At 58.2% G+C, this 41084-nt stretch carries 37 protein-coding genes, 1 tRNA gene and 1 pseudogene (1 of these 39 only partly in view); 28 read left to right on the top strand and 11 right to left on the bottom strand.

What is annotated here, in order from left to right; genetic code table 11:
• The first annotated feature begins 539 nt into the window (after positions 1-539).
• The 10 genes from FIV38_RS18235 (at position 540) to FIV38_RS18190 (ending at position 12695) form a co-directional block, all read left to right on the top strand.
• Positions 540-1679, top strand: coding sequence for a transporter substrate-binding protein (locus tag FIV38_RS18235; RefSeq protein WP_092233769.1), 1140 nt, complete (start codon positions 540-542; stop codon positions 1677-1679).
• Entirely contained in the window at positions 1676-2269 is a 594-nt protein-coding gene (locus tag FIV38_RS18230) for an ANTAR domain-containing response regulator (RefSeq protein ID WP_092233771.1), read from the top strand. Before FIV38_RS18235 ends, FIV38_RS18230 begins: the two co-directional genes overlap by 4 nt.
• Complete coding sequence (locus tag FIV38_RS18225; protein WP_092233774.1) at positions 2266-3114, top strand: ABC transporter permease; 849 nt, start codon at positions 2266-2268, stop codon at positions 3112-3114. The genes FIV38_RS18230 and FIV38_RS18225 overlap by 4 nt, the downstream gene beginning before the upstream one ends.
• Positions 3115-4041, top strand: a complete 927-nt coding sequence (locus tag FIV38_RS18220; RefSeq protein ID WP_032867356.1) for an ABC transporter permease — start codon at positions 3115-3117, stop codon at positions 4039-4041.
• Between the two features lie 29 nt (positions 4042-4070).
• Complete coding sequence (locus FIV38_RS18215) at positions 4071-5690, top strand: ABC transporter substrate-binding protein (RefSeq protein ID WP_092233776.1); 1620 nt, start codon at positions 4071-4073, stop codon at positions 5688-5690.
• 60 nt (positions 5691-5750) lie between these two features.
• Complete coding sequence (locus FIV38_RS18210; protein ID WP_092233779.1) at positions 5751-6698, top strand: acetamidase/formamidase family protein; 948 nt, start codon at positions 5751-5753, stop codon at positions 6696-6698.
• A 55-nt stretch (positions 6699-6753) separates the two neighbouring features.
• On the top strand, positions 6754-8499 hold the full coding sequence (locus FIV38_RS18205) for an ABC transporter ATP-binding protein (protein WP_092233782.1): 1746 nt from the start codon (positions 6754-6756) through the stop codon (positions 8497-8499).
• Positions 8500-8786: 287 nt separating this feature from the next.
• On the top strand, positions 8787-9296 hold the full coding sequence (locus FIV38_RS18200; protein WP_092237308.1) for an RNA polymerase sigma factor: 510 nt from the start codon (positions 8787-8789) through the stop codon (positions 9294-9296).
• A gap of 2 nt (positions 9297-9298) precedes the next feature.
• Entirely contained in the window at positions 9299-10153 is an 855-nt protein-coding gene (locus tag FIV38_RS18195; RefSeq protein ID WP_169870569.1) for a FecR family protein, read from the top strand.
• Positions 10154-10271: 118 nt separating this feature from the next.
• Entirely contained in the window at positions 10272-12695 is a 2424-nt protein-coding gene (locus FIV38_RS18190) for a TonB-dependent siderophore receptor (RefSeq protein WP_158682865.1), read from the top strand.
• Positions 12696-13317: 622 nt separating this feature from the next.
• Here FIV38_RS18190 and FIV38_RS18185 read toward each other — a convergent pair.
• Positions 13318-13528, bottom strand: a pseudogene (locus tag FIV38_RS18185) (hypothetical protein).
• 379 nt (positions 13529-13907) lie between these two features.
• On the opposite strand from FIV38_RS18185, the gene FIV38_RS18180 reads away from it, so the two are divergent.
• Both FIV38_RS18180 and FIV38_RS18175 read left to right on the top strand, forming a co-directional pair.
• Positions 13908-14183 carry a hypothetical protein gene (locus FIV38_RS18180; RefSeq protein ID WP_139273555.1) on the top strand — a complete coding sequence of 92 codons (276 nt, stop codon included), beginning with the start codon at positions 13908-13910 and terminating at the stop codon, positions 14181-14183.
• Positions 14184-14187: 4 nt separating this feature from the next.
• Positions 14188-14493 carry a hypothetical protein gene (locus FIV38_RS18175; protein WP_092233794.1) on the top strand — a complete coding sequence of 102 codons (306 nt, stop codon included), beginning with the start codon at positions 14188-14190 and terminating at the stop codon, positions 14491-14493.
• 624 nt (positions 14494-15117) lie between these two features.
• Here the strand turns inward: FIV38_RS18175 and FIV38_RS18170 are convergent.
• Positions 15118-16248: a glycerate kinase gene (locus FIV38_RS18170; protein ID WP_092233799.1), complete on the bottom strand. Its 1131-nt coding sequence runs from the start codon at positions 16246-16248 to the stop codon at positions 15118-15120.
• A gap of 342 nt (positions 16249-16590) precedes the next feature.
• Between FIV38_RS18170 and eno the strand changes: the two genes are divergently transcribed.
• On the top strand, positions 16591-17880 hold the full coding sequence (gene eno, locus FIV38_RS18165; RefSeq protein WP_092233801.1) for a phosphopyruvate hydratase: 1290 nt from the start codon (positions 16591-16593) through the stop codon (positions 17878-17880).
• Between the two features lie 95 nt (positions 17881-17975).
• On the opposite strand, the gene FIV38_RS18160 is transcribed toward eno, so the two are convergent.
• From FIV38_RS18160 to FIV38_RS18150, 3 genes are all read right to left on the bottom strand, one after another.
• Positions 17976-19073 (bottom strand): sugar diacid recognition domain-containing protein, encoded by a 1098-nt coding sequence (locus FIV38_RS18160; RefSeq protein ID WP_092233804.1) that lies wholly within the window; start codon positions 19071-19073, stop codon positions 17976-17978.
• A gap of 137 nt (positions 19074-19210) precedes the next feature.
• Positions 19211-20566, bottom strand: coding sequence for a dicarboxylate/amino acid:cation symporter (locus tag FIV38_RS18155; protein ID WP_092233807.1), 1356 nt, complete (start codon positions 20564-20566; stop codon positions 19211-19213).
• A 93-nt stretch (positions 20567-20659) separates the two neighbouring features.
• Positions 20660-21715 carry a tartrate dehydrogenase gene (locus FIV38_RS18150; protein WP_092233811.1) on the bottom strand — a complete coding sequence of 352 codons (1056 nt, stop codon included), beginning with the start codon at positions 21713-21715 and terminating at the stop codon, positions 20660-20662.
• Positions 21716-22116: 401 nt separating this feature from the next.
• Between FIV38_RS18150 and FIV38_RS18145 the strand changes: the two genes are divergently transcribed.
• Positions 22117-23028 (top strand): LysR family transcriptional regulator, encoded by a 912-nt coding sequence (locus FIV38_RS18145; RefSeq protein WP_092233813.1) that lies wholly within the window; start codon positions 22117-22119, stop codon positions 23026-23028.
• Between the two features lie 586 nt (positions 23029-23614).
• On the opposite strand, the gene FIV38_RS18135 is transcribed toward FIV38_RS18145, so the two are convergent.
• The 5 genes from FIV38_RS18135 to FIV38_RS18115 all read right to left on the bottom strand — a co-directional run bounded on the left by FIV38_RS18135 (position 23615) and on the right by FIV38_RS18115 (position 27454).
• A complete protein-coding gene (locus FIV38_RS18135; protein ID WP_092233817.1) occupies positions 23615-23920 on the bottom strand; it encodes a hypothetical protein in 306 nt (101 codons plus the stop codon).
• Positions 23917-24897, bottom strand: coding sequence for an integrase domain-containing protein (locus tag FIV38_RS18130; protein ID WP_092233819.1), 981 nt, complete (start codon positions 24895-24897; stop codon positions 23917-23919). Before FIV38_RS18130 ends, FIV38_RS18135 begins: the two co-directional genes overlap by 4 nt.
• A gap of 289 nt (positions 24898-25186) precedes the next feature.
• On the bottom strand, positions 25187-25462 hold the full coding sequence (locus FIV38_RS18125; protein WP_092233821.1) for a hypothetical protein: 276 nt from the start codon (positions 25460-25462) through the stop codon (positions 25187-25189).
• Positions 25463-25901: 439 nt separating this feature from the next.
• The gene (locus FIV38_RS18120; RefSeq protein WP_092233825.1) at positions 25902-27206 is read right to left on the bottom strand and encodes a tyrosine-type recombinase/integrase; all 1305 of its coding nucleotides are present in this window, start codon (positions 27204-27206) and stop codon (positions 25902-25904) included.
• A 163-nt stretch (positions 27207-27369) separates the two neighbouring features.
• Positions 27370-27454 (bottom strand) — tRNA-Leu (locus FIV38_RS18115).
• Positions 27455-27562: 108 nt separating this feature from the next.
• On the opposite strand from FIV38_RS18115, the gene queA reads away from it, so the two are divergent.
• The 6 genes from queA to FIV38_RS18085 all read left to right on the top strand — a co-directional run bounded on the left by queA (position 27563) and on the right by FIV38_RS18085 (position 33636).
• On the top strand, positions 27563-28612 hold the full coding sequence (queA, locus tag FIV38_RS18110; protein WP_092233827.1) for a tRNA preQ1(34) S-adenosylmethionine ribosyltransferase-isomerase QueA: 1050 nt from the start codon (positions 27563-27565) through the stop codon (positions 28610-28612).
• A 5-nt stretch (positions 28613-28617) separates the two neighbouring features.
• Positions 28618-29733 carry a tRNA guanosine(34) transglycosylase Tgt gene (tgt, locus tag FIV38_RS18105; protein WP_032858353.1) on the top strand — a complete coding sequence of 372 codons (1116 nt, stop codon included), beginning with the start codon at positions 28618-28620 and terminating at the stop codon, positions 29731-29733.
• Positions 29734-29776: 43 nt separating this feature from the next.
• Positions 29777-30115 carry a preprotein translocase subunit YajC gene (gene yajC / locus FIV38_RS18100; protein ID WP_003175975.1) on the top strand — a complete coding sequence of 113 codons (339 nt, stop codon included), beginning with the start codon at positions 29777-29779 and terminating at the stop codon, positions 30113-30115.
• A 62-nt stretch (positions 30116-30177) separates the two neighbouring features.
• Positions 30178-32046, top strand: coding sequence for a protein translocase subunit SecD (secD, locus tag FIV38_RS18095; RefSeq protein WP_029298580.1), 1869 nt, complete (start codon positions 30178-30180; stop codon positions 32044-32046).
• Between the two features lie 9 nt (positions 32047-32055).
• Positions 32056-32970 (top strand): protein translocase subunit SecF, encoded by a 915-nt coding sequence (gene secF, locus FIV38_RS18090; RefSeq protein WP_029298578.1) that lies wholly within the window; start codon positions 32056-32058, stop codon positions 32968-32970.
• 123 nt (positions 32971-33093) lie between these two features.
• On the top strand, positions 33094-33636 hold the full coding sequence (locus tag FIV38_RS18085) for a glycine zipper 2TM domain-containing protein (protein WP_029298576.1): 543 nt from the start codon (positions 33094-33096) through the stop codon (positions 33634-33636).
• A gap of 200 nt (positions 33637-33836) precedes the next feature.
• Here FIV38_RS18085 and suhB read toward each other — a convergent pair whose 3' ends face one another.
• Entirely contained in the window at positions 33837-34652 is an 816-nt protein-coding gene (gene suhB, locus FIV38_RS18080; RefSeq protein ID WP_003175971.1) for a type III secretion system regulator SuhB, read from the bottom strand.
• 145 nt (positions 34653-34797) lie between these two features.
• Between suhB and trmJ the strand changes: the two genes are divergently transcribed.
• From trmJ to hscA, 8 genes are all read left to right on the top strand, one after another.
• Positions 34798-35568 carry a tRNA (cytosine(32)/uridine(32)-2'-O)-methyltransferase TrmJ gene (gene trmJ, locus FIV38_RS18075; protein WP_070994736.1) on the top strand — a complete coding sequence of 257 codons (771 nt, stop codon included), beginning with the start codon at positions 34798-34800 and terminating at the stop codon, positions 35566-35568.
• Positions 35569-35570: 2 nt separating this feature from the next.
• The gene (cysE, locus tag FIV38_RS18070; RefSeq protein ID WP_029298570.1) at positions 35571-36353 is read left to right on the top strand and encodes a serine O-acetyltransferase; all 783 of its coding nucleotides are present in this window, start codon (positions 35571-35573) and stop codon (positions 36351-36353) included.
• A gap of 305 nt (positions 36354-36658) precedes the next feature.
• On the top strand, positions 36659-37150 hold the full coding sequence (gene iscR, locus FIV38_RS18065; protein ID WP_003210305.1) for a Fe-S cluster assembly transcriptional regulator IscR: 492 nt from the start codon (positions 36659-36661) through the stop codon (positions 37148-37150).
• Between the two features lie 50 nt (positions 37151-37200).
• The gene (locus tag FIV38_RS18060; protein WP_070994737.1) at positions 37201-38415 is read left to right on the top strand and encodes an IscS subfamily cysteine desulfurase; all 1215 of its coding nucleotides are present in this window, start codon (positions 37201-37203) and stop codon (positions 38413-38415) included.
• A gap of 99 nt (positions 38416-38514) precedes the next feature.
• Positions 38515-38901, top strand: a complete 387-nt coding sequence (gene iscU / locus FIV38_RS18055; protein ID WP_003443374.1) for a Fe-S cluster assembly scaffold IscU — start codon at positions 38515-38517, stop codon at positions 38899-38901.
• Positions 38902-38929: 28 nt separating this feature from the next.
• Positions 38930-39253: an iron-sulfur cluster assembly protein IscA gene (gene iscA / locus FIV38_RS18050; protein WP_010565230.1), complete on the top strand. Its 324-nt coding sequence runs from the start codon at positions 38930-38932 to the stop codon at positions 39251-39253.
• Positions 39254-39261: 8 nt separating this feature from the next.
• Positions 39262-39783, top strand: coding sequence for a co-chaperone HscB (gene hscB / locus FIV38_RS18045; protein ID WP_038446309.1), 522 nt, complete (start codon positions 39262-39264; stop codon positions 39781-39783).
• A 51-nt stretch (positions 39784-39834) separates the two neighbouring features.
• A protein-coding gene (gene hscA, locus FIV38_RS18040) for a Fe-S protein assembly chaperone HscA (RefSeq protein ID WP_029298553.1) crosses the window boundary here: on the top strand, positions 39835-41084 show its 5' portion. 613 nt of this gene lie beyond the right edge of the window; only the first 1250 of its 1863 coding nucleotides appear in the window; it begins with the start codon at positions 39835-39837; its stop codon lies off the right edge, out of view.

Here is a 41084-nt window from a genome sequence, read left to right as displayed (position 1 = left end):
AACTCAGTAGTGAAACGATGCATCGCCGATGGTAGTGTGGGGTTTCCCCATGTGAGAGTAGGTCATCGTCAAGATTAAATTCCGAAACCCCAATTGCGAAAGCAGTTGGGGTTTTGTTTTGGGCGGTCGAAAAGGCACTGCGGCAAGTTTCCAGCAGCAAGATTCGATACCACCAACTTGTCTCGTATTGCCGCACTCGGGCAAAGGCGCCGGCAACAGCTTGGGAATTAACGTTACATCTGTACGCAAGAGTCTCGCCCGAAGTCAGTACAAGTCTGCCCCATCTGCTGTGCACTCTGGTGAAGCCCAGAACCGCCACTGTGTTCCAACTCAGTGCCGACGCGCCCTCTGTACATTCCGAAAAGCCCCAGCTCCCGCGCCACTGTAAAGATGGCACGCTTATTTCATAGCGATACCCACGAGCAAGCCTGGCCATGCCACTAAGTCTTGCCGACAGACATCGCACGCCTTGAGCGCCAGGTAATGAAGCCTGATTGACCAGTCCCCTGGTCGATCAGGTTTTTTTTTGGGGAAAATAGATGCGTCGTACCATTGAGGTTGGGCTGTTGCTCTCCACCGAGGGCACCTACAAAAGTGTTGGGCGCAATGCGTTGGCTGGGGCGATCCACGCGCTCGCGCAGATCAACGGCAACCCTGGTTATGACTTTATCCTGCAGGCCACCCACCGCGATCCACGAGGCGTTCTGCACCGGTACAGCGAAGGGGCTGTTGAGTTGATGCAGTCCGGAGTACGGCACATCTTCGGCACCACTACCTCCGCCAGTCGTAAGGAGATCATTCCGGACCTGGAGCAGAACGCCGGTCTGTTGTGGTACGCCTGCCCGTATGAGGGGTTCGAGAGCAGCGAACATGTGCTGTATCTCGGCGGTTGCCCGAACCAGACGTTGATCCCCTTGTTGCGCTACGCCCTGCAGACGTTTGGCAAGCGCGCCGTGCTGCTGGGGTCGAACTACAGCTGGGGTTGGGAAAGTAATCGGGTCGCCCGTGAAGTGCTCGAAGTGGCCGGCGCCCAAGTGTTGCTGGAGCGCTACATCCATCTGGACGCAACGCCTTTCAGTGAGTTGATCCAGACGTTGCTGGTAGAACGGCCGGCATTCATTCTCAACAACTTGATCGGGAAGTCCTCCTACGCCTTTTTGCGGCAGTTGGATGCCGCGTGCAACTCCGTCGGCTGGAGCCTGCCGGTGTTGAGCTGCAACCTGACCGAGGCCGAATTGAGTGACGTCGGCGACCTGCGCAGCCTGCGTGTGCTGTCATGCGGTCCGTTCTTTGAAGAGGTCGCCCCTGCGTTCAGCCAGCAGCAGCACATGCTGCATGGGGTGCACCCGATTTCGCACTTCTACACCGGGATGTACGTAGCCCTGCACCTGTTTGCCCGGGCGCTGGACCAGTGTGGCAGCGATGACCCCGAGGGTATTTGCCGCTACGTGTACGACCACCCGCAGGACAGCGTGTTCGGCACCCTGGCCATCGCCGAGCGCAACAACCACAGCAGCCAGCCTTGCCATATTGCTGAGCTGCGCGCGGGCCGCTTCGTCGTCCTGCACAGTGAGGCACGGCCACTGCCGGCCGACCCTTACCTGACCGCCACCGACCTGAGTGAATTTCAACGTCTGCGCGCAGTTGCACCCGCACCCCGCCTGAGGATCGTCAAATGAGCCTGTTCAAACGCCCAGACTTTGAAGCGGGTCGGTTGCTGTTGATCGACTGCGAGCCGCGTAGCCTGGCTAACCTGCACAAGAGCTTGCAGCGGCTGGGCATCACCGCGCAGGAGTTGTTTGAGGACGCGGATGATTCGCTCGATGGTTGTTTTGCTGCCATCGTCGAGTTGGAACCCTTCGCCAGCCCCACTACCCTGCAACGCCTGAGCGCTGCCGGCGTGCCCATTGTGGCGCTGACTTCCCACGAAACCCTGTCGCACATCCAGCGCGCCATTGAGTTGGGGGCGACCGCGTTGCTGAACAAGCCGATCACCCAAGGTTCGGTCTACACCACGTTGATGATGGCGATCGGTCTGCGTGAACGACTTGATAGCGACAGCCGCACCATTGAAGCGCTGCAACAGCGACTCCTGGCACGGCCGCTGCTGGCCCAGGCGTTGGCGCGGTTGATGGTCGAGCAGCAGATCGATGAGCGCGACGCCTATGAGCGCCTGCGCAGCCTGTCCATGCACTTGAACCGTAGCCTGGATGACTTGTGTGCTGAGATGGCGGCAGATCGCCTGCAACCGAGCAGGGGCCAGCTATGAAGGTGTTGCGTGCCTTGGTTCGCCGTCCGGCGGTGGCGTTGTCGCTGTTGTACATCGTGATTGTCGTGTTACTGGCGTTGTTTGCGCCGTGGATGAGCCCATACGATCCGTCCGAGCAATTTGTCGAAGGCCTGTCGTTGGAAGGCGCGCCGCTGCCCCCCGATACGCCGTACCTGCTGGGCACCGATCTACTCGGCCGTGATCTGCTGTCCCGGCTGATCTATGGCGCACGGACGTCGTTGTTCATCGGCTTGCTCGCCAATGGCCTGGCGGTGCTGATCGGCACGCTGGTGGGGCTGAGCGCGGGCTTCCTGCGTGGCTGGGTCGGCAGCACGCTGATGCGCTTCACTGACTTGATGATGGCGTTCCCGGCCTTGCTGCTGGCGATTGCGCTGTCGGCGATTTTCCAGCCCAGCGTGTGGATCGTTGCGTTGGTGATCGCCATGGTCAACTGGGTACAGATCGCCCGGGTGATCTACTCCGAAACCATCGCCCTGAGCGCCCGTGACTTCGTGGCCGTAGAGCGAACCCTGGGAGCCAGTTCGCTGCGCATTCTGTTCTCTCACCTGCTGCCTCATCTGCTACCGACCATCCTCGTCTGGGCCACCCTGGGCATCTCCACCACAGTGCTGCTGGAGGCCACCTTGTCGTACCTGGGCGTGGGAGTCCAACCGCCAACGCCGAGCTGGGGCAACATCATTTTCGAGAGCCAGACCTATTTCACCTCGGCGCCGTGGCTGGTGTTTTTCCCCGGCATTGCGATTGTCCTGCTGTCGCTGGCATTCAACCTGGTGGGCGATGCCCTGCGCGACGAACTCGATCCTACCCTGCAAGGGAGAAGCTGAATGTTGGCCTTTATCAGTCGTCGCATCGGCTACTCGCTGTTGATCCTGCTTGGCGTGACCTTCATCACGTACCTGCTGCTGTTCATGCTGCCTGCTGACCCGGCACGCCAGATTGCCGGGCGTAGCGCCACGCCCGAAGTGGTGGCCGGGATCCGCATGCAGCTAGGGCTCGACCTGCCGTTCTATCAGCAGTACGCCAATTACCTGGGCAACCTGGTGCAGGGCGACCTCGGGCGCTCCTACATCCAGCGCAGCCCGGTGACGGAGTTGATCGGCGCGCGCTTGCGTCCGTCCCTGGAGTTGATGGCCGCGGGCATCGGTTTCGAGTTGCTGATTGGTATCAGCCTGGGCGTGATCGCCGCATTGCGCCGCGACAGTTGGGCCGACAAAGCCTTGATGGCCCTCTCGTTCATCGGCGTATCGGCCCCGCAGTTCATCGCGGCGATGCTGTTCCTGTACTTCTTCGCCGTGCAGTTGGACTGGTTCCCCATGGGCGGTTATGGCGGCTTCGAACACCTGCTGTTGCCGGCCCTGACCCTGGGCATTCTCGGTAGCGGCTGGTACTCGCGCATGGTGCGCTCCTCAATGATCGAGGTGCTGCACCAAGACTTCATCCGCACCGCCCGGGCCAAGGGCTTGAGCCGCGTACGCGTGGTGCTGCGGCATGTACTGCCCAACGCCATCGTGCCGGTGATTCCGATGATCGGCATCGACATCGGGATCTTCATGGGCGGGCTGGTGGTGGTCGAGTCGGTCTTCGGCTGGCCGGGAATTGGCCAGTTGACATGGCAGGCGATCCAGCAGGTCGACATCCCGGTGATTGTCGGGGTGACCACGGTTTCAGCGGTGGCAATCGTTTTGGGCAACCTGGTCGCCGACCTGGTGATCCCTTGGGTCGACCCGCGTATCGACATCAAAAAACACTAGCAACATCACCATAGGTAAGGGGCTGGAGCATGAATCGCAAAGCATTATCCTTGGCCATCGCGGCCACGTTGTTTGCCGGTAATCTGCTGGCCGATGACTTTGATCCAAACGCCAAAGACGGTGGCGCCGCGGTGATTACCTATCAAAACGACGTGGCCACCCTCGACCCGGCCATCGGTTATGACTGGCAGAACTGGTCGATGATCAAAAGCCTGTTCGACGGGCTGATGGATTACAAGCCAGGTACCACGGAACTGACCAAGAACCTGGCGTCGGACTACAGCATCTCCGAGGATGGCACCGTCTATACCTTCACCTTGAAGAAAGGCGTGAAGTTCCACAACGGTCGCGAACTCAAGGCCAGCGACGTGAAGTACTCCCTGGAGCGTACCGTCAACCCGAAAACCCAGAGCCCGGGTGCGGGTTTCTTCAGTTCGATCGTCGGCTATGAAGACATGGCGGCCAGCAAGGCCGAGCAGTTGGCGGGCATTGAGGTCGTCGACGATTACACCGTCAGGATCACGCTCAAGTCGGCAAATGCGACGTTCCTGCAGGTGATGGCGATCAACTTTTCCTTTGTCGTACCCAAGGAGGAGGTCGAGAAGTGGGGCGCCGACTTCGGCAAACACCCGGTGGGCACCGGTGCCTACAGCCTGGCGGAGTGGAAGCTGGGGCAGCAGATTCTGTTCAAGAAGAACCCGGACTATTTCAAGGCGGGCCTGCCGCACCTCGACTCGATCGCCTTTGAGGTCGGCCAGGATCCGATGGTCGCGTTGTTGCGTTTGCAAAAGGGCGAGGTCGACATCGCGGGCGACGGTGTACCGCCGGCCAAGTTCCTCGAGTTCAAGAACGATCCCAAGTTCAAGAGCCTGGTGGTCACCGGTGATCAATTGCAGACCGGCTACCTGACCCTGAAAACCACACTGCCGCCGTTCGACAACCTCAAGGTGCGCCAGGCGGTGAACATGGCGATCAGCAAGGATCGCATCGTGCGCATCATCAACGGCCGTGCGGTCCCGGCCAACCAGCCGCTGCCGCCCGCGATGCCGGGCTACGACAAGGACTACAAAGGCTACGCCTACGATGTCGAAGGCGCGAAGAAGCTCTTGGCCGAAGCCGGTTTCGACAAGGGTTTCGACACCGAGATGTACGTGATGAACACCGACCCGCAGCCGCGTATCGCCCAGGCTATCCAGCAGGACCTGGCGAAGGTCGGGGTGCGTGTGAAGATCAAGTCCCTGGCGCAGGCCAACGTGATTGCGGCAGGCGGTTCCAAGGATCAGGCGCCGATGGTGTGGTCCGGCGGCATGGCCTGGATTGCCGACTTCCCGGACCCCTCGAACTTCTACGGGCCGATCCTGGGCTGTGACAGTGCGGTGGACGGTGGCTGGAACTGGGCGCTGTATTGCAACAAGAGCCTGGATGCGCTGGCCGCCAAGGCCGACAGCATGGCCAAGCCGGAGCAACAGGCCGAGCGGACTGCGCTGTGGAAGAAGATCTTCATCGATGTGATGGCCGATGCGCCGTGGGTCCCGATCTTCAACGAACAGCGCTTCACCGTGCGCTCCTCGCGCATGGGCGGCAGCGACGCACTGTATGTCGATCCGGTGCACATCCCGGTCAACTACAACTACATCTACCTGAAATAAAGCGCAGCCGGCCTGCCACCACGCCTTCCGGGCGTGGTCTTTACGCGGAGTTTTCTCCCTATGTGCCAGAACTGCCTGGTCAAGACCATTCACAGCTTCAACAGCCATTTCGGCTGGGACAACAGCATCGAACCGACCGCCCGGGTGGCGCCAGGTGCCATGCTGGAGTTCTGCTGCCGCGATTCGTCCAACGGCTTCTTCACGCCGCAATCGACGGTAGACGATGTCGGCAAGGTGCCGTTCGATACGATCAACCCTGTCACCGGGCCGATTTTTGTCGAGGGTGCCGAGCCTGGCGATGTGCTGAAAATCACCCTCGACAGCTTCAAGCCGAGCGGCTTCGGCTGGACAGCCAACATCCCGGGGTTTGGCCTGCTTGCGGACCAGTTCACGGACCCCGCCCTGGTGCTGTGGCACTACGACAAAGTGGCCCTGAGCCCGGCAGCCTTCAGTGATTTCGCCAAGGTTCCGCTCAAGCCCTTCGCCGGCACCATCGGCCTGGCGCCGGCATTGGCGGGCTTGCACTCGGTGGTGCCACCGCGCCGGGTCGGCGGCAACCTGGACATCCGCGACCTGTCGGCCGGTACCACGCTGTACCTGCCGGTGGAGGTCAGCGGCGCCTTGTTGTCGATTGGCGATACCCACGCGGCGCAAGGCGATGGTGAGGTGTGCGGCACCGCGATCGAAAGCGCAATGGACGTGGTGGTGAAGCTGGACCTGATCAAGAACACCCCGCTGGCAACACCGCGCTTCAGCACCCCAGGTCCCGTGACCCGTCATCTGGATGGTGCGGGCTACGAAGCCTTCACCGGCATTGGCCCGGACTTGATGCAAGCCGCACGTCAGGCCGTCAGCAACACCATCGACTGGCTGTGCCGTGAGCACCACATGCCCGCCGAGCAGGCATACATGTTGTGCTCGGTGTGTGGCGATTTGCGCATCAGCGAGATCGTCGACCTGCCCAATTGGGTCGTGTCGTTCTACTTCCCGAAAATCGTATTTGCCTGATGGCTGATCATCGCCAACGACTTGGCGTTTGTCGCTTCACGCGTGAGGAGCTTTGATGAGTAACGGGACCTCCCAGCCGATTTTGTCGGTGCAGCAGTTGTCCATCGATGTCGGCATGGGGGCCAGCTCCCGGCGCGTGGTCGATCACCTGAGCTTCGACCTGTTCGCCGGCCAGACACTGTGTATCGCCGGGGAGTCCGGCAGTGGTAAATCGCTGTCATCGCTGGCGATCATGGGGCTGTTGCCCAAGGCGGTCCGGGTGGCCGAAGGCGCAATCAGCTTTGAAGGGCGCGACTTGGTCGGCGCGCCCGAGCGCGAGTTGCAACGGCTGCGCGGCAAACAGATCGGCATGATTTTCCAGGAACCGATGACGTCGCTCAACCCGCTGATGACTGTCGGCCAGCAATTGCAGGAGACGCTACGCCGGCACGAACCCCTGGGGCGTCAGGCACTGCGCCAGCGCGCCCGGGAGATGCTTGAATCGGTGCGCATGCCGCAGGTGGAAAAACGCCTGCAGCAGTATCCCCATGAGCTGTCCGGTGGCATGCGCCAGCGCGTGATGATCGCGATGGCCATGCTCTGTCGGCCCAAGGTGCTGATCGCCGATGAACCGACCACCGCGCTGGACGTGACCATCCAGGCGCAGATCCTGGAACTGATGCGCGAACTGCAACAGGTCTACGGCACCAGCTTGCTGATGATCACGCACGACATGGGGGTAGTCGCCGAAATGGCCGACCAGGTGGTGGTGATGAACCATGGTCGCACCGAAGAACAAGCGCCCGTGCGCCAGCTATTCACCCAGCCTCAGGCCGACTACACCCGTAAATTGCTCGCGGCGGTGCCCGTGCTGGGCACGGCGGGCCAGCCGGGCGACGTCAGCCAGCAACCGGTGGTCTTGCAGGTGCGCGACTTGTCCGTGCGCTTTCCTGTGCGCATGGGCTGGTTCGAAGAAGACAAACAGGTGCACGCGGTAGAAGGGCTCAACTTTGAACTGCGCCAAGGCGAAACCCTGGGGTTGGTAGGGGAGAGCGGCTGCGGTAAATCCACCACCGGCAAGGCCCTGATGAATATGCTGGCCTATCAAGGCAGCGTGCAGTTGTTCGGCAAAGAGTTGAACGGCTTGCACGGCGCCGAACTGCAGGCCGTGCGCCGCGATATCCAAATGGTCTTCCAGGACCCCTACGCGGCCCTGAACCCACGCAAAAACATCCTGGAGCTGGTAGGCGAACCGCTGCTGATCCATGACCAATTGCCACGGGCGCAACGACAGGAACGTGTCGCCGAACTGTTACGCCAGGTCGATATGCCGGCTGACGCCATGTACCGCTACCCGCACCAGTTCTCGGGCGGGCAACGCCAGCGTATCTGCATTGCCCGCGCATTGGCGCTCAACCCCAAAGTCATCATCGCCGATGAATCCGTCTCCGCCCTCGACGTATCAGTGCAGGCCCAAGTGCTTGAGTTGTTGGAACACCTGCGCAAACAGCATCGACTCAGCTACCTGTTCATTTCCCACGACATGGCCGTGGTCGAGCGCATCTGCCATCGTGTCGCGGTGATGTATGGCGGCCAGATAGTCGAGATCGGCCGCCGTGATCACGTGCTGCACAACCCCCAGCATCCCTACACCAAACGCCTGCTCAGCGCGGTGCCGATGCCTGATGTCGACCAGAAGCGTGATTTCAAGGCGTTGCTGCAAGAGTTCGAGCAACCCAGTCCGATCAAGGGCAAGGGGTTTGAAGCGCCGCTGCAGAAGTTTCACGATGTGGGCGGGGGGCATTGGGTGGCGGTGGGGTAAGGCCTTGCCCCAGTCCATAGCGGGGTTGTACTCGGGCCTCCTGAATACGTCCAAAGACGTGGGCTGGCTGGCGAGACCCGCGCAGCGAGATCCTGAGTAGACTTTGCCCATTTGCAGCGAACAACCGATATGCACTTAGCATCCGTCTCACTCTGCGGGACTTCATCTCAGTTTAAAGAACAACATCTGACGGCTCGCAAACGTCGTTAAGATAACGATATAATGAGATACATTCTCATCAATCCCGTTTGATTCCCATGTCGAAGACGTCGCCCAATGAAGAGCTGATGACCGCGCTGACCCTTCACTACGATGCGCTGGTGGAGTACATCCGGCTTCGTTTCAACGGCAAACACTTTGCTCGTGATCTTGTTCATGACGTTTGTATCCAGATTCTCGAAAAACCGCCCAAGGAAAAAGTCGCACTGCCTTTGGCATTTCTGCGCAAGGTGAGCTTCAACCGCGCCGTTGATCGTATCCGCGCCGAGCGCACTCGTAGCCTATATGTTCAAACACACATGTCGCCCGAAGAAGGGATGGACAGTTGGGACGGTGCGCGGGCGGTAGAATTCGAACAACACGTGCGTGCCCTCTTGGCAATCATTGAGGCGCTGCCGGCGCGCCAGCGCCAGGTATTTTTGCTGCATCGTATCCATGGCATGCCGCAACGTGAAATTGCCGACGAGTTGGATATTTCCCTGAACATGGTCACCCAGCATTTTGGCCGCGCAATGGCAGCCATCATTCTGCGCTGGGAACCTGCACGTCGGCTGATGCAACGACAGGGGCAGGCGTAACCATGAGTCACCCGGACGCATTCGACAAAAAACGTCGTCCTGACGCGGCCGATCCGTTGCAGCCATTTGCCGAGGCATTACGTGAACGCGCTCCGTCCAGGGAGGCCCTGCTGGCTGAAGGCAAGGCAATGACTGAGAGTCGCCGCAAACGCAGAAATGCGGCTCGTGCAGGCACGTTAGTTCTGGCCCTGGGCAGCGCTATCTGGTTGCTTGATCCCGCGTGGAAACACGAGGATATCCATGTTGCGATAGGCCAGCGGGAACAGCTTCAACTGGTTGACGGCAGTCGCGTCGAGTTGAATTCCGGCAGTCACTTGATCATTGAAAAGCGCCTCCGCAGCCGCCAATTGGAACTGATTCACGGCGAAGCACTGTTCAGTGTCGTGCATGCCGATACGCCTTTTATCGTGCGCAGCCAAGGCGTAAGAGTTCGTGATATAGGCACTGTATTTGACGTGCGCAGTGACGTGCGCGGCGTGGACGTGGGGGTCATTGAGGGCGCTGTTGAAGTCAGCAGCAATCGCACTGCAGTTGTGAGACTAAACGCCGGCCAGCAGCTGCGGGCGTCATCCGCGCAACTGGGCGAGGTGAGGCCGGTCGACGTCGCTGCCCTCACGGCCTGGCGTCAGGACAAGTTGCGCTTCGACGGCACGCCCTTGCGCGAGGTGATCGCGGACCTTCAGCATTACCGGCAAAAACCGTTACGGTTGGCCGATGCGCAGGTCGGCGAACTGCGCCTCTCCGGTGAGTTTGACAGTGGCTCGGTCGAGGCGCTGATCGGCCTGCTGCCGTCGATCTTGCCAGTGAGCATCGTACGTGCCGCGGACGGCACCGTTAGCTTCAGTAAAATTCGCTGATTAACAATCACTCATTAATTAAATGAGAATTATATTCAGGTCAGACCTCAACATCTGACGTCGTCCATACGCCAACCCTATGAAGAACGCTTTCATCGACTGTTCGAATGGGGAAAACATGGGTAAGAACACGTCATCGCTTCGCCTGAGCCTGCTCGCGAGCGGCCTGCTATTGGCAAGCACCGTCCACGCAAAAAGCGCTGTCTATTCGCTGGATATCCCGGCCCAGGCGTTGGATAAAACACTGAATGCTTTGGCGGCACAGACCGGTAGTCGAATCCTGTTCGCAACCGATGTTGCCGAAGGACGCCAGGCAGTGGCGCTGCACGCGCAGCTCAGCGTCGAACAGGCGTTGGAGCGTATCGTCGGCAACACTGGCTTGGTGGCGCAGAAAACCGCCGATGGGAGTTATCTGATTGCCGCTCCCAATAAGAGCGACGCCCTGGAGTTGGGCGCTACCACCATTCAGGCTGCCGGGTTGGGCATAAATACTGAAGACTCTCCCTCCTACACGACGGGCGCTGTGAGTATCGGCAAAAGCGAGCGTCCCCTCAAGGATATTCCACAGAGCATTTCGGTACTCACGGCCCAGCGAATCAAGGACCAGAATATCCAGACGCTGGATGACGTCTACAACAACCTGCCCGGGGTGATCACATACGGCTACATGGTGGGCGATAACCAGCCTTATGCGCGCGGCTTTCAGATCGATAACTACCAGATCAACGGCATACCGCTGCCAAACGGCAACAGCATTACCTCGCAGAACTGGGCTGACCTGGTCCCTTATGAGCGGGTTGAATTGCTCAAGGGCTCAGCTGGCTTGTTTCAGGGGGCAGGTTCGCCCGGTGGCGCCATCAACCTGGTACGCAAGCGGGCCTCATCAGACTTCCACATCAGCACCACCACGTCCGCAGGGCGCTGGGACAACTATCGCCAGCAAATCGACGTTCAAGGTCCGCTTAACGAAGACAAAAGCGTTCGGGGTCGCTTGGTAACCTCCTACGGCGACCGTGGCTATTTTTATGACAACGCCAAGACCGAGCGGTCTTCTACTTATGGCGTCCTGGAGTTCGACCTGTCGCCACAAACCCTGATAAGCGCCGGTTTTTCCTATCAGAACGTGAACAATCGTGGGGTTATGGACTTCGGTCTTCCGGCCTACAAGACCGGCGCGAATATCGACTGGAAACGCTCGACCAACTTGAGTTCGCCATCGGACTACAACGATGTGGAAACTACTCAGGTGTTCCTCGAAGCCAAGCACCAGATCAACGATGATTGGCGGATGAGCCTGACCACCAACTACACCAAGCTGAATCTGGACACTATCTACAGCAACACCGGCGGCCTGATTGATCCGCTGACCCATGGCGGTGGCTACAACTGGGCGGAAAGCCGTTCGGAAAACAACTATCAGTACAACACCGACGCTTATCTCAATGGCCACTTCGAACTGCTCGAACGGCGTCACGAAGTCATCCTCGGTGCCAACGTCACTCACGCCAAGCGCGATTCCGGGCGTTATGAGACACAGGAGTACGAGGAAACGAAAAGCATCCCGAGCATCATCGATTTCATCCCCCCTCGATACGATCGCCTGGCCCGCTACCGTACCGTCAAGTCGACGCTCGACCAGCAAGGTGTCTACGGGTCTTTGCGGATGAACGTGCTTGAGCCGCTGGATGTGATTGTCGGTGCCCGCGTCAGTTGGTGGGACTACAGCCAAGACCAGATTGCCGAGCCGAGCGGGGTATCCAAACTCTCGGGGCAGAAAACCAATGCCAAGGTCGTGCCCTTTTATGGACTGGTGTATGCGCTGACACAGAACTGGTCGGCTTATGGCAGCTACTCCGAGATATTCTCCCCGCAAACCGACTTCATGACCTACGCTGGCGACACTTTGTCTCCACGTTCTGGAGAAACCTACGAATTGGGGCTTAAAGGCGAGCTTTACGGCGGAGCACTGAACACCTCGTTCGCGATCTACCAGACAAACTTCAATGGCCGGGCGCAGATCGACAAATCCTATGCATCTCCGTGCAACAGCCCATTCACCACGCTTTGTCACATCGCTGGAGGGAAAGTCCGTTCAGAGGGGTTTGAAGCCGAGGTCAACGGCAGGGTCATGACGGGCTTGCAACTCAGTGCCAGCTATACCTACACACGTAGTCGTTATCTGGAAAACCCGGACGATGTCAGCCTCGAAGGTCGCAGCTTCCTGACTCAGATGCCCGCCCATGCGGCGCGTGTGTGGGCCAACTACACGCTACCTGACGAATTCGCCAAGTGGCAGGTGGGAGCCGGAGCACGTATTCAGAGTGGTACCTACATGCTGGGCAGTGGTATGAAACACGAAGGTTCAGGTTATGCCCTCTACAACGCGCGCATAGCGTACGACATCACCAAAAGCGTGAGCCTTTCGATGAACGTAGAAAACATTTTTGACCGCGTCTATTACGCTCAGACCGGGCCGGTAGAGTCGCAAAACTACTATGGTGCCCCGCGAAACATGACCTTTACGCTGCGCACCAATTTCTGAAGTACCGTCTCAAGACCATCAATCTTGAACCCGTGAAGCTGTTATTTCACGGGCTCGCTGTCTCTTGCTCGAAATATCAATCGAGCAGCACCGGCCACTGCTTCGATTTCGAACAACATGCCATCCAGCGCCAGGCGCGGCACAGGTGCCAAGGTAAAGGCCAGTGTCGGCGAGCGTCGTATTCGCGAGAGGGCGGTGCTTGACATCTGCGCGCTTCATCCTTGTGTCCCAAGGTTCGGTATTTTTCTCACGATACAAGCAGGGATACAGGGATCCAGAGGTAGATACCCAGGCACAAAAAAACCGGCTCAAGTGGCCGGTTTCTCTGTTGCTGAAAGCCTGGTAGAGACTTTCAGGTATTGCTATATGGTGCCCGAGGGAGACTCGAATAATAGCATAACTATCTAATTAACATAGTTTTATGCGTGTGTACACTTCCATGTTGTACCGTGAAGTGTACACCTTGCCTGTCACCAATAAGGGCTGGTATGGATGGAAGCTTGATCGGATTTCGCCATCAAATTTCCGACGAGCTGTAGATAAGATCTACAAGAAACGGGTCACGGATAGACTCCTAGTCTGCCAAAAAGGGCCGAAACCGACACATGACGAACTTTCGCGATCACTCGGGCGTCATGAGCACAGCAAGCGTTATCTTGATGAACTCCTCGTTCCGATCGATCGTGTCCAGGGCACCCCGAACATTGTTCTGCGACGTCCGCCGATCCGCGCATCTCTACCCAGTTTGAAAGCTCCATGATGGCGGCCTCCAGGGCGAGCTGGTTTTCGTTGATCTTGAATAGGAGGGAAGGGAGTAAGTCTGAGTTTGGCATTGTGCAATCCTCCGTGAAATTTTAAGCGTAGCAGGGGGGTACTGACCTAGGTAGGGGGTTGCGCATGGTCGGCAGGGGCGCCGGGAGGAAGGTGCATCCACAGTGATTGCTGCCAGTCACGAAGCCCTACAGTTGGCCAAAAGCGGTGGTCAACCACCAGTACCCTCTGGCCAGATCTGACGCTTTCCCAAGCATCGCAAGACTCCCTTGCCAAGACAAAAGCACTTGCACTATCTTCTCGCGCAGGGCGGAGATGGTCGCCTGGCGCCTGTTACGCGAAGCAAGAGCCCATCGTTGTAAACCCCCATCCCATGACGAATCCTTTTTGGACAGTCCGGTGAGCAGGCAATCGGTCATACGTCCATATAAGAGGAATGTCATGTCCGCTTTTTCCGCATTTAACGTTTTTAAATCGCTCACGAAATCGATCGCGAGCCAGCGAGGTTGGCAACTGGCCGATGCGCGTGAGCGGCTATCTGTCTCTGCTGGTTTTGCCTCCTTCCATGAACTTCGCACCACCGCGCATAAACAACCCCAGGACGTTCGGCTTCTCCATTACGTCTTTGGAGTAGATCAATTCGATGAAGTGGCCTTTATCCCGGATGTGCTTCAGCAGCTGAAGGAACAAGTGGCCCTCCTGGCCAAAGCAGAATAGCCTCGTGAAACCCTCACCTAACCTGACCATCAATGTGGCTGACCCCAAGGTATCGAGTAACTACCAAGACGATACTGGGGTGCTAGTTGTCTTGGCGACAGCTGAACTCACGGGCATTACAGAATATCCCCTTGCGAAAACCTTTCAGTTCTTGGCCGCGCGGTTCGATTTCGAAGTGAAATTCCGCGAGCTGCGGTGGCGCCTCGTACCGAGTTCTATCCATCTAAGCATGGCCGAGACTAAGGCCGACGAAGATTTTGACGACGAGGTTTGGTTCGATGAGTTTCCGTCCAGTGAGTTTTGGGACTGACTGTTAAATGAGTAAGTGCCTTTGTGAGAATCCGGAGTAGTTTCACAAGGATCTCGGAGAATTGGTTCCGTCAGAATGTCTGCCTCTGGGCCGTTTTCTGCCTGCCGCGAGGGGTAGAAAACCATTGCAGCCTCTCAGGCTCCGCAAAGGTCGGCCAAAGCGGCACATAACCAGGAATCGCTTTTGGGCCGATACTCGAACGGTAGGAGTGGGGCCGAACGATGAACCACTCGAGATGTGGTTCGTCATATCACCGCCAAGCGAGAGTATCAGCGCTTTCGCACGACCGTAAAAAGGTAGAAATTGTGTGAGCTCACCTCAAGCGCATCCTGAAATTGGATCACTACAAATTTCACAGCATGAGGCGCGGCCGATGAGTTCACACCGGCCGCCGCAGATGCAGAAACTGCAACGGCTGACTTAATTTGCATCTAAGGCCGCAGGCACAGGATAGACGCACCTGCACTAGCAAATAACCTGAAACTAATCCAATAAAGAGCAGCAAAGATCACCGCAGGACTGAGAAACCGCTCAATGTGGCGAGTAGGTGCTCCGCAGGTGGTGGTGACTGAGCTCAGGCGTGGGACGGTTCATACCTCTCAGTTGCCTGCAGGCCGCAAATAGCTATTTAAGCCGCCAGAGACGAGCAATATCCCGCGCCCGTTCGCGCAATAGTCGAGGTGCTTGCTGGCACGCATCGGCGAGGCTCATGGGGCCCGACACCAATGCGAAAGCAGCGTTGACGCCGTGTTCATACAGCGCCTCGTAGCGCTCACCGAGCGTGCCGGCAAGAATCACTACAGGTACGCCTTGCTCACGCGCAATACGCGCCACTCCCATGGGGGTTTTACCGCGCAATGTTTGACCATCACAACGGCCTTCGCCGGTGATCACCAAGGCTGCACCCTTGATCTTATCGGCAAGCCCGACCAATTCGGCCACCACTTCTATGCCCGGTCGAAAACCGGCGCCCAAAAACGCTTTCGCGGCGAACCCCATGCCTCCGGCTGCACCGGCGCCCGGAACGTCGCGAACATCCTGCGCAAGCACAACTGCGCAACAGTCGGCGAAATGAGTCAATGCTTGATCCAACTGCTCGATCTGCTCGCTGCTTGCACCCTTTTGCCGGCCAAAGGTAAATGAAGCGCCGTGGGCACCGCACAAGGGGTTATCGACATCAGCCGCCACTTCGAAACGGGTGCTATGTAGACGCGGATCCATCCCACTCAAATCGATACTGCACAAGCCAGAAAGAGCCAGACCTCCTGGCGTCAACTCTCTTGCACCAGCATCTCGGAAGCACACGCCCAAGGCATTGAGCATACCCGCACCACCGTCGTTGGTTGCGCTACCACCAATGGTGAGGATGATTGTCTCGGCCCCGGCATCCAGAGCATCAAGGATCAGTTGTCCAGTGCCGTAGCTAGAGCTGAGACAGGCATCACGTTGCTCCAGGGCCACCAGTTGCAGGCCGCTCGCCTCAGCCATTTCAATGACCGCGGTTCGCGTCTTCGCAAGCCATCCCCAACGGGCGCTAACCTCAACACCCAAAGGCCCACAAACTCTGGCGTGACGACACTCACCATGCAGGGCCGCCAGAATCGCCTCCACGGTTCCCTCGCCGCCATCGGCCATCGGGCATTGCACCAATTCAGCGTTGGGCAGCACCTCTGCCAGCCCCTGCGCAATGGCTTGTGCAACGCCATCGGCGCTCAGGCTGTCCTTGAATGAATCAGGTGCTATGACGATTTTCATGAGCGCTCTCCGGCGATAGGTGATGCCTCATGCTGACATTAGCGAACCGCTTAGGCTCCAGCTCCCGGCACAAGTACAGGCAAGCGCTTTTGTTCGCGCGCCTAAAGGATTCGACCGAATCGCGGCGTAGGCTTGGTCAAGAAATGTTGCCCTCATTAACAAAAGAGTGACGTCCAATGATTTTGAACCCGCACGCGGCCGTACAAACGCCGCCTCCCTTAGAGCCCATGACTGATTGGCCACGGGATTTCGACGTCCGTGCCGTACGAGCAGAACAGCAAGAACTATTCGAAAACGCCAGCCACCCGTCCCCTGCAAACACCACTCGATCGGAGACCCTCCATGACGCCTGAAACCTCTGCCATTGCGTACGTTCACGCCCGCGAGATACTCGATTCACGCGGCAACCCGACGATAGAAGCCAGCGTGACACTGGCCAACGGTGTGACCGGATCTGCCAGTGTGCCCTCTGGCGCATCGACGGGTTCGAGAGAAGCGCTGGAACTGCGCGATGGTGAATCACGCTACTTGGGCAAGGGCGTTCTGCGCGCCGTGGACAACGTCAACAGCGTGATCGGCGCACGGGTCAAAGGGCTTAGTGCCTTAGACCAGAAGGCCGTCGATGAGGCCATGATCAAACTGGACGGCACTGAGTCCAAAAGCGCCTTGGGCGCCAATGCGACGCTAGCCGTATCGCTGGCCACCGCACGAGCTGGCGCACAGCACCAAGGCCTGGAGCTGTACGAGCACTTGGCCTCCCTCTACGGTCAACCTGGACGATACGCCTTGCCCATACCGATGATGAACATCATTAACGGCGGTGAACATGCCGACAATAATGTGGACATTCAGGAGTTCATGATTCAGCCAGTGTCAGCCACATCGTTTCGCGAGGCACTGCGCGTGGGAGCCGAGATCTTTCATTCCTTGAAAGCTGTATTGCGCGCTCAAGGCTTGAGTACCTCGGTCGGCGACGAAGGCGGGTTTGCCCCTTCGCTGCCCTCCAACGAAGCCGCTTTGGTGGTCATCCAGGAAGCCGTGGAACGGGCAGGCTATGTGCTGGGACAGGACGTTACCCTGGCGCTCGACTGCGCAGCCTCCGAATTCTTCGAGGACGGGTTTTACCATCTGCAGAGTGAAGATCGTCGATTCGACTCCGAAGACTTTTCCCGTTACTTGAGCTCACTCTGTGAGCGCTACCCCATCACTTCTATCGAAGACGGCATGGACGAAAGCGACTGGGACGGCTGGAAAAAACTGACCGCTCATCTGGGCGAACGTGTGCAATTGGTCGGCGACGATCTGTTCGTCACCAACACGCGCATCCTCAAGGACGGTATAGATCGAGGGATCGCCAACTCGATCCTGATCAAATACAACCAGATCGGTACCTTGACCGAAACCCTGGCCGCCATCCGCATGGCTCAAGCGGCGGGCTACAAAGCGGTCATCTCACACCGCTCCGGGGAAACGGAAGATACCTTTATTGCCGACCTCGCTGTCGCCACACGGGCCGGACAGATCAAGACCGGGTCGCTGTGCCGGTCGGACCGAGTGAGCAAATACAATCGTTTGCTGCGTATAGAAGAAGCATTGGGCGCCTTCGCGGTTTACGGCGCAGGTACTCGCTAAGCCTATGCCGAGTGCTGATACCGGCGAACTGTCCAGCTTTCCAACCTCAGGCGCTGATGCAAGTCCGCGCCTGTTTTATGCCTGAACATCGAGGCTCAACCGTCAGCCATCAGTTGCACACCCAGATACAAGGTAATCACATTATCCAGCTGGCTTAGATCCATCTCTGTGATCTCTGAAATCCTGTCCATCCGATAACGCAGCGTGTTTCGATGAAGGCCCAGTGCATCTGCACAAGTTTGAATTTGCCCACTGTGCTCGCACCAGCTTCGCAACGTCTGCATCAACTGACCATTGCTGTCTTTCGCACGCACCTTGTTGACGACGGCGAGTAGTTCCTCGATCACATATTCTTCACGATGAGCCCATAACATCGCTGGCAGACGCAAGCGCGTCAGCAGCAAGAGCCGCTCTGTCTTCAACACGGCACGACCATAGGCCGCTAGCGCCGTCACATGCGTGCAGACTTTGCGTAGCCGCTCAATTCCTTGGGCAGGCACGCCGAAGGCCACACGAACAGGCGTCCAGCCTCGGGTGTGCATTTTTTGAAGGTACTTGTGAGGATCGACCCCGCTCTGAGCGGGGCAGCACCACAGGACAGTCTTAGGCGACGGACTTAGACACCAACTGTCTGGAACCCTCGCCAGCAGCCATTCACTGACCATCGTCGCGACTTGCATGGAGGTCAGCTCAATCAAGAGTGGCGTGCGCGTGAGCTGGTGTTTGAGCCCTAGCTGCTGCGCTTCGTCCAACAAGCGAGGACAGTCTCCCGAATCCGCCAAAAGCAAGGCCAGCAAGTCATCGCTGCGCTGTTTGCGCCATTGTGACTGCACTTCGCGGTGCCGTTGCGAAACTAGCATTTCAGCGGTCATGCGCAGCAGTTCTGCGTAAGTACGCAGCTTATGCGGATCGCCCGTAAGGCCCAGCACGCCAATCAAACGTTCATCGTGCATCAGCGGCACGTTGATACCTGGCTGGACCCCTTTCAGGCAGGGAGACGACTGCACTTCGATTTCCACCACGCGCTGGTTCGCCAGGACTAGCTGGGCACCCTCATGACGGGTGTTGATCCGCTCGGGCTCGCCACTGCCCATAATCAAGCCCTGGCAGTCCATCACATTGACATTGAAAGGAAGGATGAGCATTGCTCGATCGACAATGTCCTGCGCAAGCACATGATCCAACTCAAACATTGTTTTTACCTTCGAAAATGACTCGTCACGCGACCGGCGCAGCTATCTGATTTCAAATTGAAGGTCGCCTAAAAAGAAAACGTCGACTCCGGGAAGGAGCCGACGTTGAGCCAGTCCAAACTTCTGATTGCAGAAGCTTAGACCTTCAAAGCAGGCGCCAGGCCCACCTGTTGAGAGCCGTTGCTATGAGCGTCATGGGACGCGGATTGGCTGGCGACAGGGGGCGCCACTTCATCAGGCTCCGGCTGACCGTTGAGTGCACGATTCATCTTCGCCGTATCCAGTGCTCCAACCCACTTGGCAATCGCCATGGTGCCGACGCCGTTGCCAATGGTGTTAGTGATGGCACGCGCTTCAGACATAAAACGGTCGACACCCAACAACAGCACCATGCCAGCCACCGGGATGGTTCCCAGCGAAGCCAAAGTGGCCGCCAAAATGATAAAACCCGAACCGGTCACCCCGGCCGATCCCTTGGAGGTGAACATCAGCACGGCCAGCACGATCAATTGGTCCATCAAGGTCAATGGTGTGTTGGTGGCCTGGGCAATGAAAATGGCGGCAATGGTGTAGTAGATCGCCTGCCCGTCAGGGTTGAACGTCAGGCTCGCCGGAATCACCATGCCGGCAACGGGCTTGGAAACGCCTGCCTTCTCCATCTTGGAAATCATCTGCGGCAGTACCGACTCCGACGAGCTGGTGCCCAGCACAGTGAATAACTCTTCCTTAATGAAGCGCAGGAATTTCCACAGGCTGAAACCACTCATGCGGCAGATGGGACCGAGCACGAAGATCACAAACACGATGCAGGTGAGATAGACACAGGCCATCAGCTTGCCCAGCGAGAACAGCGAGCCGAAGCCGTATTTGCCGATGGTGAAGGCAATCGCGCCGAATGCGCCAATGGGGGCCAAGCGCATGATCATGTTGACCATTCGGAACATGCCCTGCATCAAGCTATCAAGCGTGTCGACGAAGAATTTTGCGCGGGGGCCGACCTGTGCCAGGGCGACGCCCAGCAGCACCGAGAACAATAGGATCTGCAGCACATTGCCTTTGGCAAAGGCATCGACAATGGTGTTCGGGATGATGTTCATCACGAAATCCATGAACGTCGTGTGCTTCGCTGCGGTGGTGTAGGTATCCAGGCTTGACGCGTCCAGCGTCGCGATGTCGATGTTCATGCCTGCGCCGGGCTTGAACACGTCCACCACCACTAGACCAACCACCAGCGCCAGGGTCGATACCACCTCGAAGTAGATCAGCGCGCGCAAACCAACACGCCCTAACTCCTTCATGTTTTCCATCTTGGCAATGCCCGTTACCACCGTGAGGAAAATCACCGGTGCAAGGAGCATCTTGATCAACTTGATGAAGGCGTCGCCCAAGGGCTTCAGTGCTTCACCGGTTTCAGGAACCGCTACACCCACGACGGCACCGAGGATCACGGCTAGCAAAACTTGAACGTAGAGCTTTCCCAGAATTCTTTTCATGACAGGGCCCTGATTTTTTATTGTTGTCAGGAAATGCCAAGGGCAGGATCAATGACCCATCCCTTGGCGGTATGCCGCAGTTATTACTTTGAATTAGCGGCCAATCAGCTTGATTACAGCGTCGGTGATCTGCCGAGTGGTTGCCGTACCGCCTAGGTCAGGCGTGTGCAAACCGCTTTCGGTTACAGCTTCGATGGCGGACATCAGTTCCTTGGCCGCCGACGCCTCGCCCAGATGCTCGAGCATCATGGCCGCAGTCCAGAAAGTTGCGATCGGGTTGGCGACGCCTTTACCGGTGATGTCGAAGGCGGAACCGTGGATCGGCTCGAACATCGATGGGAACTGGCGCGAAGGATTCAGGTTGGCAGTCGGTGCAATCCCCAGGCTACCTGACAAGGCGGCGGCGAGGTCGGAAAGGATATCGGCGTGCAGGTTGGTCGCCACGATCACATCCAGAGTGGATGGCTTAAGCACCATGCGCGTGGTAACGGCATCGACGAGTTCTTTGTCGATTTTCACATCCGGGAAGTCCTTGGCCACCTCGTAGAAGATCTCATCCCACAACACCATGCCATGGCGCTGGGCGTTGGACTTAGTAACCATAGTCAAGTGCTTGCGCGGACGGCTTTGCGCCAACTGAAAGGCAAAACGGTGGATACGCTCAACACCGGCACGGGTGAACACGGAGACTTCAGTGGCCACTTCTTCTGGTAAGCCACGGTGTACACGTCCGCCGTTGCCCGAGTACTCACCTTCTGAATTTTCACGAACCACGACCCAGTCGATCTGATCACCATTGTGCAACGGGCTTTTAACGCCAGGAAGCACGCGGGCAGGACGTACGTTTGCGTACTGGTCAAAGCCTTGGCAAATAGGCAGACGCAGTCCCCACAAAGAAATGTGGTCAGGAACGTTCAGCGCACCCACGGCACCGAAGAAAATGGCATCGAAAGTCTTGAGTTCTTCCAGGCCGCCTTCCGGAATGTAGTAGCCATTTTTCAGGTAGTTATCCGAATTCCAGTCGAAGTCCTTGAAGGTAATTTCAAAGCCGACTTTCTTGGACAGCGCCTTGAGGACTTCAACCCCGGCAGCAATAACTTCAATGCCGATACCGTCACCAGGAATCGAAGCAATTTTGTAAGCACTCATTTGGGAACACCTTTGTAAGTTTTGTTTTGCCCGTCAAACGGAGTTGTTCGATCAGGGTGTGTTCCGAGTATAAGTATTGAATCGGAAGGTGTGAGTTACTTGAAATCACTACATAATTTACTTTAAGTTATGAATCCTTCGTCCTTTTTGAGGCGTAAACCACTCGAGACCAAGCCTCCAGGTAAACAGCCGGGCCGGTGCGGATTTTGAAAAGGTGGTTACGGTTTCATGGTGGCTCGCCCCCGAAGCAGGCGCAGCACTGACGGAAACCAGAGCACCTTCATCTAAGGCTCCTGCTTTTGCAGGTTGAAAATGCTATTCAGACAAGCCATGGGCAGGATATATGTATTGATGATGCTTCAATCAAACTTAAACGCCCCATACATCACTTTGAGTCATGAATGAGCCAGACCTTAGACCTGTCGTTTTTTTACCTGCTGGCCAACCAAGGCAGCCTTGCCGCCACGGCTCGCGAGCTGGGGGTCACCCCTCCGGCAGTGAGCAAACGTCTATCGGCGCTGGAGGCCAGGCTGGGCATTCGTTTAATCAATCGCACCACCCGCTCTATGAGCCTGACCACAGAGGGTGAGCTTTACTTCTCCCACGCGGCGCGAATCCTGACGCAGATCGATGAGGTCGAGCAGATGGTCAGCAGCAGTCGGGCAACTCCCAAAGGGCTGATTCGGGTCAACGCATCGCTCGGCTTTGGTCGCCGCTATATCGGGCCGGCGTTGGCGGCCTTTTACAGCCGCTATCCTGAGGTTGAAATACAACTGGAGATCAGCGACCATCCACTGGATCTGACGACCCACGGGTTTGACCTGAGCATCCGTTTCGGCACACTGCCGGATGCAGCATTCCATGCTCGCAAAATCGCATCCAACCGTCGTTTGCTCTGTGCCTCTCCCCTTTACCTGCAGAAGCACGGCGCACCTGAGCGACTGGCAGATTTGCAGCAGCACAACTGCATTTTCATCAGGCAAAACGAGACGCCTTATGGCGTATGGAGTTTCGCAGCAGGTAGCCGTACTCAAAACATCAAAGTGCATGGCGCCCTGGGTTGCAACGACGGCGAGGTGGCCTTGAACTGGGCGTTGGAGGGTTACGGCATTCTGATGCGAGCAGAGTGGGACATTGCCCGGTATGTGCGAAGCGGCCGCTTGCAGTTGATCCTTGAAGATCAGAGGCCTACCCGCGCGGATGTCTATGCAGTTTACCCCCAGCAACTGCAGCTATCTGCACGGGTTCGCACCCTGATCGACTTTCTGGTCGAGCGCTTTGCTCATATCGATCATTTGAGCGAAGCTGAATGAGCCCATTGACTTACAACCCGATGGACCGCAAACAGCGCAGGCAAAGCGCCGCGGGGCCAGACTGATGCCAGAGGCATGTAGAACTTGCCGGAATACGTGATCTTGGAAGGGCCATGATTCACTGTCGCTCAGCGGCTTGCCCTCAGCTTTCGGTAGAGGAACTGCCCACAGGGGTCAATTAAGGAGCCGAAGTGATCGGGTTCCTCTTCACGGCGTAAAGCCAGTTCAACATCGCTACCAACGGGACGGTGCCGCAGCAGGAATTTCGCGTCGTACCGTATCTCCCCGGTAGCAGTTTAACTCTTGTTGTCTTTGTCGTCCCCGACAGGGGATGTCGTGTAGAAGTCAAGCATCGAATGCCCACAGCCTCGACTGGGGCTAGCTCATCATAGTGCGGCCACGACTGTCAGCTTTTGGCCGATTCTGTTGAAAAAGTCGGTCCTTCCGGACTGCCTGCATACTGACCGCTGAAAACGCCTTTTTTGCGCGCCGCTACGCGAAATCTGAGCCCGGAATCCTCTGTTCAAAACATAGATTTCAATCTCAAACGCGTATTTTTCTGCCGTAGAAACCATGGCCGACTTTTTCAACAGAATCGGCCGTTTTCTGACCTTCGCTTGGGGTTGAACTGCCAGGATTTCCCTAGGCGATGAGTGAGTAACTGCATGGTCAGCAAAAAGTAATAGCGCGTCGACTCAGCGTGCTGGTTCACGTGGTGATTTAAAAACCAAGCGAGATGCTTTTGCTGCCAAGCCCATGGGTTGTCGCGTTGCCAGCGCTCAGCGATAGCTGTTTGGATAGCCTTCGCTTGGCGAAGGTGACGCTGGCGTGTGGCATGCGACCCGCTCAGGACACCCCTAAGGAACAGCTCCATATCGAATGGCTTGCTCATGTTCGACCACCAATGTAAGCCGATACCACGTCGATACGGCCGTGCCCGAGTTCATAGCTGATTTGGTCTCGAGCCTCACGATCGAGGCGTTGGTCGAGCTGATAGCAACGGCCTCCGTTGATGGGGGCGAGATGCTGGGTGATATGCTCGTAGCGTTCGCACGCATAGGCCGCCCGCAATTCGTGGAAGCCTTTGAGGTTGTGCGTATGGAGGATGACTCGTGCGGGACGCACGATTTCCCGTTGGAAATCGAGGTAGCGTTCGTTCGGTGCAAGCAGGTTGCGGCTACCGTCGGGTGAGACTTGAAGGGCGAACTCCAATGCTTCGCGGATGTGATCGTTCACGGTAATCCAGCGAGGGGCCGACGCACCGGATCGGCCACCTTTGGTGCCCTCCTGGATGTTGATCTTGCCAAGTTTTTCGGCCTCGCGTTGCAAGCGAGGTAGGTCGGCCAAAATGGTCTCGCGCAAGCGCATGCCGGTGGCTCGGGCCAGCTGCGCGATGGCCGCGGCGCGCGGCATTTGGTGTTCGCAGAGCATGTCGACGATCCGCTTCACGTGTTCGCGGTCTTGGCCTTGCGGCACCGAGCGACGAACACTGATGCGCCGCATGCCTAGTGCCTTGCTCGGACTCGGCACTTTCACATACTGATCACCGCGAAGCGCGGCCATGGTCCGGTTCACGCTGGATAACCGGTTTTGCGCGGTGGCGATGCAGATAGCCCCTTGTTCAACTTGCTGGCGCAGATGCCCGGCATAGTCCAGCAAGGTCTGCCGATCAATTTTTCGCGCATCGTTAAACCCCGGTCCATCCTCCGACCGACACCACCGCACAAACGCCTGCCACCGATCACTGTGTGCCTTGACCGTTCCGTAATGTCCGCCGCCAAACATATCGCGCAATGCCTGCGGCCCGGCATAACTCAGTTGTCGTCCATACCCAAAATTTCGCCCGTCACGTTTACCTACCAGTGCCATGATCAAACTCCTCTCGAAGCCCAACTTTTAAAACCATCCCCACGTCATCCCGCCAAGAATGTTGAGTGTTATCAGGGATCAAGGCCCCTGCGGCCTGTGAGGGGTGTCCACTGACGCGGGACAGGCGGCTCCTTACGGCCAAGAGCTTGGGCATCTCATGATCTGGCCTCCTGAGCACTTCCGAGGAAGTGGGCGGGTGGAGGCTGTGCTGGCTGACGAGGCCAATGCCGCGAGATCCTGAGTCAGGTGAAGGCAGGGATGTGATGACCGGGGCGTGCCTGACTGTCAGTCAGGTGCAGTCCATTCCGTGGGCTGCGGCACCATCATCTGCATCGCTGTTGCTGGTGGCTTCGGTGTTTGTCACGCCGATTGTCACGAGGGGGAATGCCGCAAAGCCTTGTACGATTTGGGCTGCAGCAGCGGTAGGCGCGTTCGTCTCTTCCTGGAAGTAAGAGACGAACGCAGGTTGGCGCAGTGAAATGGCCAAGCGGATAGGTTGCTGCAGGGCAGGAATGTAGAGGTATGAGTTGCCGCAGTGGGCACTCTGGTAGAAGTAGGCATCCATCACATCGCTGTGACTGTGCGAGCCGCCGGACGCTAATCGCACTTGGGGGTGAACCACCACGATGTGGCGTAGCCTCAAAGGTTCTGACTACCTGGGTTGCTGTCAAGGACAGCGCTTGCACGATCTTTTTTACGCCTGTGGATAATTTGGGTCAAGGCTCGATTTTTCGGGGATTCTGCGGCTGTGGATGAAAGTATCCACCGGTGGAAATCAGTGGTTTTCCACAGACAGTTACGTGGGCTTTAGATTTTTTAAGTGAGGTCCATCCAAGCAGGGCGGCTTTGCAGCCCCGCTTGGATGGACCCGCGAGGAAGGGTGGACAGCGGTGATCTCACAGGCTTACCCACGTTTGAATGCGCCACGGCTATTTTATAGGGCTGTGATGTTGTCGCAGACCGAGTCGAATTCGTGAGGCATCCCGTGATCGCTGTATCGCCGCTTAGTCTGTATCGATAGGAAACTTATCATCTTTGCGTGCGTGGGACGCTGTTAGAGGCGATGCAGAAGGGCGTGCGAGGAACTGATTAACGCGAGTATCAAATTGATCGCGAAGGTTGGCTGTAATGCCTTCTTTGAGGGCATCGAGATAGTCCGCATACCACTGCATCATCATCCGACGTTGCGATAGGTATAGGGCTTGATTGTACTCACCAGAGATGCCGCCCTCGACGTGAGCCAGTTGGCTTTCTACATGATCCTTTAGCCAGCCATGTTCGCGCAGCAGCGTGCTTGCGGTATGACGAGTGCCATGGCTGACGAGTCGTCCTTTATAGCCGATCTTGGCGAACACCAGGTTGATCGTGTTTTCACTGATGACTGGCTGCTTTTCACCATTGCCAGGGAATAGATACCGGCTGCGTCCAGTGCTTTGATTCAGTTTGGTAAGCATGGCGATCAATTGATGAGGTAGAGGGCTGACGTAATCTCTGCGCATCTTCATGCGGGCGGCCGGGATGGTCCATATCCCTTCCTCGAAATCGATCTCTTCCCATTTTGCATAGCGAACCATGCCGGGGCGGCTAGCCGTCAGAATTGTCATCCATGACGCAATCCTCGCTGGTAGCCGGCTGGTGGTCTTGCTTAAAGCCCGGAGAAACTCAGGTAGTTCGTGTTCGTGCAGATGTGGGTAGTGTTGAGTGGGCGGTGGAGCTATCGCAATGGCATGGAGTTCGGAGGCTGGATTATGTTCGCACAGGCCGCGTGCAATGGCTTGACTGAAAATCTGTTTCAGCCAGGTCCGGGTCTTGTCCGCAACATTGAAGGCGCCTCGTTTTTCGATGCAGGCCTGCAGTTTTGCACAGTCGCTTCGAGTAATGAGCTCCAGTTGCTTTTCGCCGAGAGCGGGCAGTAGATCCTTATCGAGATAGTCGCGGATCTTCTTCAGCGTCGCGCTGCTGCGGCCGGAGTCCGCTTTGAATTGGTACCAGTACTCCGCGGCTCGCCTGAAGGTGTTGAGCCCGGCCTCCTGCTGTCGCAGCTTGTCATCGCGGCGTTTTGTGCCGGGGTTGGTGCCTTGCTTGAGTAGGTTGCGGCATTCTGCAGCTCGTTCACGAGCTTCCTGCAAGGAGATATGCGGATACACACCCAGTGACATGCGCGCCGCCCGACCCTGATAGGTATACCGGAAGTGCCAGTACTTGCTGCCGTTGGGTTTCACCAGCAGGGCAAGACCCGAACTATCACTCAAGGTAAACGGTCTGTCGGCAGGCTTGGACGCTTTGATTTGTAAGGCGGTCAATGGCATCGCTGTACACCTCCGGTTCTCGAACTGGAATATGTACAGAAAATGTACCAAAAAGTGGCTGGCTTGCAAGAGATGGGGGTGGAACCCCAGAGACCAAAAAGCCCGCAGTTAGCGGGCTCTAGGTGTGTTTCGTAGACGCTGGTAGTCGTCTATGTACTGCAAATGGTGCCCCGAGGGAGACTCGAACTCCCACTCCTTTCGAAAACGGATTTTGAATCCGCCGCGTCTACCAATTCCGCCATCAGGGCTCAATGGCGGCGAAGTATAGAGAGGTGATTACCGTTGGTCAATCACGTTTCATGGTCTATTTTCACTATTTCCGCTAGACTTCCCGGCCCTGCTAGACGAACCCCATCATGCGCGTTGCTGACTTTACTTTTGAACTCCCGGATTCGCTGATTGCTCGCCACCCTTTGGCCGAGCGTCGCGCCAGTCGACTGTTGACCCTGGACGGGGTCAGCGGTGCCCTTGCACACCGTCAATTCACTGATTTGCTTGAGCATTTGCGCCCAGGCGACTTGATGGTCTTCAACAATACCCGGGTGATTCCGGCGCGGCTGTTTGGCCAGAAAGCTTCCGGCGGCAAGCTGGAAATTCTGGTGGAGCGGGTGCTGGACAGCCATCGTGTGCTGGCCCATGTGCGCTCCAGCAAGTCGCCCAAACCAGGGTCGAGCATCCTGATTGATGGCGGTGGCGAAGCCCAGATGGTGGCGCGCCATGACGCGTTGTTCGAACTCAAGTTTGCCGAGGAAGTATTGCCGCTGCTGGAGCGTGTCGGCCATATGCCGTTGCCTCCTTATATAGACCGCCCCGACGAAGATTCGGACCGCGAGCGCTATCAGACGGTGTACTCCCAGCGCCTGGGCGCGGTCGCTGCGCCGACTGCCGGGCTGCATTTCGACCAGCCGCTGCTGGATGCGATTGCCGCCAAGGGCGTCGAGACTGCCTATGTGACCCTGCACGTGGGGGCCGGGACGTTTCAGCCGGTGCGTGTGGATAACATCGAAGATCACCATATGCACAGCGAATGGCTGGAAGTCAGCCAGGACGTCGTGGACGCGGTCAACGCGTGCAAGGCGCGCGGTGGGCGAGTGGTCGCAGTGGGCACCACCAGCGTGCGGTCCCTGGAGAGTGCGGCGCGCGATGGTGTGCTCAAGCCGTTCAGTGGCGACACCGATATCTTTATCTACCCCGGCCGGCCATTCCATGTGGTCGATTGCCTGGTCACCAACTTCCATTTGCCCGAATCCACGCTATTGATGCTGGTCTCGGCATTTGCCGGTTACCCCGAGACCATGGCCGCCTACCAGGCCGCCATCGATAACGGATACCGTTTTTTCAGCTACGGTGATGCGATGTTTATCACCCGTAATCCGGCGCCGCGCGGCCCAGAGGAACAACTATGAGTCGTATGTCGTTTGAATTGTTGGCCACCGACGGCAAGGCCCGTCGCGGTCGCCTGACCTTCCCCCGTGGCACCGTGGAGACCCCGGCGTTCATGCCGGTCGGCACCTACGGCACCGTCAAGGGCATGCTGCCGCGTGACATCGTTGCCACCGGCGCCGAGATCATCCTCGGCAACACCTTCCACCTGTGGCTGCGCCCGGGCACGGAAGTGATCAAGAAGCATGGCGACCTGCACGATTTCATGAAGTGGCAAGGCCCGATCCTCACCGACTCCGGTGGCTTCCAGGTGTTCAGCCTGGGCGCCATGCGCAAGATCAAGGAGGAGGGCGTGACCTTCGCCTCGCCGGTGGATGGTTCCAAGGTGTTCATGGGGCCGGAAGAGTCGATGCAAGTCCAGCGCGACCTGGGCTCCGACATCGTGATGATTTTTGACGAGTGCACGCCGTACCCGGCCGATGAAGACGTGGCGCGCATCTCCATGGAGCTGTCGTTGCGTTGGGCCCAGCGTTCGAAGAATGCCCACGGCGACAACACTGCTGCGCTGTTCGGCATCGTCCAGGGCGGCATGCACGAAAGCCTGCGCAAGCGCTCGCTCGAAGGCCTGGACAAAATCGGTTTCGATGGCCTGGCCATTGGTGGCCTGTCGGTGGGCGAGCCCAAGCACGAGATGATCAAGGTGCTGGACTACCTCCCAGGCCTGATGCCTTCTGACAAACCTCGTTACCTTATGGGCGTTGGCAAACCAGAAGATCTCGTAGAGGGTGTGCGCCGCGGTGTGGACATGTTCGATTGCGTGATGCCAACCCGTAATGCCCGCAATGGGCATCTGTTCATTGATACAGGCGTGCTGAAGATCCGTAACGCGTTCCATCGCCATGATGATTCGCCGCTGGATCCCACCTGTGATTGCTACACCTGCCAGAACTTCTCCCGTGCTTATCTGCACCATCTGGACAAATGCGGGGAAATGCTGGGTAGCATGTTGAATACCATCCACAATTTGCGTCACTACCAAGTCCTGATGGCTGGTTTGCGCGAGGCTATTCAACAGGGTACATTGGCCGCCTTTGTCGATGCCTTCTATGCCAAGCGCGGGCTTCCCGTGCCGCCCTTGGACTGAGTTTCCCGACCCTAAGATTCACTATTTGCAACTGGAGTGCTAAATGAGCTTTTTTATCTCTAACGCTATGGCTGACGCCGCTGCACCGGCCGCTGCCGGTCCTATGGGCGGTGGTTTCGAGTGGATTTTCCTGGTCGGCTTCCTGGTCATCTTCTACCTGATGATCTGGCGTCCACAGGCCAAGCGCGCCAAAGAGCAGAAAAACCTGCTGGGCAGCTTGCAAAAAGGTGACGAAGTTGTGACCACCGGCGGTATCGCTGGCAAGATCACCAAGGTTTCCGACGCTTTCGTAGTCCTGGAAGTCTCCGACACCGTTGAAATGAAGTTCCAGAAAGGCGCCATCGCCGCCACGCTGCCTAAAGGCACGCTCAAAGCGATCTGAGTAACAACTTTTACCAATCGACGGGGCGCGCAAGGCGCCCCGCGTCATAAGCGGGCGGCGTGATGCTGAACAAATACCCTCTGTGGAAATACGTACTGATCCTGGCGGTGCTGGCGATCGGTTTTATTTATTCCGCTCCCAATCTCTATCCTGATGACCCTGCGATCCAGATCACTGGCGCCAGCACTTCGCTGCAGGTCAATCAGGCTGATCTGGACCGCGCGAGCAAAGCGCTCACTGACGCGGGAATCCAGGTCAAGGCGGCAACATTGGCAGCTGATGCGAAGGGCGGCTTGTTGCGCCTGACCAAGCAGGAAGACCAATTGCCGGCCAAGGATGTCGTGCGCAAGGTGATGGGTGATGACTACGTAGTCGCGCTTAACCTGGCACAGACCACGCCAAAATGGCTGCGGAGCATCGGCGCGCACCCGATGAAACTGGGCCTGGACTTGTCCGGTGGTGTGCACTTCCTGTTGGAAGTGGACATGGACAAAGCCCTCGACGCACGCATGAAAGTCTACGAAGGCGATGTGAAGAGCCTGCTGCGCAAAGAGCGCCTGCGTTATCGCAGCCTGCCGCAGCTCAACGGTGCCATCCAGCTGGGCTTTGCTGACGAGGCTATCCGTGAACAGGCGCGCGCCCTGATTCGCAAGAGCTTCAACGATTTCGACATTGTGCCCGCCGACCTCAATGGTCAGCCGGTGCTGCGTCTGGCGATGACCCCGGCCAAGCTGGCGGAAATCCGTGAATACTCCATCAAGCAGAACTTGACCACGGTCCGTAACCGCGTCAACGAGCTGGGTGTGGCCGAGCCGCTGGTTCAGCGCCAGGGTGCCAACCGCATCGTGGTCGAACTGCCGGGTGTGCAGGACACTGCTGAAGCCAAGCGGATCCTGGGCAAGACTGCCAACCTTGAATTCCGCCTGGCCGCCGAGCCGGGTGCTTCCAAGGCCACCTCCGAGACTTTCGAGTTCCGTGAAGGCAACCGTCCTCCAGCGCAGATCGAGCGTAGCCTGATCATCACGGGCGACCAGGTGACAGACGCCAAGGCCGGTTTCGGTGAGCATGGCACGCCTGAAGTGAACATCCGCCTGGATGGTCATGGTGGCGAACTGATGAGCCGCGCAACCCGCAGCAACGTCGGTCGCAGCATGGCGGTGATCTTCATCGAGCAGCGTCCGGTAACCACTTACGTCAAGCAAATGGTCAATGGCGTCGAAAAAGACGTCGCGGTGCAGACCTTCAAGGAAGAGAAGAAGATCATCAGCCTGGCGACCATCCAGTCGCCACTGGGTGCTCAATTCCGCATCACTGGCCTGAACGGCCAAGGCGAATCGTCCGAGTTGGCCCTGCTGCTGCGTGCTGGTGGCCTGGCTGCGCCGATGTACTTCGCTGAAGAACGCACCATCGGTCCAAGCCTGGGTGCCGACAACATCACCAAGGGTGTCGATGCGTCGTTGTGGGGCATGTTGTTCGTGTCCCTGTTCATCATCGCCATCTATCGCTTCTTTGGCGTCATCGCCACCGTCGCGCTGGCGGGCAACATGGTCATGCTGCTGGCCTTGATGTCGCTGCTGGGGGCTACACTGACCCTGCCGGGTATCGCCGGTATCGTACTCACCATGGGTATGGCGGTGGACGCCAACGTGCTGATCTTCTCGCGGATTCGTGAAGAGATCGCGGCGGGCATGAGCGTGCAACGGGCAATCAACGAAGGTTTCGGCCGGGCATTCACGGCAATTCTCGACTCCAACCTGACCACGTTGCTGGTTGGCGGGATTCTCTTTGCCATGGGCACCGGTCCGGTCAAGGGCTTTGCGGTGACCATGTCCCTCGGTATCTTTACCTCGATGTTCACGGCCATCATGGTGACCCGCGCAATGGTCAACCTGATCTTTGGCGGGCGTGACTTCAAGAAGTTGTGGATTTAAGGGGCTGCCATGTTACGTACAATCAACTTCATGGGCGTTCGCAACGTTGCGTTCGGCGTCACTGTGCTCCTTACCGTCCTGGCGTTGTTCAGCTGGTTCCATAAGGGCCTGAACTACGGTCTGGACTTCACCGGCGGTACGCTCATCGAGCTGACCTACGAGAAGCCGGCCGACGTAACCAAGGTGCGCACCCAGCTGAACGAGGCCGGTTATCACGAGGCCATCGTGCAGAGCTTTGGCGCGACCACCGACCTGCTGGTGCGTATGCCTGGCGAAGACCCGCAACTGGGGCACCAGGTGGCCGAGGCCTTGCTCAAGGTCGGCGGCGACAACCCGGCGTCGGTCAAGCGCGTCGAGTTCGTCGGCCCGCAGGTGGGTGAAGAGCTGCGCGACCAGGGCGGCCTCGGCATGCTGATGGCGTTGGCCGGCATCATGATCTACCTGGCCTTCCGCTTTCAGTGGAAGTTCGGGGTTGGTGCCATTGTCTCGCTGATCCACGACGTGATCGTGACCGTGGGTATCCTGGCGTACTTCCAGATCACCTTCGACCTGACAGTATTGGCGGCGGTGCTGGCGATCATTGGTTACTCCCTCAACGACACCATCGTGGTATTCGACCGGGTTCGCGAGAACTTCCGGGTACTGCGCAAGGCGACGTTGATCGAGAACATCAACATCTCCACAACCCAGACCCTGTTGCGCACCATGGCGACGTCGATCTCCACCTTGCTGGCGATTGCCGCATTGATGATCTTCGGTGGCGACAACCTGTGGGGCTTCTCCCTGGCGCTGTTCATCGGCGTACTGGCGGGCACCTACTCGTCGATCTACATCGCCAACGTGGTGCTGATCTGGCTGAACCTCAACAGCGAAGACCTGATTCCTCCTGTTGCGACAGACAAGGAGGTCGACGACCGCCCTTGATGGGTGTTTGTTGATCTGCTGTTACAAAGAAGGCGTGAGTATTGAACTCGCGCCTTTTTTTTTGCTCCAAGGCTGGGTATAGCGCGGACGTTTCAGTCCGCTTGTGATGGTCAGGAGGTTCACGTGAACAAGTCGTTGCTGGTTGGTGCGGTATTGGGTGCTGTCGGTGTGACTGCCGGGGGTGCTGTTGCCACCTACAGCCTGGTAAAAAGCGGCCCTGAGTATGCGCAAGTGCTGGCGGTGCAGCCGGTCAAGACCCAGATCAAAACCCCTCGTGAGGTCTGCAAGGACGTCACCGTGACCCGGCAACGTCCGGTGCAGGATCAGCATCAAATCGCCGGTACCGTGGTTGGCGCCCTGGCCGGCGGCCTGCTGGGTAACCAGATCGGCGGCGGTACTGGCAAGAAGATTGCCACCGTAGCCGGCGCAGTGGGCGGCGGTTATGCCGGTAACAAGGTTCAGGAAGGCATGCAGAACCGTGATACCTACACCACCACCCAGACGCGCTGTAACACCGTCAACGACATCAGTGACAAGGTTGTCGGGTATGACGTGCGTTACAACCTGGATGGCAAGGAAGGATCGGTGCGTATGGAGCGTGATCCTGGTAGCCAGATCCCTGTGGATAAAGAGGGTCGCCTGATCCTCGGCCAGAATCAGCAGTAATACCAAGTCTGGCGAAGTTCAAAGTGTGGGGACTTGCTCGCGAAAGCGGTGGGTCTGTACCGATAAGCTAGCTGGCAGAGCGCTATCGCAGGCAAGCCAGCTCCCACATTGGGCAGTGCCCAAATCGGTAGGAGCTGGTTCCGGCCAAATCCCAGGCATAAAAAAAGCACCCCTCGAGGTGCTTTTTTGTGCTCGCTCGCTTAACGCTTCAGCGAAGCCGGCAGGTGCGGCTGGATCGCCGTCAGTACTGCCTTGAAGCATTTGGTGTTGCCTGCAACCACGTGACCCTTCTCCAGGAAGTCGTGGCCGCCGGTGAAGTCGCTCACCAGGCCGCCGGCTTCTTGAATCAGCAGGGCGCCTGCAGCCATGTCCCACTCGGACAGGCCCGACTCCCAGAACGCATCAAAACGACCAGCGGCCACATAGGCCAGGTCCAGGCTGGCTGCACCGGCGCGGCGGATGCCGGCGGTCTGGCCAACCAGGGCGCGGAACATGCCCAGGTAGTTTTCCAGGTTGTCCATCTGGTCATCACGGAACGGGAAGCCGGTGCCCAGCAGGGCGCCGTCCAGGCTGGTGCGACCGCTGACGCGCAGGCGGCGACCGTTCAGCTGGGCGCCACGGCCACGGCTGGCGGTGAATTCTTCCTGGCGAACCGGGTCAAGTACGACGGCGTGTTCCAGGCGGCCACGGTATTTGCAGGCAATGCTCACGGCAAAGTGCGGGATGCCGCGCAGGAAGTTGGTGGTGCCATCCAGTGGATCGATGATCCACAGGTAGTCTTCGCCTTCGCCGCTGCCTTTGTGCAGGCCGGTTTCTTCGCCGAGGATGCCGTGGGTAGGGTAGGCCTTGCGCAGGGCGTCGATGATTTTCTGTTCGGCGGCGCGATCCACCTCGGATACATAATCCTTGGCGTCTTTTTCGTCGACCTTGATGGTATCCAGGCGCTCGATGGAGCGGAAGATCAATTCACTGGCGCTGCGGGCGGCGCGCAGCGCGATATTCAGCATGGGCTGCATGGATGTGTCACCTAAGGTTGTTAAAGAAAGCCGAGCATTCTAGCAGAAACTTTCTTCAGGTGAAGGACGACGTTCGCTTTCATGGCATAACCTTAGGCTGTTCTGTAAGATTTGCTCCCCTTTCCCGTGTCCGAGAGCGCCTCCCTTGCTGCAAAACATTCGTGTCGTCCTCGTCAATACCAGTCACCCCGGCAATATCGGCGGGGTGGCGCGGGCTATGAAGAACATGGGGCTGACGCGCCTGGTGCTGGTGGAGCCGCGTGTGTTCCCACACCATGAGGCCGACGCTCGCGCCTCCGGCGCCAATGACATCCTGGAAAAAGCCCAGGTCGTCGCCAGCCTGGAAGATGCCTTGGTCGGTTGTAATCTGGTGCTCGGCACCAGCGCCCGCGACCGCCGCATTCCCTGGCCGCTGCTCGATCCTCGCGAATGCGGGGCCAAAGTGGTCGAAGAGGCGGCCGGCGGCGCCGAAATCGCCTTGGTATTTGGTCGTGAAGACTCCGGCCTGACCAATGACGAGCTGCAGCGATGTCATTTTCACGTGCACATCCCATCGGACCCTGAATTCAGCTCGCTGAACCTCGGGGCCGCTGTGCAAGTGTTGAGTTATGAAGTGCGAATGGCCTGGTTGGCGGCACAAGGCCAGCCGAGCAAGATGGAGAAGGACGAGGTTGCATCCACCAAAAGTGGCGAGTTGGCCACCATGGATGAGCTGGAGCGGTTCTATGAGCACCTGGAGCAAACCCTGGTGGCCATCGAATTCCTCGATCCGGAAAAACCACGGCACTTGATGGCGCGCCTGCGCAGGCTTTACGGACGCAGCTCGGTCAGCCGGGCAGAAATGAATATATTGCGTGGCATCCTCACGGAAACCCAGAAAGCGGCCCGTGGCGAGCTTCTTAAGCGGAAGGATTAAAAATGTTCGAGCGTTTGCGAGAAGATATCCAGAGTGTTTTCCACCGTGACCCGGCGGCGCGCAACGCCTTTGAAGTGCTGACCTGCTATCCCGGGATGCATGCGATCTGGATTCACCGTCTGTCCGGTGCCTTGTGGGGTATGGGCTGGAAGTGGCTGGCGCGGCTGGTGTCGAACTTCGGTCGCTGGCTGACCGGGATCGAGATTCATCCGGGGGCCAAGGTGGGTCGTCGCTTCTTTATCGACCATGGCATGGGCATCGTTATTGGTGAAACCGCCGAGATTGGTGACGATGTGACCCTGTACCAGGGCGTGACTCTGGGCGGCACCACCTGGAACAAGGGCAAGCGCCACCCGACCCTTGAAAATGGCGTGGTGGTCGGGGCGGGGGCCAAGGTCCTGGGGCCGTTTACCGTCGGTGCCGGGGCCAAGGTTGGCTCCAATGCCGTAGTCACCAAGGCGGTGCCGCCAGGCGCCACCGTGGTAGGGATTCCCGGGCGGATCATCGTCAAACCGGAAGTCGGCGATGAGCAGGAGGCCAAACGCAAGGCCATGGCCGAGAAAATCGGCTTCGATGCCTACGGCGTCAGCGAAGACATGCCGGACCCGGTGGCGCGCGCCATTGGCCAGTTGCTCGACCATCTGCAGGCGGTAGACGGCAAGTTGGACGGCATGTGCGGCGCGCTGAAGGATCTGGGCAGTCCCTACTGTGCGAAGGATCTGCCTGAGTTGCGCGAAGAAGACTTCGCCGAAATAAAGGACGAAGCCGCCACCAAGGCCGGCTGAGTCCTCGCGATCATCGCAAGTCCTCCCCCTTGTGGAAGCTGGCTTGCCCGCGAAAGCGGTGTCTCAGTCGCCTAAAAGAATGGCTGCCCCACCGCTTGCGCGAACAAGCCAGCTACCACAATTGATCTGCCGCGTGCCTGGCAATGCAGGTTGTCCGCTGCCGCTGTTCGATCCCACCCCGTCCTGCTACAATCCGCGCGCCCTTTTTACGGGTATTCCTGACTAAAGTACTAGGTCTTATAGTTGACTTAAATACTCGGGAATCGCATACTTGCTCCCATTCTGAAACACCTTGGTACTTGTCCATGAGACTGACTACAAAAGGCCGTTACGCGGTGACCGCCATGCTTGACCTGGCCCTGCACGCGCAAAACGGGCCGGTGTCCCTGGCCGATATCTCCGAGCGCCAAGGCATTTCCCTGTCTTACCTTGAGCAACTGTTCGCCAAGTTGCGCCGCAGTAACCTGGTTTCCAGTGTGCGCGGCCCGGGCGGCGGTTATCAGTTGTCCCGCGACATGCAGGGCATCCAGGTTGCCCAGGTGATCGACGCGGTGAATGAATCCGTCGATGCCACCAAGTGCCAGGGCCTGGGTGATTGCCATGCCGGCGACACCTGCCTGACGCACCACTTGTGGTGTGACCTGAGCCTGCAGATCCATGAGTTTTTGAGTGGTATCAGCTTGGCTGATCTTGTGACTCGCCGTGAGGTGCAGGAAGTAGCCCAGCGTCAGGACCAGCGCCGATGCAACACCAAGGCGCCGCGCCTGGACAAGATTGAAGCGTCCGCCGTCGAGTGACAGCCGCAGAGCTAACGGCACGCCAGCCAGCCTGATTTAGGAGAAAGTCCATGAAATTGCCGATTTACCTTGATTACTCAGCGACCACCCCGGTTGATCCGCGTGTCGCGCAAAAGATGAGCGAGTGCCTGCTGGTTGACGGAAACTTCGGCAACCCGGCCTCTCGCTCCCACGTTTTTGGCTGGAAGGCCGAGGAAGCGGTGGAGAACGCTCGTCGCCAGGTCGCAGACCTGGTCAATGCCGACCCGCGTGAAATCGTCTGGACTTCCGGTGCCACCGAGTCCGACAACCTGGCAATCAAGGGCGCCGCGCATTTCTATGCGACCAAGGGCAAGCACCTGATCACCACCAAGATCGAGCACAAGGCCGTCCTCGACACCATGCGCCAACTGGAGCGTGAAGGTTTCGAGGTTACCTACCTTGAGCCGACCACTGACGGTATCGTCACCCCGGCCATGATCGAAGCCGCGATGCGTGAAGACACCATTCTGGTTTCCGTGATCCACGTAAACAACGAAATCGGCACCATCAACGACATCGCCGCCATTGGCGAGCTGACCCGCTCCAAGGGCGTGTTGCTGCATGTCGATGCTGCCCAGTCCACTGGCAAGGTCGACATCGACCTGTCCAAGCTGAAAGTCGACCTGATGTCGTTCTCGGCCCACAAGACCTACGGCCCCAAAGGCATTGGCGCGCTGTACGTGAGCCGCAAGCCACGTGTGCGCATCGAAGCCACCATGCACGGCGGCGGTCACGAGCGCGGCATGCGTTCGGGCACCCTGGCGACCCACCAGATCGTGGGCATGGGCGAAGCCTTCCGCGTAGCCAAGGAAGACATGGCTGCCGAAAACGTGCGCATCAAGGCCCTCAGCGATCGCTTCTACAAGCAGGTCGAGAACCTTGAAGAGCTGTACATCAACGGCAGCATGACCGCCCGCGTACCGCACAACCTGAATTTGAGCTTCAACTACGTTGAAGGCGAGTCGCTGATCATGGCGCTCAAGGACCTGGCGGTTTCGTCTGGTTCGGCCTGCACCTCGGCCTCCCTTGAGCCGTCCTATGTCCTGCGCGCCCTGGGCCGCAACGACGAGTTGGCGCACAGTTCCATCCGCTTTACGTTCGGCCGTTTCACCACCGAAGAAGAAGTTGACTACGCGGCGCAGAAAGTCTGCGAAGCGGTCACTAAGCTGCGCACCCTGTCGCCGCTGTGGGACATGTTCAAAGACGGTGTCGATATTTCCAAGATCGAGTGGGCGGCACACTAAATATAGAAGCCGCCACCCAAGCTCTGTAGGAACGTGGCGGAAAACGCAGGCGTTTCTACAGGGTTCCAGAGCGGCCCTGATGAGTGAGGATTGAGTACCATGGCTTACAGCGAAAAGGTCATCGACCACTACGAAAACCCGCGCAACGTCGGCAAGATGGACGCGGAAGATCCTGATGTCGGCACCGGCATGGTCGGCGCTCCGGCGTGCGGCGACGTCATGCGCCTGCAGATCAAGGTCAACGAGCAGGGCATCATCGAAGATGCCAAGTTCAAGACCTATGGCTGCGGTTCGGCCATCGCCTCCAGCTCCCTGGCGACCGAGTGGATGAAAGGCAAGACTCTGGATGAAGCAGAGACCATCAAGAACACTCAGCTGGCCGAAGAACTGGCCCTGCCGCCAGTGAAAATTCACTGCTCGGTACTCGCCGAAGACGCCATCAAGGCGGCCGTTCGCGACTACAAGCAGAAGAAAGGCTTGATCTAAGCATTTGGCGACGAGTAAGGAGTCAACGATGGCTATCAGCATGACAGAAGCGGCTGCGCGGCACGTGCGACGCTCCCTGGATGGGCGCGGTAAAGGTGAGGGGATTCGTCTGGGTGTGCGCACCACGGGCTGTTCCGGCCTTGCCTATGTGCTGGAGTTCGTCGACGAGGTGGTTGCGGAAGACCAGGTGTTCGAAAGTCACGGCGAGAAAGTGATCATCGACCCTAAAAGCCTGACCTACCTGGACGGCACCGAGCTCGATTTCGTCAAGGAAGGGTTGAACGAAGGCTTCAAGTTCAACAACCCCAACGTGCGCGGTGAATGTGGCTGCGGCGAAAGCTTCAACATCTGAGGCTATTTGTGGGTACTCCTTGTCATTTCGCTTTATTCGAGTTGCAGCCGAGTTTTCGCCTGGACCTCGAACAGCTTGCCACGCGCTACCGTGAATTGGCGCGTGGGGTGCATCCGGACCGCTTTGCCGACGCTTCCGAGCGTGAGCAACGCCTGGCGCTGGAGCAGTCAGCCAGCCTCAACGAAGCCTATCAGACTCTCAAAAGCCCTCCCAAGCGCGCGCGTTACCTGCTCGCCATGGGCGGTCGCGAGTTGCCGCTGGAAGTTACGGTCCATGACCCTGATTTCCTGATGCAGCAGATGCAATGGCGCGAGGAACTCGAAGACTTGCAGGACGAGGCCGATCTGGCTGGCGTCGCGGTCTTCAAGCGCCGTCTGAAAGTGGCCCAGGATGAGCTCAACGAAAGCTTCGCAGCTTGTTGGGATGATGCAGCGCAGCGTGAACAGGCCGAACGCCTGATGCGGCGCATGCAGTTCCTCGACAAGCTCACTTACGAAGTGCGCCAGTTAGAAGAGCGCCTCGACGATTAACCCAGTGCTGCACAGATTGCACGCCTGATAGACAGATAAGACCTGATTACCATGGCTCTACTGCAGATCGCCGAACCCGGCCAAAGTCCTCAACCGCACCAGCGTCGCCTGGCGGTTGGCATCGACTTGGGTACTACCAATTCACTGGTCGCCGCACTGCGCAGCGGTCTCTCCGAGCCGCTGCCCGATGCTGATGGCCAGGTGATCCTGCCGTCCGCCGTGCGCTATCACGCTGACCGCACCGAAGTGGGCGAGTCGGCCAGGCTCGCGGCCTCTACCGATCCGTTGAACACGGTGTTGTCGGTCAAGCGCTTGATGGGGCGTGGGTTGTCCGACGTCAAGCAATTGGGCGATCAACTGCCGTACCGCTTTGTCGGCGGTGAATCCCATATGCCGTTTATCGACACCATCCAAGGCCCGAAAAGCCCGGTGGAAGTGTCGGCCGATATCCTCAAGGTCCTGCGCCAGCGCGCCGAAACCACCTTGGGCGGCGAGCTGGTAGGGGCGGTGATCACCGTTCCGGCATATTTCGATGATGCCCAGCGCCAAGCCACCAAGGATGCGGCGAAACTGGCCGGCCTCAATGTCTTGCGCCTGCTCAACGAGCCAACCGCTGCTGCCGTGGCCTATGGCCTGGACCAGCATGCCGAAGGCCTGGTCGCGATTTACGACCTGGGTGGCGGTACTTTTGATATTTCCATCCTGCGCCTGACTGGCGGTGTTTTCGAAGTCCTGGCTACCGGTGGCGACAGTGCCCTGGGGGGTGACGACTTCGACCACGCCATCGCCGGTTGGATCATCACCAGCGCTGGCTTGTCCGCCGACCTCGATCCAGGCGCCCAGCGCAATCTGCTGCAAACGGCCTGCGCGGCCAAAGAAGCCCTGACTGACGCTGCATCTGTTGAGGTTTCCTACGGCTCATGGTCGGCTCAACTGACCCGTGAAGCCTTCGATGCGCTGATCGAGCCGATGGTTGCCCGTAGTCTGAAAGCCTGCCGTCGCGCCGTGCGCGACTCTGGTATCGAGCTGGAAGAAGTTGGCGCAGTGGTCATGGTTGGCGGTTCGACCCGTGTGCCACGGGTTCGCGAAGCCGTGGCCGAAGCCTTCGGTCGTCAGCCGCTGACCGAAATCGATCCGGATCAAGTGGTGGCCATTGGTGCTGCGATCCAGGCCGATACCCTGGCTGGCAACAAGCGAGAGGGTGGCGAACTGCTTCTGCTCGACGTGATTCCGTTGTCCCTGGGCCTGGAAACCATGGGTGGCTTGATGGAGAAGGTGATTCCACGCAACACCACCATTCC

Origin of the sequence: Pseudomonas proteolytica, assembly GCF_007858275.1 — a bacterium.
GTDB lineage: Bacteria > Pseudomonadota > Gammaproteobacteria > Pseudomonadales > Pseudomonadaceae > Aquipseudomonas > Aquipseudomonas proteolytica.
This window is presented reverse-complemented; position numbering and strand designations above follow the sequence as displayed.

Coding starts and splice junctions, on each gene's coding strand:
- FIV38_RS18235 (WP_092233769.1), top strand. CDS start 540: ATGCGTCGTACCATTGAGGTTGGGCTGTTGCTCTCCACCGAGGGCACC.
- FIV38_RS18230 (WP_092233771.1), top strand. CDS start 1,676: ATGAGCCTGTTCAAACGCCCAGACTTTGAAGCGGGTCGGTTGCTGTTG.
- FIV38_RS18225 (WP_092233774.1), top strand. CDS start 2,266: ATGAAGGTGTTGCGTGCCTTGGTTCGCCGTCCGGCGGTGGCGTTGTCG.
- FIV38_RS18220 (WP_032867356.1), top strand. CDS start 3,115: ATGTTGGCCTTTATCAGTCGTCGCATCGGCTACTCGCTGTTGATCCTG.
- FIV38_RS18215 (WP_092233776.1), top strand. CDS start 4,071: ATGAATCGCAAAGCATTATCCTTGGCCATCGCGGCCACGTTGTTTGCC.
- FIV38_RS18210 (WP_092233779.1), top strand. CDS start 5,751: ATGTGCCAGAACTGCCTGGTCAAGACCATTCACAGCTTCAACAGCCAT.
- FIV38_RS18205 (WP_092233782.1), top strand. CDS start 6,754: ATGAGTAACGGGACCTCCCAGCCGATTTTGTCGGTGCAGCAGTTGTCC.
- FIV38_RS18200 (WP_092237308.1), top strand. CDS start 8,787: ATGACCGCGCTGACCCTTCACTACGATGCGCTGGTGGAGTACATCCGG.
- FIV38_RS18195 (WP_169870569.1), top strand. CDS start 9,299: ATGAGTCACCCGGACGCATTCGACAAAAAACGTCGTCCTGACGCGGCC.
- FIV38_RS18190 (WP_158682865.1), top strand. CDS start 10,272: ATGGGTAAGAACACGTCATCGCTTCGCCTGAGCCTGCTCGCGAGCGGC.
- FIV38_RS18180 (WP_139273555.1), top strand. CDS start 13,908: ATGTCCGCTTTTTCCGCATTTAACGTTTTTAAATCGCTCACGAAATCG.
- FIV38_RS18170 (WP_092233799.1), bottom strand. CDS start 16,248: ATGAAAATCGTCATAGCACCTGATTCATTCAAGGACAGCCTGAGCGCC.
- eno (WP_092233801.1), top strand. CDS start 16,591: ATGACGCCTGAAACCTCTGCCATTGCGTACGTTCACGCCCGCGAGATA.
- FIV38_RS18160 (WP_092233804.1), bottom strand. CDS start 19,073: ATGTTTGAGTTGGATCATGTGCTTGCGCAGGACATTGTCGATCGAGCA.
- FIV38_RS18155 (WP_092233807.1), bottom strand. CDS start 20,566: ATGAAAAGAATTCTGGGAAAGCTCTACGTTCAAGTTTTGCTAGCCGTG.
- FIV38_RS18150 (WP_092233811.1), bottom strand. CDS start 21,715: ATGAGTGCTTACAAAATTGCTTCGATTCCTGGTGACGGTATCGGCATT.
- FIV38_RS18145 (WP_092233813.1), top strand. CDS start 22,117: ATGAGCCAGACCTTAGACCTGTCGTTTTTTTACCTGCTGGCCAACCAA.
- FIV38_RS18135 (WP_092233817.1), bottom strand. CDS start 23,920: ATGAGCAAGCCATTCGATATGGAGCTGTTCCTTAGGGGTGTCCTGAGC.
- FIV38_RS18130 (WP_092233819.1), bottom strand. CDS start 24,897: ATGGCACTGGTAGGTAAACGTGACGGGCGAAATTTTGGGTATGGACGA.
- FIV38_RS18125 (WP_092233821.1), bottom strand. CDS start 25,462: ATGGATGCCTACTTCTACCAGAGTGCCCACTGCGGCAACTCATACCTC.
- FIV38_RS18120 (WP_092233825.1), bottom strand. CDS start 27,206: ATGCCATTGACCGCCTTACAAATCAAAGCGTCCAAGCCTGCCGACAGA.
- queA (WP_092233827.1), top strand. CDS start 27,563: ATGCGCGTTGCTGACTTTACTTTTGAACTCCCGGATTCGCTGATTGCT.
- tgt (WP_032858353.1), top strand. CDS start 28,618: ATGTCGTTTGAATTGTTGGCCACCGACGGCAAGGCCCGTCGCGGTCGC.
- yajC (WP_003175975.1), top strand. CDS start 29,777: ATGAGCTTTTTTATCTCTAACGCTATGGCTGACGCCGCTGCACCGGCC.
- secD (WP_029298580.1), top strand. CDS start 30,178: ATGCTGAACAAATACCCTCTGTGGAAATACGTACTGATCCTGGCGGTG.
- secF (WP_029298578.1), top strand. CDS start 32,056: ATGTTACGTACAATCAACTTCATGGGCGTTCGCAACGTTGCGTTCGGC.
- suhB (WP_003175971.1), bottom strand. CDS start 34,652: ATGCAGCCCATGCTGAATATCGCGCTGCGCGCCGCCCGCAGCGCCAGT.
- cysE (WP_029298570.1), top strand. CDS start 35,571: ATGTTCGAGCGTTTGCGAGAAGATATCCAGAGTGTTTTCCACCGTGAC.
- iscR (WP_003210305.1), top strand. CDS start 36,659: ATGAGACTGACTACAAAAGGCCGTTACGCGGTGACCGCCATGCTTGAC.
- FIV38_RS18060 (WP_070994737.1), top strand. CDS start 37,201: ATGAAATTGCCGATTTACCTTGATTACTCAGCGACCACCCCGGTTGAT.
- iscU (WP_003443374.1), top strand. CDS start 38,515: ATGGCTTACAGCGAAAAGGTCATCGACCACTACGAAAACCCGCGCAAC.
- iscA (WP_010565230.1), top strand. CDS start 38,930: ATGGCTATCAGCATGACAGAAGCGGCTGCGCGGCACGTGCGACGCTCC.